General features: G+C 52.2%; 51 protein-coding genes (1 of these 51 only partly in view). 22 read left to right on the plus strand and 29 right to left on the minus strand.

The annotated features are described in order from the left end of the window. Positions 1–1,551 carry the final stretch of a ribonuclease E gene (gene rne, locus NAZ64_RS03715; protein ID WP_220569268.1) on the plus strand. The gene continues 1,653 nt to the left of window position 1, outside the view, so only the last 1,551 of its 3,204 coding nucleotides appear in the window; the start codon falls outside the window, past its left edge; its stop codon occupies positions 1,549–1,551. A 252-nt stretch (positions 1,552–1,803) separates the two neighbouring features. Here the strand turns inward: rne and flgL are convergent, their stop codons facing one another. The 11 genes from flgL to flgB all read right to left on the minus strand — a co-directional run bounded on the left by flgL (position 1,804) and on the right by flgB (position 11,654). Further along, the gene (gene flgL, locus NAZ64_RS03720; protein ID WP_001223032.1) at positions 1,804–2,757 is read right to left on the minus strand and encodes a flagellar hook-associated protein FlgL; all 954 of its coding nucleotides are present in this window, start codon (positions 2,755–2,757) and stop codon (positions 1,804–1,806) included. Positions 2,758–2,771: 14 nt separating this feature from the next. Then, the gene (flgK, locus tag NAZ64_RS03725) at positions 2,772–4,433 is read right to left on the minus strand and encodes a flagellar hook-associated protein FlgK (RefSeq protein ID WP_000096425.1); all 1,662 of its coding nucleotides are present in this window, start codon (positions 4,431–4,433) and stop codon (positions 2,772–2,774) included. 64 nt (positions 4,434–4,497) lie between these two features. Beyond that, on the minus strand, positions 4,498–5,448 hold the full coding sequence (flgJ, locus tag NAZ64_RS03730; RefSeq protein ID WP_023213201.1) for a flagellar assembly peptidoglycan hydrolase FlgJ: 951 nt from the start codon (positions 5,446–5,448) through the stop codon (positions 4,498–4,500). After that, positions 5,448–6,545, minus strand: coding sequence for a flagellar basal body P-ring protein FlgI (locus tag NAZ64_RS03735; protein ID WP_001518955.1), 1,098 nt, complete (start codon positions 6,543–6,545; stop codon positions 5,448–5,450). The genes flgJ and NAZ64_RS03735 overlap by 1 nt, the downstream gene beginning before the upstream one ends. Before the next feature lie 11 nt (positions 6,546–6,556). Continuing rightward, positions 6,557–7,255: a flagellar basal body L-ring protein FlgH gene (gene flgH / locus NAZ64_RS03740; RefSeq protein ID WP_001174897.1), complete on the minus strand. Its 699-nt coding sequence runs from the start codon at positions 7,253–7,255 to the stop codon at positions 6,557–6,559. 54 nt (positions 7,256–7,309) lie between these two features. Beyond that, positions 7,310–8,092 (minus strand): flagellar basal-body rod protein FlgG, encoded by a 783-nt coding sequence (flgG, locus tag NAZ64_RS03745; protein WP_000625851.1) that lies wholly within the window; start codon positions 8,090–8,092, stop codon positions 7,310–7,312. Positions 8,093–8,105: 13 nt separating this feature from the next. Beyond that, positions 8,106–8,861, minus strand: coding sequence for a flagellar basal body rod protein FlgF (locus NAZ64_RS03750; protein ID WP_000349278.1), 756 nt, complete (start codon positions 8,859–8,861; stop codon positions 8,106–8,108). A 20-nt stretch (positions 8,862–8,881) separates the two neighbouring features. Next, positions 8,882–10,093: a flagellar hook protein FlgE gene (gene flgE, locus NAZ64_RS03755; protein WP_000010562.1), complete on the minus strand. Its 1,212-nt coding sequence runs from the start codon at positions 10,091–10,093 to the stop codon at positions 8,882–8,884. A 26-nt stretch (positions 10,094–10,119) separates the two neighbouring features. Continuing rightward, positions 10,120–10,818, minus strand: a complete 699-nt coding sequence (flgD, locus tag NAZ64_RS03760; RefSeq protein WP_000020450.1) for a flagellar hook assembly protein FlgD — start codon at positions 10,816–10,818, stop codon at positions 10,120–10,122. 11 nt (positions 10,819–10,829) lie between these two features. Continuing rightward, positions 10,830–11,234, minus strand: coding sequence for a flagellar basal body rod protein FlgC (gene flgC / locus NAZ64_RS03765; RefSeq protein WP_001196448.1), 405 nt, complete (start codon positions 11,232–11,234; stop codon positions 10,830–10,832). A 3-nt stretch (positions 11,235–11,237) separates the two neighbouring features. Beyond that, positions 11,238–11,654, minus strand: coding sequence for a flagellar basal body rod protein FlgB (gene flgB, locus NAZ64_RS03770; RefSeq protein WP_000887043.1), 417 nt, complete (start codon positions 11,652–11,654; stop codon positions 11,238–11,240). Between the two features lie 156 nt (positions 11,655–11,810). Between flgB and flgA the strand changes: the two genes are divergently transcribed. The 3 genes from flgA to flgN all read left to right on the plus strand — a co-directional run bounded on the left by flgA (position 11,811) and on the right by flgN (position 13,282). Next, positions 11,811–12,470 carry a flagellar basal body P-ring formation chaperone FlgA gene (gene flgA / locus NAZ64_RS03775; RefSeq protein ID WP_001194086.1) on the plus strand — a complete coding sequence of 220 codons (660 nt, stop codon included), beginning with the start codon at positions 11,811–11,813 and terminating at the stop codon, positions 12,468–12,470. Between the two features lie 91 nt (positions 12,471–12,561). Continuing rightward, the gene (flgM, locus tag NAZ64_RS03780; protein WP_000020893.1) at positions 12,562–12,855 is read left to right on the plus strand and encodes a flagellar biosynthesis anti-sigma factor FlgM; all 294 of its coding nucleotides are present in this window, start codon (positions 12,562–12,564) and stop codon (positions 12,853–12,855) included. Between the two features lie 4 nt (positions 12,856–12,859). After that, positions 12,860–13,282 carry a flagella biosynthesis chaperone FlgN gene (gene flgN, locus NAZ64_RS03785; protein ID WP_000197547.1) on the plus strand — a complete coding sequence of 141 codons (423 nt, stop codon included), beginning with the start codon at positions 12,860–12,862 and terminating at the stop codon, positions 13,280–13,282. 81 nt (positions 13,283–13,363) lie between these two features. Here flgN and murJ read toward each other — a convergent pair whose 3' ends face one another. The 4 genes from murJ to rimJ form a co-directional block, all read right to left on the minus strand. Continuing rightward, on the minus strand, positions 13,364–14,899 hold the full coding sequence (murJ, locus tag NAZ64_RS03790; protein WP_001537775.1) for a murein biosynthesis integral membrane protein MurJ: 1,536 nt from the start codon (positions 14,897–14,899) through the stop codon (positions 13,364–13,366). A gap of 303 nt (positions 14,900–15,202) precedes the next feature. Continuing rightward, on the minus strand, positions 15,203–16,126 hold the full coding sequence (locus NAZ64_RS03795; RefSeq protein ID WP_064044328.1) for a Gfo/Idh/MocA family protein: 924 nt from the start codon (positions 16,124–16,126) through the stop codon (positions 15,203–15,205). A 1-nt stretch (position 16,127) separates the two neighbouring features. Continuing rightward, positions 16,128–16,775: a YceH family protein gene (locus tag NAZ64_RS03800; protein WP_000873047.1), complete on the minus strand. Its 648-nt coding sequence runs from the start codon at positions 16,773–16,775 to the stop codon at positions 16,128–16,130. Between the two features lie 35 nt (positions 16,776–16,810). Continuing rightward, complete coding sequence (gene rimJ / locus NAZ64_RS03805) at positions 16,811–17,395, minus strand: ribosomal protein S5-alanine N-acetyltransferase (RefSeq protein WP_000468204.1); 585 nt, start codon at positions 17,393–17,395, stop codon at positions 16,811–16,813. Positions 17,396–17,631: 236 nt separating this feature from the next. Here rimJ and mdtH point away from each other — a divergent pair, with 236 nt between their 5' ends. From mdtH to NAZ64_RS03855, 10 genes are all read left to right on the plus strand, one after another. Then, positions 17,632–18,840, plus strand: a complete 1,209-nt coding sequence (gene mdtH / locus NAZ64_RS03810; protein WP_000092174.1) for a multidrug efflux MFS transporter MdtH — start codon at positions 17,632–17,634, stop codon at positions 18,838–18,840. Positions 18,841–18,903: 63 nt separating this feature from the next. After that, the gene (gene grxB, locus NAZ64_RS03815; RefSeq protein ID WP_000780893.1) at positions 18,904–19,551 is read left to right on the plus strand and encodes a glutaredoxin 2; all 648 of its coding nucleotides are present in this window, start codon (positions 18,904–18,906) and stop codon (positions 19,549–19,551) included. A gap of 124 nt (positions 19,552–19,675) precedes the next feature. After that, a complete protein-coding gene (locus NAZ64_RS03820; RefSeq protein ID WP_000713057.1) occupies positions 19,676–20,236 on the plus strand; it encodes a lipoprotein in 561 nt (186 codons plus the stop codon). A gap of 103 nt (positions 20,237–20,339) precedes the next feature. Continuing rightward, a complete protein-coding gene (pyrC, locus tag NAZ64_RS03825; protein ID WP_220569269.1) occupies positions 20,340–21,386 on the plus strand; it encodes a dihydroorotase in 1,047 nt (348 codons plus the stop codon). Between the two features lie 73 nt (positions 21,387–21,459). Further along, complete coding sequence (gene dinI / locus NAZ64_RS03830) at positions 21,460–21,705, plus strand: DNA damage-inducible protein I (protein ID WP_001217763.1); 246 nt, start codon at positions 21,460–21,462, stop codon at positions 21,703–21,705. Between the two features lie 289 nt (positions 21,706–21,994). Continuing rightward, the gene (gene bssS, locus NAZ64_RS03835; protein ID WP_000414441.1) at positions 21,995–22,249 is read left to right on the plus strand and encodes a biofilm formation regulator BssS; all 255 of its coding nucleotides are present in this window, start codon (positions 21,995–21,997) and stop codon (positions 22,247–22,249) included. Positions 22,250–22,361: 112 nt separating this feature from the next. Further along, positions 22,362–23,480: an N-methyl-L-tryptophan oxidase gene (solA, locus tag NAZ64_RS03840; RefSeq protein ID WP_061372064.1), complete on the plus strand. Its 1,119-nt coding sequence runs from the start codon at positions 22,362–22,364 to the stop codon at positions 23,478–23,480. 40 nt (positions 23,481–23,520) lie between these two features. Next, positions 23,521–23,634 carry a YceO family protein gene (locus NAZ64_RS03845; protein ID WP_001253282.1) on the plus strand — a complete coding sequence of 38 codons (114 nt, stop codon included), beginning with the start codon at positions 23,521–23,523 and terminating at the stop codon, positions 23,632–23,634. A 262-nt stretch (positions 23,635–23,896) separates the two neighbouring features. Further along, positions 23,897–24,469, plus strand: a complete 573-nt coding sequence (locus NAZ64_RS03850; protein ID WP_001159791.1) for a cytochrome b — start codon at positions 23,897–23,899, stop codon at positions 24,467–24,469. After that, the gene (locus NAZ64_RS03855; protein ID WP_000739886.1) at positions 24,466–25,041 is read left to right on the plus strand and encodes a YceI family protein; all 576 of its coding nucleotides are present in this window, start codon (positions 24,466–24,468) and stop codon (positions 25,039–25,041) included. The genes NAZ64_RS03850 and NAZ64_RS03855 overlap by 4 nt, the downstream gene beginning before the upstream one ends. A 51-nt stretch (positions 25,042–25,092) precedes the next feature. Here NAZ64_RS03855 and trhO read toward each other — a convergent pair whose 3' ends face one another. Continuing rightward, positions 25,093–26,145, minus strand: a complete 1,053-nt coding sequence (trhO, locus tag NAZ64_RS03860) for an oxygen-dependent tRNA uridine(34) hydroxylase TrhO (protein ID WP_001144637.1) — start codon at positions 26,143–26,145, stop codon at positions 25,093–25,095. A 219-nt stretch (positions 26,146–26,364) separates the two neighbouring features. Here trhO and NAZ64_RS03865 point away from each other — a divergent pair, with 219 nt between their 5' ends. The 3 genes from NAZ64_RS03865 to NAZ64_RS03875 all read left to right on the plus strand — a co-directional run bounded on the left by NAZ64_RS03865 (position 26,365) and on the right by NAZ64_RS03875 (position 29,110). Next, positions 26,365–27,285: a Kdo(2)-lipid IV(A) acyltransferase gene (locus tag NAZ64_RS03865; protein WP_000163973.1), complete on the plus strand. Its 921-nt coding sequence runs from the start codon at positions 26,365–26,367 to the stop codon at positions 27,283–27,285. 154 nt (positions 27,286–27,439) lie between these two features. Further along, complete coding sequence (mdtG, locus tag NAZ64_RS03870) at positions 27,440–28,654, plus strand: multidrug efflux MFS transporter MdtG (protein WP_000075053.1); 1,215 nt, start codon at positions 27,440–27,442, stop codon at positions 28,652–28,654. Positions 28,655–28,735: 81 nt separating this feature from the next. Continuing rightward, positions 28,736–29,110, plus strand: a complete 375-nt coding sequence (locus NAZ64_RS03875; protein ID WP_000180050.1) for a MysB family protein — start codon at positions 28,736–28,738, stop codon at positions 29,108–29,110. Here the strand turns inward: NAZ64_RS03875 and NAZ64_RS03880 are convergent, their stop codons facing one another. The 3 genes from NAZ64_RS03880 to mdoG all read right to left on the minus strand — a co-directional run bounded on the left by NAZ64_RS03880 (position 29,111) and on the right by mdoG (position 33,483). Beyond that, the gene (locus tag NAZ64_RS03880) at positions 29,111–29,338 is read right to left on the minus strand and encodes a YceK/YidQ family lipoprotein (RefSeq protein ID WP_076935108.1); all 228 of its coding nucleotides are present in this window, start codon (positions 29,336–29,338) and stop codon (positions 29,111–29,113) included. A gap of 73 nt (positions 29,339–29,411) precedes the next feature. Further along, a complete protein-coding gene (gene mdoH / locus NAZ64_RS03885; RefSeq protein WP_001044609.1) occupies positions 29,412–31,955 on the minus strand; it encodes a glucans biosynthesis glucosyltransferase MdoH in 2,544 nt (847 codons plus the stop codon). Next, a complete protein-coding gene (gene mdoG / locus NAZ64_RS03890; protein WP_001562609.1) occupies positions 31,948–33,483 on the minus strand; it encodes a glucans biosynthesis protein MdoG in 1,536 nt (511 codons plus the stop codon). Before mdoG ends, mdoH begins: the two co-directional genes overlap by 8 nt. Positions 33,484–33,754: 271 nt before the next feature. Here mdoG and mdoC point away from each other — a divergent pair, with 271 nt between their 5' ends. Beyond that, positions 33,755–34,909, plus strand: coding sequence for a glucans biosynthesis protein MdoC (mdoC, locus tag NAZ64_RS03895; protein WP_023207972.1), 1,155 nt, complete (start codon positions 33,755–33,757; stop codon positions 34,907–34,909). 16 nt (positions 34,910–34,925) lie between these two features. Here mdoC and NAZ64_RS03900 read toward each other — a convergent pair whose 3' ends face one another. From NAZ64_RS03900 to csgB, 6 genes are all read right to left on the minus strand, one after another. After that, a complete protein-coding gene (locus NAZ64_RS03900; protein ID WP_220569270.1) occupies positions 34,926–36,413 on the minus strand; it encodes a phospholipase D family protein in 1,488 nt (495 codons plus the stop codon). Continuing rightward, a complete protein-coding gene (gene ymdB / locus NAZ64_RS03905; protein WP_220569271.1) occupies positions 36,349–36,888 on the minus strand; it encodes an O-acetyl-ADP-ribose deacetylase in 540 nt (179 codons plus the stop codon). Before ymdB ends, NAZ64_RS03900 begins: the two co-directional genes overlap by 65 nt. Before the next feature lie 87 nt (positions 36,889–36,975). Then, a complete protein-coding gene (locus NAZ64_RS03910; RefSeq protein ID WP_000111254.1) occupies positions 36,976–37,296 on the minus strand; it encodes a type 1 fimbrial protein in 321 nt (106 codons plus the stop codon). Positions 37,297–37,426: 130 nt separating this feature from the next. Then, entirely contained in the window at positions 37,427–37,753 is a 327-nt protein-coding gene (csgC, locus tag NAZ64_RS03915; RefSeq protein ID WP_000557256.1) for a curli assembly chaperone CsgC, read from the minus strand. 61 nt (positions 37,754–37,814) lie between these two features. Next, positions 37,815–38,270, minus strand: coding sequence for a curli major subunit CsgA (csgA, locus tag NAZ64_RS03920; RefSeq protein ID WP_000771416.1), 456 nt, complete (start codon positions 38,268–38,270; stop codon positions 37,815–37,817). A gap of 41 nt (positions 38,271–38,311) precedes the next feature. Beyond that, positions 38,312–38,767, minus strand: a complete 456-nt coding sequence (csgB, locus tag NAZ64_RS03925) for a curli minor subunit CsgB (protein ID WP_000791656.1) — start codon at positions 38,765–38,767, stop codon at positions 38,312–38,314. Between the two features lie 754 nt (positions 38,768–39,521). Here csgB and csgD point away from each other — a divergent pair. From csgD to csgG, 4 genes are read left to right on the plus strand one after another with little or no spacing between them, the layout of a single operon-like run. Continuing rightward, positions 39,522–40,172 (plus strand): biofilm master transcriptional regulator CsgD, encoded by a 651-nt coding sequence (gene csgD, locus NAZ64_RS03930; protein ID WP_000481517.1) that lies wholly within the window; start codon positions 39,522–39,524, stop codon positions 40,170–40,172. Between the two features lie 4 nt (positions 40,173–40,176). Beyond that, positions 40,177–40,572: a curli production assembly/transport protein CsgE gene (gene csgE / locus NAZ64_RS03935; RefSeq protein WP_000833307.1), complete on the plus strand. Its 396-nt coding sequence runs from the start codon at positions 40,177–40,179 to the stop codon at positions 40,570–40,572. A 26-nt stretch (positions 40,573–40,598) separates the two neighbouring features. Beyond that, a complete protein-coding gene (gene csgF, locus NAZ64_RS03940; protein WP_001264073.1) occupies positions 40,599–41,015 on the plus strand; it encodes a curli production assembly/transport protein CsgF in 417 nt (138 codons plus the stop codon). Between the two features lie 26 nt (positions 41,016–41,041). Then, complete coding sequence (gene csgG / locus NAZ64_RS03945) at positions 41,042–41,875, plus strand: curli production assembly/transport protein CsgG (RefSeq protein WP_001137620.1); 834 nt, start codon at positions 41,042–41,044, stop codon at positions 41,873–41,875. Between the two features lie 38 nt (positions 41,876–41,913). On the opposite strand, the gene NAZ64_RS03950 is transcribed toward csgG, so the two are convergent. The 4 genes from NAZ64_RS03950 to ghrA all read right to left on the minus strand — a co-directional run bounded on the left by NAZ64_RS03950 (position 41,914) and on the right by ghrA (position 44,835). Further along, positions 41,914–42,396 (minus strand): DUF1097 domain-containing protein, encoded by a 483-nt coding sequence (locus tag NAZ64_RS03950; protein WP_131046408.1) that lies wholly within the window; start codon positions 42,394–42,396, stop codon positions 41,914–41,916. A gap of 100 nt (positions 42,397–42,496) precedes the next feature. Continuing rightward, positions 42,497–43,051, minus strand: coding sequence for a TorD/DmsD family molecular chaperone (locus NAZ64_RS03955; protein ID WP_001001890.1), 555 nt, complete (start codon positions 43,049–43,051; stop codon positions 42,497–42,499). 23 nt (positions 43,052–43,074) lie between these two features. Then, a complete protein-coding gene (locus NAZ64_RS03960) occupies positions 43,075–43,812 on the minus strand; it encodes a phosphatase (protein ID WP_115286124.1) in 738 nt (245 codons plus the stop codon). Between the two features lie 84 nt (positions 43,813–43,896). Beyond that, entirely contained in the window at positions 43,897–44,835 is a 939-nt protein-coding gene (ghrA, locus tag NAZ64_RS03965; protein ID WP_220569272.1) for a glyoxylate/hydroxypyruvate reductase GhrA, read from the minus strand. Positions 44,836–45,146: the final 311 nt, after the last annotated feature.

Genomic DNA, 45,146 nt, shown 5'->3' on the forward strand with positions numbered 1-45,146 from the left:
ACGGCGAAAAAGGATAATGTTGCCGCCGCGCAGCCTGCCCAGCCGGGTCTGTTTAGCCGCTTCCTAAACGCGCTGAAACAACTGTTCAGCGGTGAAGAAACGAAAGCCGTCGAAACAGCCGCGCCGAAAGCGGAAGAAAAAGCGGAGCGTCAGCAGGATCGTCGCAAGCCACGGCAGAACAACCGTCGCGATCGTAACGAACGCCGCGACACCCGTGATAACCGTGCCGGACGTGACGGCGGCGAGAGCCGCGACGATAATCGTCGTAACCGTCGCCAGGCGCAGCAGCAAAATGCGGAAGCGCGCGATACCCGCCAGCAGGAAACGGCGGAAAAAGTGAAAACCGGCGATGAGCAGCAACAGACGCCGCGTCGCGAACGCAGCCGCCGCCGCAATGATGACAAACGCCAGGCGCAGCAGGAAGTAAAAGCGCTTAACCGCGAAGAACTGCCTGTCCAGGAGACCGAGCAGGAAGAACGCGTTCAGCAGGTTCAGCCGCGCCGCAAGCAGCGTCAGCTTAATCAGAAAGTCCGCTTTACCAACAGCGCAGTGGTTGAAACGGTTGATACGCCAGTCGTCGTCGACGAACCACGCCCGGTTGAAAACGTTGAACAGCCCGTTCCAGCGCCGCGTACCGAATTGGCGAAAGTTGATTTACCTGTCATTGCCGATATCGCGCCGGAGCAGGATGATAGCGTAGAACCTCGCGATAATACCGGTATGCCGCGTCGCTCCCGCCGTTCTCCGCGCCACCTGCGCGTTAGCGGTCAGCGTCGTCGTCGCTATCGTGACGAGCGCTACCCGACACAATCGCCGATGCCGTTAACCGTAGCCTGCGCGTCGCCAGAAATGGCGTCCGGTAAAGTCTGGATCCGCTACCCGATTGTCCGTCCTCAGGAAACGCAGGTTGTTGAAGAGCAGCGTGAAGCAGATCTGGCGCTGCCACAACCGGTTGTCGCTGAACCGCAGGTTATCGCTGCGACCGTAGCGTTAGAACCACAAGCGTCGGTACAGGCAGTAGAAAACGTTGCCGTTGAGCCGCAGACCGTCGCCGAACCACAGGCGCCGGAAGTCGTCGAGGTCGAGACAACGCATCCGGAAGTGATTGCCGCACCGGTTGATGAACAGCCGCAACTGATTGCCGAAAGTGATACGCCGGTGGCGCAAGAGGTTATTGCTGACGCCGAACCGGTAGCAGAAACCGCCGACGCGTCCATTACGGTGGCTGAAAACGTAGCTGATGTTGTCGTTGTCGAGCCAGAAGAAGAGACAAAAGCGGAAGCGGCTGTTGTGGAGCACACGGCAGAAGAAACCGTTATCGCACCGGCCCAGGTGGTGGAAAAGCCGCAGGACGTTGTCTGTGTTGACGATCACAACCACGCCAGCGCGCCGATGACGCGTGCGCCAGCGCCGGAATATGTGCCGGAAACCCCGCACCATAGCGACTGGCAGCGCCCTTCCTTCCACTTTGAAGGTAAAGGCGCAGCAGGCGGACACAGCGCCACACGTGTCGCCAGCGCCCCGGCGACACGCCCACAGCCGGTAGAATGATGTAAATGCTGATACAAAGCCGACCGCCAGGTCGGCTTTTTTATGCCCCTTACAGGGCGATGCTTCACCCCATGGCGTCTTTTAGTCACTCCAGGCGTTTATGAGATCGGGCAGGATAATACGTACGGATGGCGTCGCTACGGGCGCGACAATATGACCACTCAATGACGACTAAAAAAATGCCCGCGCCGGGGTGGATGGCGCGGGCAGACAAAACATATCCAGTTTCGTGATATGTTTCAAAAAGAGGCGTTACCGGTTCAACTGGAAAAGCGACATTCCCTGCATGTCGGTAAACGTTTTATAGGACGCCTGTAATGCCGCCTGTTGCATGACGTAGGAGGAAATGACCGAGTTCCAGTCCACATCTACCAGGTTGCTCATCTGTAGCTTCTGTCCCAGCGCACGGTCGCTTCCCAGTGAATCCAGAGTACTGAGTTCGCTCAGTTGCGTTCCCAGTTCCGCACGAACGGTCAGGACGTTATTAAGCGAATTTTTTAAGCCGCGATTGGTTTTATCAATGGCGGCAGCGGCCTTTTCTTTTTCCACGTCATTGCCTTCCACCGGGGTCTTGAGTGCGGCAATTGCCGTATCGAGCATGACAAACAGATTCTTTTCGGAGTCCGAGCCATCCGGTTCCGGCACCGCATTGCTGGTGATGCTATTAAAAATTTGCGCTCCCGTATGGCCAATTACCATCGTGCGTGCGGAATCCACCTGCTGGGTAACACTTTTCTCGCCGCCATGATAACCACCTGTCGCCTGGTCGAATGGCGCCGCTTCCGTTTTATACCCGGCAAAGATATAGCGACCATTGCCGTCAGTGCTGTTTGCCAGGTTCATCAGCTGATCGCGGATCCCCTGTAAATCCGTCGCCAGCGACGCACGGTCATCGTCGCTTAACGTGCCGTTTCCGGCATAGACGATTTTTTCCTGCGCGGTTTGAATCGCCGTCGTCACCTGACTGAGTACGCTTTCTTCCAGCGACACTTTTTGGGTGGCAAACGTACGCGCCAGGGCGTACTGGCTATTCTGCGCCTGCGCCTGAGAGAGTACTACCGCCTGCGACGCGGCGATCGGATCGTCAGATGGGTTGGTAACGCGCTTACCGGTAGACATCTGCTCGCCCAGCTTCATCCATTCGGCCTGAGAATTAGTGATGCCGCTCATATTTTGTTCGTACATCATCTGGGTACTGATACGCATGTCATCCTTCTCCTTTAGCGAATATTCAGTAACGCATCAAACAGCGCATTCGCGGTCTGCAATACTTGCGCATTCGCCAGATAATACTGCTGATAACGCTGCAAATTGCCGTACTCTTCGTCGAGGTTAACGCCGGAAACCGACTGTTGCTGTTTATAAAGCTGTTTAACCACATTCGCCTGCGTGGTGCTGCTGGTTTTCAGCGTTGACGTTTTGTTACCCACATCGCTGACCAACGTGGCGTAAGCATCGTTAAAGGTTTTGTTGCCGCCCACTACATTGCTGTTTTGTAAGTCCAGCAATGCCTGACCATTGCGGTTATCGCTGTCGCCGGTATCCACATCAGGATCGAGTTTTGACTCAGACGCCATCGCAATCTCGGCTTCATTCGTCACTTTAACGTTCATGTCGACGATAGCATTGCTGACCGGCTTGAGAAGAAAACTGTCGTTTTTCTGTGCGCCGGTCCCTACCGTCACTTTCAGCCCGTCAATCTCCAGTTTTCCGTCAGCATCTTTTGTCGCCGTGAAGGTGGTGTTATCCGCAGTGCGAGTAACCTGCCAGTCTGTACCGTCAAAAACAATCTTATAATCCGTCGCCTGAACCTTCGTGCTGTCGACCACCTTAGCGGTTAGCGATACCGTTTTATCGGCATTATTACTGTTGCTATATACCACCGGCGAGCCAATGCTAAAGAAGTCTTTCCCTTTATTGCCGTCGGCGTCATAACCTTTGGTATGCTGCGCGTTAAACGCATCGGCAAACGCCAACGCCAACTGGCCCAGCGTATTACGAGTCTGATCCAGATCCTGAGAACGGAACGTCAGTAGCCCGCCGAGCGAACCGGTGTTCAGCAACTTTTCCGGAATTTCGATGTTACCGGCAGCCTCATCGACATAAGCGACAGTCGTTCGCGTCGGGTCGGCGCTGGAGGGAACCGCCGCCAACTGACGCGCCGTCGACCCCTGCACCAGCGTATAGCCATTGGCCATCGTCAGGTTATAGGTGCCGCCGTCCTGTACACTCACCTCGACGCCAACGATCTTGTTAAGCTCGCTGACCAACTGATCACGCTGATCGAGCAGGTCGTTCGGCGATGCGCCCGCGCCTACGCCCGTCATACGGGAGATTTGATCGTTCAGGTTAGCTATCTGCTTCGCGTAATTGTTGATTTGCGCCACGCTGGAGCCAATCGCGATATTGACCTGTTTATCCTGATCGCGCAGATACTGATCGGTGGTTTTGAACTGGTTTACCAGCCCTTCCGCTTTACCAATCAGCGCCTGACGCGCCGCAGGATCTTCCGCATTACTGACTAACGTTTGCAGGCTGGTAAAAAAACTCTGCAACGAACCAGACAGTGAGCTGGATTTATCGGCCAGCAGGTTGTCGATTTTCGACATTTGTTCATAGCGCGTGGTCAAGCCGCTGCTCTGGTTTTGCGCGCCGCGTAGCTGATTAGTGATAAACGCATCATATTCGCGCTGTACGCCTGAAACGTAAACGCCATTACCTATCCAGCCGCCAGCCCCTAACGTACTGTTTGCCTGCGCCAGAATAGTTGTCTGCCGGGTATAACCCGCAACGTTATAATTGTTGATGTTATTACTGACGGTATTTAACGCGGCCTGCGCAGCGTTAAGTCCGCTCATGGCGTGATTAATCAAGCTGGACATGATGGTTCCTTTTAATCCTTCAATACTCGTTGTTATCGGCAGCGACTACGTGGACTTGAGCAATTTAAAAGAGATTGTCGAGATTCGCGCTGTAGGTTTTGCTGACCTTTTCACTCATCGCTTTCAACTGCTGAATCATGCTGGTCAATTTACGCGCGTAATTCGGGTCAGTGGCGTATCCGGCGTTTTGCAGGGCCACTGCGCCCTGCTCTGCCGTGGCGGCAGTGGTCACGGCAGCGTAGCGTGGGTTACGCGTTAACAGCGCGACATAATCCGATAACGCCTCCAGATACGAGCTATAGACGCGGAATTTCGCTTTCACTTTTTTCGCTTCGCCATTTTCGTATTCAGTGGTGGTGATTTCCGTCACCGGCCCTTTCCAACTGGCGGTCGCTTTCACGCCAAATACGTTATAGCTGGGTTCGCCATTCTCCCGCAGGATTTGCCGTTGCCCCCAGCCCGACTCCAGCGCCGCCTGCGCCAGAATCAGATGATGCGGCACCCCGCTTTGTTCGCTGGCCAGCCTCGCCGGGAGCGAAAGCTGGGCCAGAAAGTCTTTACTGTCGCCGGAGAGCGGCGCATCGCTGCTGTCCGGCGTTTTCGGTATGGCTTTGCGCACCAGTTGGGTCAGCGCCTGATTTTGATAGCTGTTTACCGTCTCCAGGGAGAATTTAAGCGGTACTTGCGGCGCATCATCTGCAGGCATCGTCTGCCCGCCCGTCATCTGTTTAACCATCATATCCGCCAGCCCCAATCCCTTACCGGCGGTCATCTGCTGGGCGATCTGCTGGTCATACATGCTGGTATACAGACGCGTCTGATCGCTGCTGAATAAACCATCTTTGGGTAAAGCCTCGCGCATACTTTTCAGCATCATCTGCACAAACATCCCTTCCACCTGACGGGCCACAGGACGGATATTCGCCGCCGGGTCCTGGCCCGCTTTCGCTTTCAGTTCGTTCAGAGATTGCGCATCCCAGGCCGCGCTGGCCAGCAATTTACCGTCTCCGATCATCAGATGATTTCCAGTTTGGCGCGTAGACAGCCCGCGCTCTGCATGGACTGCAAAATCGACATCAGATCCATCGGCGTCGCGCCAAGCGCATTCAGCGCGCGCACTACGCTGTTCAGATTGGCGCTGGAACGCACGCTCTGTAGCGATCCGCCGCTCTGACGCAAATCTATTTGAGTCTGTGGCGTCACCACGGTCTGCCCGCCGCCAAATGGCGTATTCGGCTGGTTGACGTTGAGCTGGCGATTGACAGTCACTGACAAATTGCCCTGCGCCACAGCGCAGCTATCCAGCGTGACTTCCCGATTCATGACCACCGAACCGGTACGCGAGTTGATCACGACTTTTGCATCCTGCGGCGTCACGTTGACTTCCATATTTTGAATGTCCGCCAGAAAACGCACCTGCGAGCTGTTGCCGCTGGGCACGCGTACCTGTACCGTTCGCGCATCAAGCGCAGTGGCGCTGCCGTAACCGCGGGCGCGGTTGATGGCGTCGGTAATTTGCTGCGCCATCGTAAAATCTTCGTCGTTCAATTGCAGATTAATGGTGTTGCCAGCGCCGAACTGAGTCGGCAACTCGCGTTCGATAATCGCGCCATTAGTGATGCGCCCGCCATTAAGCTGGTTAACCTGCACGCTACTGCCGCCTGCGGAAGCGCCCGCGCCGCCGACCAGAATATTGCCCTGCGCCAGAGCATACACCTGGCTGTCCACCCCTTTTAACGGCGTCATTAATAACGTCCCGCCACGCAGACTTTTAGCGTTCCCCATTGAGGAAACGACGACATCGATCGTTTGTCCCTGTCGCGCAAAAGGCGGATACGACGCCGTCACCATCACCGCCGCCACGTTTTTCAACTGCATGTTGGTGCCAGTGGGGACCGTAATCCCCAGTTGTGACAGCATGTTATTCAGCGTCTGGGTGGTAAATGGCGTCTGGGTCGTCTGGTCGCCCGTACCGTCCAGCCCGACCACCAGCCCGTAGCCGATCAGCGAGTTTTCCCGTACTCCCTGGACACTGGTCAGATCCCGGATACGCTCGGCGTGCGCCAGAGTGGCAACCAGTGCCAGAACGATTCCTGCAAGAGCTTTAAACACATACACCTCGCTTACATCGGCGACAAATTAAGGAAGAAACGTTGCAGCCAGCCCATATTTTGCGCTTCGTTAATATAGCCGTTCCCGACATATTCAATCCGCGCATCCGCCACCTGTGTCGAGGGAACAGAGTTGCTGCCGCTGATGGTGCGTGGATTTACCACGCCGGAGAAGCGGATGAATTCCGTTCCCTGATTAATCGCGATCTGTTTTTCCCCCACGACGTGTAAATTGCCATTGGCCAGAACCTGATCGACGGTCACGGTCAGCGTGCCGCTAAAGGTATTGCTGGCATTCGCGCCGCCTTTACCATTAAAAGAGTTGCCGCCGGAGGCCTCCATATCCGCGCGGGAATTACCGAATAATCCCTGCAGATAACGCGGTACCGTATCAAAACCAAAGCTGGTTTTGCCGTCGCGGCTGGCATTTGCCGACGAGCTTTTACTGGCGCTGACGTTTTCCTGTAACACAATCGTGAGCGTATCGCCGATATTACGCGGTCGACGATCTTCAAAAAGCGGCTGATAGCCATAATTAATCGGCTGCGCAGACTGAAATATGGAGCCATTCGCCACCGGTACCGGGCCAGGTATCGGCTGCGCCGTGGTCGCCCCCTGCACGAGCGGTTTAGCGGGTATCCAGGCGCATCCTGTCAGCGTCGCGACCATCAGGGCCATAACTGGGTAAGCGTGAAGCGCGTATTTTTGCATTACCTTCATCTTCAAAATCAGGGAGCCGGTGGCGTATCCCCCACCGGCGGCCCCTTAGAGTTGCGTCAGTTTCTGCAGCATCTGATCGGTCGTCGATACTGCTTTACTGTTAATTTCATAGGCGCGTTGAACCTGAATCATGTTCACCAGCTCTTCCGCCACGTTAACGTTCGACGTTTCGACATACCCTTGATACAACAACCCCGCGCCGTTGAGCCCCGGCGTGCTTTCGTTCGGCGCGCCGGACGATTGCGTTTCGATATAGAGGTTCTCGCCGATGCTTTCCAGCCCGGTGTCGTTCATAAAGGTGGTCAGGTTAAGCTGCCCGACCTGAACCGGCGCGGCCTGCCCCTGCTGGGTCACGCTGACCACGCCGTCGCGGCCAATCGTGATGCTTAACGCGTTGGCCGGAATGGTGATTGCCGGCTGCACCTGAAAACCGCCCGCCGTCACCAGTTGACCATTCTGATCCACCTGGAAAGAGCCATCGCGGGTATAGGCAGACGTACCGTCCGGCAGCATGACCTGGAAAAAGCCCTGCCCTTTAATCGCCACATCTTTACTGTTGTTGGTCTGCGACAGGTTCCCCTGACTGTGCAGGCGCTCCGTGGCGACCGGACGCACGCCGGTACCGATTTGCAGCCCGGAAGGCAGCGTCGTCTGCTCGGACGACTGCGCGCCCGGCTGGCGGATGGTCTGATACAACAGATCTTCAAATACCGCGCGCTGACGCTTAAAACCATTGGTGCTGACGTTTGCCAGGTTATTGGCAATCACATCCATATTGGTTTGCTGCGCGTCCAGACCGGTTTTGGCGATCCATAATGAACTGATCATAAAATGTCCTGTATTAACTCATCGACAGCAGTTGGTTAGCTCGCCCTTCGTTCTCATCTACGCTGGTGATAACCTTCATCTGCATTTCAAAACGACGTGCGTTGGCGATCATGTCGGTCATCGCTTCAACCGGCTTGACGTTACTGCCCTCCAGCACGCCCGACATAATGCGAATTGACGGGTCGGCGGCCAGTACCGCCCCGCGTTCAGCCTGTGCCTCGGCGGTAAGGCGGAATAAACCGTCATCGCTCCGCTGCACCTCATTGCCTTCCGCTTTGACCAGCTTCAGTCGCCCAACGGGCGCCACCGTGTTTGGCGGGTCGCCGGGATTGAGCGCGGAGATCGTGCCGTCTGCCGCAATGGTGATTTCCGACCCTTCAGGAACGGTAATCGGGCCGCCTTCGCCGATAACCGGATGTCCCTGAATGGTTAACTGCCCGGTCGGACCCACCTGGATATTCCCGTTACGGGTATATCCTTCAGCGCCATCCGCCGCTTGCACCACCAGCCAGCCGTCCTGCTGCAACGCAACATCCAGCGGGCGGGAAGTGTAGTCCAACTGACCCGGGGTCATATCCGCCCCGGGCGTCGACGCCGTAACCAGCGTGCGCGTTGCTAAAGAGAGGCCATCAACGGGCACCGCGCGTAGCGCGTTAAGCTGTGCACGAAAGCCCGGCGTTGAGGCATTAGCCAGGTTACTGGCCGTTACCGCCTGCTGGTTAAGCGTCTGGCTGGCCGCCCCCATGGCGGTATAAATTGCGTGATCCATTAAGCTATCCCGTCAGGCGCTTAGCGCAGGTTAACCAGCGTATTGAGGATCTGGTCCTGGGTTTTGATGGTCTGCGCATTCGACTGGTAGTTACGCTGCGCGACGATCATATTCACCAGCTCTTTACTCAAATCCACGTTAGAGGCTTCCAGCGCGCCGTTCGTCAGCTTACCGAAGTTGCCGGAACCGGCAGTCCCCAGCAGCGCTACCCCGGAGGCCTGCGTCGCCGCCCAGACGTTATCGCCCTGGGATGCCAGACCTTCGTTGTTGGCGAAGTTAGCCAGCACTATCTGCCCCAGCACCTGCTCCTGCTCGTTGGAATAGTTGCCAACTACGGTGCCGTCGTTGTTAATCTGGTAGCTCACCAGGTCGCCCGGCTTATAGCCGTTCTGATTGGTGGCGACGATGTTGTTAGCCCCGGTGTTCTGCTGCATGGAGTTAAGGAAGCTGAGGGAGAAGGTGGCCGCTGTCGCGCCATTAATCGTACCGGTGGTGATGTTCACCGTACCGCCGGATTGCAGTGTCCCGTTTGCGTTAAATACCAGAGTGGTTGATGGTGCCGCCGGCGCTGTGGCTGCAGGATCGCTACTGTCATGGGTGTACACGGCCCATTCATTATCTTTGGTTTTCACAAAATAGACGTTCATGTCATGGGCATTACCCTGGCTGTCATAAACGGTGACGGTCCCTTTTTTGTTATACGAATCCGCATCACTCACGCTAAAGGGCGTTTTAGACGGTACAGGGTCCGTTGAGTTCAGGTTGATCTGCATTGACGCGGTGGTGGTCGATTTCGCCGCCATCAGCGTGTTCGGAATGGTGATCGGCGCAGGATTCGCCCCCTGCTGAATGGTCGGCGGCGTACCGGTGGCCGGATAGCCGGTCAACTGCATCCCCTGCATATTGACCAGGTTACGGTTCTCGTCCAGTTTGAACTGGCCGTTGCGGCTATAGAACACGGAACCGTTGCTGTCTACCAGGCGGAAAAAACCGTTCTGGCTAATCGCGACATCCAGCCCGCGCCCGGTGTTCGTTGTCGTACCGTCGGTAAAATCCTGGGTAATCCCCGCCACTTTTACGCCCAGCCCCACTTTGGAACCGGCGAACATATCGGCAAATGATGCCGTACCGGACTTAAAGCCATAGGTGGCGGAGTTGGCGATGTTATTACCGATAACATCAAGGTTGGTGGCCGCAGCGTTCAGGCCGCTAACCGCTTGAGAAAAAGACATGACTGACTCCTGATAAGTGTAAGGGCTTAGATTATTTGCCGAACTTCGTCGAGTGTGGTGGTGCCGTAGGTACCCAGATCCAACAGGTTGCCGTTACTGCCCTTCGTCACGCCCTGTACCAGAGCGAATTGCAGCGGCTGCGCCACCAGTTGCGTCCCGCCATTGCTGGCGGTAATCGCAATGTTGTAAGAACCATTCGGTACCGTTGTTCCGTCCGTTTGCTTACCATCCCAGGTAAAGGTGTGTACCCCGGCTCGCAACTCACCGATCTCCAGCGTCCGTACCACCCGGCCATCTTTATCGGTAATGGTTGCCGTCACTTTGTCCGCAGGCTGTTGCAATTCCACGCCAAACGGCGTCGTGGACGTCACGGCCCCTTCTTCCGCGCCTTTACCCGCCAGAATTGTGGTGCCAGGCACCATAACGCCATGTCCAATCAGCGTGGTCGCCTGTAGGGACTGACTATTATCGATTTGCCCGGAAATAGCCCCCAGCGTCGTATTCAGTTTTTCAATGCCGCTCACGGTACTGATTTGCGCCAACTGTGTCGTTAACTCATTATTTTGTAATGGGTTAGTCGGGTCCTGGTTCTTCAATTGCGCGACCAGTAAGGTCAGGAAACTGCTTTGCAGATCGGCAGCGTTGCTTCCGGTCATCGACCCGCTGCCGGTCGTCGTTTTGACGCCCGTGTTGGTCGGGTCATTCATATTTACGGCAATAGACATACGCGCCTCCTTTACTGGCCTAATGTCAGCGTTTTAAGCATCATGCTTTTTACGGTATTCAGGACTTCGATATTTGCCTGATAGCTGCGCGAGGCTGACATCGTGTTGACCATTTCGCCGACCACATCGACGTTGGGCATTTTGACGTAACCATTAGCGTCCGCCAGCGGATTGCCTGGCTCATAAACCAGCTTTTCCGGTGCCTGACTTTCAATCACGCTGGCGACCTTTACCCCGCCAGTGGCTTGACCCGGCGCGGCATCCACCTGAAAAACCACCTGTTTGGCACGATAAGGCTGTCCGTCCGGGCCGGTGACGCTATCCGCATTCGCCAGGTTACTGGCCGCAACGTTCAACCGCTTGGACTGTGCGGCAAGCGCCGATCCGGCAATATCAAAAATGTTTAACAGCGCCACGAATTAGTTTCCTCCCTGTAGCACATTCATCATGCCTTTGAGTTGGCTACCCAGAACGGTAAGCCCCATCTGATATTTGAGACTGTTATCCGCAAACTGCGTACGTTCCCTATCCATATCTACGGTGTTACCATCCAAAGAAGGCTGATCGGGTACGCGATAAAGCAGATCCACTGCGGGAGAAGAGACCGCCTGGGCGGGAATATGGTGAGAGGAAGTCAACGTTAACGCGACGCCGCCGGTTTCTTCCCGTCCACGCACCATCACCTTTTTTAACTCACTGGCAAAATCAATATCGCGCGCCTGATACCCCGGCGTATCGGCATTGGCGATATTCGCCGCTAATATTTCCTGACGTTGCGCGCGCAGATTTAGCGCTTCCTGCTGAAATCGTAAGGCGGCATCGAGCCTGTCGAGCATATCTCCTCCGCAAATGGCAAAATTCAGCCGACAGCTTAAATGCCTTCACGCGCGCGTTATCGCCGGAATAAACGCAAAATGCGTCGCTATTTATTGCGTTGATGCTTGCTTCACACGGGTAGAATCCTGTCATGACATCAACCAGGGGGAAGTACCATGCAAACGTTAAAACGAGGATTCGCCGTGGCGGCTTTGCTGTTCAGCCCCCTGACAATGGCGCAGGACATCAACGCCCAGCTGACCACGTGGTTTTCCCAGCGTCTGGCTGGCTTCAGCGACGAGGTGGTTGTCACGCTCCGTTCATCGCCCAATCTGCTACCGAGCTGCGAGCAGCCAGCCTTCAGCATGACGGGCAGCGCGAAGCTGTGGGGCAACGTCAATGTGGTGGCGCGCTGCGCCAATGAAAAACGTTATTTGCAGGTGAATGTGCAAGCGACCGGCAATTATGTCGCCGTTGCCGCGCCCGTCGCGCGCGGCGGAAAATTGACGCCGGCCAACGTCACGCTAAAACGTGGCAGGCTGGATCAGTTACCGCCGCGGACGGTACTGGATATCCGTCAAATTCAGGATGCCGTCAGTTTGCGCGATCTCGCTCCCGGGCAGCCGGTACAGCTTACGATGATACGTCAGGCCTGGCGCGTCAAAGCGGGTCAACGAGTACAGGTCATCGCCAATGGCGAGGGGTTTAGCGTCAATGCGGAAGGTCAGGCGATGAATAATGCCGCCGTCGCGCAAAATGCGCGCGTGCGCATGACATCGGGTCAAATCGTGAGTGGAACCGTCGATTCTGATGGGAATATTCTTATTAACCTATAATTGTGTAAAGATTTTGTCGCGGCTGCCGATGAGATATTCAACCATGATGGTAGCTGGCCGCTACAACGTAACCCTCGATGAGGATAAATAAATGAGCATTGACCGTACCTCACCTTTGAAACCCGTTAGCACTGTCCAGACGCGCGAAACCAGCGATACGCCGGTACAAAAAACGCGTCAGGAAAAAACGTCCGCCGCGACGAGCGCCAGCGTAACGTTAAGCGACGCGCAAGCGAAGCTCATGCAGCCAGGCGTCAGCGACATTAATATGGAACGCGTCGAAGCATTAAAAACAGCTATCCGTAACGGTGAGTTAAAAATGGATACGGGAAAAATAGCAGACTCGCTCATTCGCGAGGCGCAGAGCTACTTACAGAGTAAATAAGCGTATGACTCGTTTGTCAGAAATACTTGACCAGATGACCACCGTCCTGAATGACCTGAAGACGGTGATGGACGCCGAGCAACAACAGCTTTCCGTAGGCCAGATTAACGGCAGCCAGCTACAGCGTATTACAGAAGAAAAAAGCTCGTTGCTGGCGACGCTGGATTATCTGGAACAACAGCGCCGTCTGGAGCAGAACGCGCAGCGTAGCGCAAACGATGACATTGCAGAGCGCTGGCAGGCGATTACCGAAAAAACGCAGCATCTTCGCGACCTCAACCAGCACAACGGCTGGCTGCTGGAAGGGCAAATTGAGCGTAATCAACAGGCGCTGGAGGTGCTGAAACCTCACCAGGAGCCGACCTTGTACGGGGCTGACGGTCAGACTTCCGTCTCTCACCGCGGCGGTAAAAAAATTTCTATCTAATCAGTGCCGGATGGCGACGTTGCGCCTTTCCGGCCTGAATGCCTTGTAGGCCTGATAGCACAGCGCTATCAGGCACTGAATTTACGCCGTCCGGCGAACAAACTCTTTCACTTTAAAGCCCAGCACGGCAAGCGCGGCGAAATAGGCCGCGATACCCGCGATCACTACCGCCATCAAACGTAGCAAACGCCATAACATCGACCCTTGCGACCACTCCGGCATAATATGCAACACGCCGAACAATACGGCGGCCATCACCAGTACGGAAATGATCAGACGCATCAGGAACCACATCCAACCCGGTTGTGGCGTAAAGATATTCTGTTTGCGCAGTTGCCAGTACAGCAGCGACGCATTGAGACATGCCGCCAGACCAATAGAGAGCGACAGCCCGGCGTGTTTCAGCGGTCCAATAAACGCCAGGTTCATTAACTGAGTCATGATTAACGTCACGATGGCGATTTTCACCGGCGTTTTAATATCCTGGCGAGAATAGAAGCCCGGGGCCAGCACTTTTACGACGATCAAGCCAATCAGCCCCACCGAATAGGCGATTAACGCCCGCTGCGTCATCGCCGCATCAAAGGCGGTGAATTTACCGTACTGAAACAGCGAGACCGTCAGCGGCTTCGCCAGAATGCCTAACGCTACCGCGCTCGGCAACGCCAGTAAAAAGCACAAACGCAGCCCCCAGTCCATCAGGCGGCAGTACTCATCATGATTGCCGCTGGCAAAGCTTTTCGACAATGACGGCAACAGGATGGTCCCCAACGCCACGCCCAGCACGCCGGACGGGAACTCCATCAACCGATCGGCATAGTACATCCATGAGACCGAGCCGGAGGCCAGAAACGAGGCGAAAATGGTATTGATGATAAGGGAGATCTGACTGACGGATACGCCCAAAATCGCCGGCCCCATCTGTTTGACCACCCGCATCGCCCCGGTGTCGCGAAAGTTAATGCGCGGCAGCACCAGCATACCGATCTTTTTCAAATACGGAAGTTGATACACCAGTTGCAGCACGCCGCCGACGGTGACTGCCCAGGCTAACGCCAGCACCGGCGGATTAAAGTATGGCGCGGCGAATAATGCAAAACCGATCATGCTGATATTAAGAAATGTCGGCGCAAAAGCGGGAATAGAGAAGCGATTCCAGGTGTTGAGAATGGCGCCAACCAGTGAAGCCAGCGAGATCAGCAGAATATAGGGAAACGTAATCCGCAGCAGTTGCGTCGTCAGCGCGAATTTATCCGCAGTATCGGCAAAACCCGGCGCGGTTACCATAATCACCCACGGGGCGGCCAGCATACCGGCCACCGTCACGACGGCCAATGCCAGCGTCAACAGGCCGGAAACGTAAGCGACAAAGATCCGCGTCGCTTCTTCACCCTGCTTGCTCTTATATTCCGCCAGGATAGGCACAAAGGCCTGAGAAAAAGCGCCTTCGGCAAAGATCCGGCGTAGTAAATTAGGGAGTTTAAACGCCACAAAAAAGGCGTCGGTCGCCATCCCTGCGCCAAAAATTCTGGCGACAATCGCATCACGGGCAAAGCCCAACACGCGTGAAAACATAGTCATCGAGCTGACGGCAGCCAGCGATTTCAATAAATTCATTTCTTTTGTATTCCAGACCCTGGCGTAAAACTCCTGCATGGCTGATCCATCGACCGGATAACGCAACTTCTGCCGTATCCGGCTGTATCACCGCGCCTGACGGCGACGTTAAAACGTCTTATCAGGCCTTACAGACTCCCCACGGTTTGCCATTATTCACTGTGAAAAGAGGTATTATGTAGAGTGGGCATATATACCCGCCATACTTCGAGCTGCATGTGCGTTAGCTTTTCTGCAACTCGAATTATTGAGCGTATAGTACCTGGATTACGATGAATTACTACCGCCAGATGTTACAGAGGATTATTCGCTGATGGCGTCCCGCCACAGCGCCTCCACGACGCGCTGGGCCAAAATCGCCTGCTCCCCCGCCGTTTCCGGAACCGTCTGATTTTGTACGCAGTCAATGAAATGCCGCGCGCATCCGACAAAACCACGCTGTTCAAGCGTCGTTTGCCAACCCGGAATGGGTTTGATGAAAATACCCTGCCCGCGCTCTTCGCGCCATTCACGCATATCCGTCACGTCATACAGCCCGCCGTCGGTGACGGCCTGGACCGATTCACGCTGACTTCCGGCGCGCCGGTGCATACTGGTGGTAATTTGTAGTTTGTCGGCGGAAAAATGATGTTCCGCATAGCACATTTCGCCGGACTCGCTGGTGAGCAACGTGCCGCTGGCAAGGCGCGCCTCGCCGCCCGCCAGCCACAGAGCGGTATCCACGACATGCAGATAGTCATCGAGCAAAGTAAAACGTAAGTCGTGCGGCCCGATGCTATCGGTACGATGTTTATCCATACGCAGTGACGCCGCAGTACCGAGGCGCGTCTTCAGTTCGCGGTACAGCGGCGCGAAACGGCGATTAAAGCCAACCATCAGCGTCAATTTTTTTTGCGCCGCCAGCGCCACCAGCCGTTCGGCATCACGTAGATTTTCCGCCAGCGGTTTATCCACGCAGACATGGACGCCGGCATTGAGAAGTTCGCTGACCACGGCATAATGGCTTGCGGTACTGGAGTGGACGAAGACCGCATCGCAGCCGGACGCTAAATTCGCCAGCGAATCCACATACGGTATGCGCCAGCTTTCGCAGATACGTAAGGCTTTATCCCGCGAAGGAGACCAGGCGCCCTGTAATGTCCATCCGGCGGTGTTGGTTAATACCGGCAGCCAGGCCTTCTGCGCAATACCGCCTAATCCGACAATGCCAATCCGTAATGTTCTCACATTACTCTCCCAGGTGAGCTAACAAAGAATCCAGCCGCTGCTTTAACTCCGCCACTTCGCTTTCCAGCGCTTCGACGCGCGACTGAAGATCGCCCGACGCACTTTCCGGCGCAGACGTCTGGAGAGACAGTTCATCGACGTCGCCGCAAAAAAGGTGCATATAACGGCTTTCGCGCTTACCCGGTTCACGCGCCAGACGGACGACATACGGGCCGTCCTCACGACTGGCAAGCCGTTCCAGCGTGGATTCAACTTCCGCCATATCGCTGAATTCATGCATCCGCGACGCCCGGCTACGCAACTCGCCGGGCGTTTGCGCGCCGCGCAGCAGCAGCGTAGTGACAAGCGCCACTTCCGCCGCGCTAAGTTTCAGATCGCCAAATTCGGAATTACAGAAACGCTGTTCATATTTGGTGACGCGATTGCCAAACCCGCTGACCGTACGCAAAAAGTGGCGTTTCACCAGGTTATCGAGCTGTTCTTGTACCTCTTGTTCCGTCAGGTTCATCACCGGTTCACGGTTGGTTTTCTGATTACAGGCTGTCACCACCCCGTTGACGGAAAGCGGATACTGTTCCGGCGTTGTCACCTGCTTTTCCAGCAGACAGCCAATCACTCGCGCTTCAGTGGCGGTTAATTCATATTTCATCGTTTTCTCCCTTTGCCTCTCATTCCGTAAGCCGCTCAACGCCCCGGCGTCCATAACGGCGTGGTTAACGCCGTCAGGACATGGTCGCGCCATTGTCCATCAATCAACAGGTAATCTTTCGCATAGCCTTCTTTTTCAAAGCCAAGCCGCGCCAGCAACGCGCCGCTACGTTTGTTGTGCGGCATATAGTTCGCCATGATACGGTGGATATGCTGAGTGCGCTGCATATAGCGAATCGCAGCGGTTAAGGCTTCAAACATCAGCCCTTGCCCCTGCCACTTCTGCGCAATGGAATAGCCCAGATAACAGGCATGAAAAGAACCGCGCACCACATTGGAAAAATTCGCCACGCCGATAATTTCTTTTTCTTCCGGATCAAGTAGCGCGAAATAGAAGGCGGAGCCCTGTTTGTGAAATTCACCGATCATTCCCAGACGCGCCTGCCATCCTGAAGGATAACAATGACTTTCATCACGGACCGGTTCCCAGGGTTTTAAAAAATGACGATTTTCCGCGTAATAATCGGCCAGACGCCAGGCATCACGCTCATGCACTAAACGTACCACCAGACGATCGGTGGTTAAGCGCACTTTTGGCACGTTACTACGATAGCCAAACATTCTATACCTACTCCTTCCTGTAACGTCTTCAGCACGCCAGTAACATTACTATACCTGCGCAACCAGGCTCTGTGAAAAGCGCAAATCGTCATTTTTTGAATTGCTGCCACATTTTGATGAAAACTCTCGATTAAAAAGGACTTTTGATAAAAAAATATTGTCCCGCTAACGGTAGGAAAAAACGAAACGCCGCCGCAGAATAGAAGACGCTCATCTTTTATTTCCCGGGAGGGGAAATGTCGCGCGTCTCGCAGGCGAGGAACCTGGGTAAATATTTTCTTCTCATCGATAACATGTTGGTGGTGCTGGGTTTTTTCGTCGTCTTCCCGCTCATCTCTATTCGCTTTGTCGATCAAATGGGGTGGGCTGCCGTAATGGTAGGGATCGCGCTCGGCCTGCGCCAGTTTATTCAACAAGGTCTGGGCATTTTTGGCGGCGCCATCGCCGATCGCTTTGGCGCGAAACCGATGATTGTCACCGGTATGCTGATGCGCGCCGCCGGCTTTGCCACCATGGGTATCGCGCATGAGCCCTGGCTCTTGTGGTTTTCCTGCTTTCTTTCCGGTCTCGGCGGTACGCTTTTCGACCCGCCGCGTTCAGCGCTGGTGGTCAAATTAATTCGTCCGGAGCAACGGGGCCGCTTCTTCTCTCTGTTGATGATGCAGGACAGCGCGGGCGCGGTGATTGGCGCGCTGCTGGGAAGCTGGTTGCTACAATACGATTTTCGCCTGGTCTGCGCGACGGGCGCTATTTTGTTCATATTATGCGCCCTTTTCAACGCATGGCTGCTTCCGGCCTGGAAGCTATCAACGGTCAGAACGCCGGTGCGTGAAGGAATGCGCCGCGTCATGAGCGATAAAAGGTTTGTCACCTACGTGCTGACGCTGGCGGGCTACTATATGCTGGCGGTACAGGTCATGTTAATGCTGCCGATTATGGTAAACGATATCGCCGGTTCGCCTGCTGCCGTGAAATGGATGTACGCTATTGAGGCGTGTCTCTCGCTGACGTTGCTCTACCCGATTGCCCGCTGGAGCGAAAAGCGTTTTCGGCTAGAGCATCGGCTGATGGCCGGTTTGCTCGTCATGTCGCTGAGCATGATCCCCATCGGGATGGTGGGCAATTTACAGCAGCTTTTTACGCTTATTTGCGCTTTCTACATCGGCTCGGTTATCGCCGAACCGGCGCGCGAAACGCTCAGCGCGTCGCTCGCGGACGCGAGGGCGCGGGGAAGCTATATGGGCTTTAGCCGTCTGGGATTAGCCATTGGCGGCGCGATTGGTTATATCGGCGGCGGCTGGTTGTTTGATATGGGTAAAGCGCTTGCGCAGCCTGAACTACCGTGGATGATGCTCGGTATTATCGGCTTTATCACCTTTTTGGCTTTAGGCTGGCAATTTAGTCATAAACGCACGCCGCGCCGGATGCTGGAACCCGGCGCCTGATTTGATACCTGTCGCTATCTCCTCCATACTGGTCAGGAACCGACAGTCAAATGGAGGAGAAACGTGAAGCTTTATATTTACGATCATTGCCCTTTCTGCGTTAAAGCCCGCATGATTTTCGGCCTGAAGAACATCCCCGTTGAACTTAACGTGTTACAAAATGACGACGAGGCGACGCCCACCCGGATGATTGGTCAAAAGATGGTGCCCATCCTGCAAAAAGATGATAGTCGCTACCTTCCTGAAAGTATGGATATTGTACATTATGTCGACAACCTCGACGGCAAACCGCTGTTAACCGGGAAACGCAATCCAGCCATTGAAGAGTGGTTGCGCAAAGTTAACGGTTACGTTAATCAGCTACTGCTGCCGCGATTTGCAAAATCCGCTTTCGATGAATTTTCTACCCCTGCGGCGCGCCAGTATTTTATCCGCAAAAAAGAGGCCTCATCTGGCAGTTTTGACAACCATCTTGCGCACTCTGCCGGACTGATTAAAAAGATCGGCGATGATTTACGTTTGCTGGATAAACTCATCGTACAGCCTAACGCCGTTAACGGCGAATTATCGGAAGATGATATTCATCTGTTTCCGCTTCTGCGTAATCTGACGCTGGTCGCCGGTATCCACTGGCCGACAAAAGTCGCGGACTATCGCGATAATATGGCGAAGCAGACGCAAATTAATTTACTCTCCTCAATGGCTATCTAACTCCCGCCAGGCGGCAACCCTTTCTTGCCGCCTTTTTCAGCTTTTTCTAGTGGCACCATGTCCGCTGGCGCGACATGCTGCTTTGTGTCAAGATTAGGGCACAGGCAACATGCTAAGGAACGCCATGAAAAAGTTTTTTTTTGCCGCTGCGCTGGTAGTTAGCGGCCTGTTAGTGGGTTGTAATCAACTTACGCAATACACCATTAGCGAACAAGAAATCAATCAAGCGCTTGAAAAACGGAATAATTTCTCAAAAGATATTGGTCTGCCCGGCATTGCCGACGCGCATATCGTATTGACTAACCTTGTCAGCCAGATTGGTCGGGAAGAGCCTAATAAAGTCACCCTTACTGGCGATGCCAGGCTGGATATGAATTCCCTGTTTGGCAGTCAAAAAGCGACGATGAAACTCAAGCTAAAAGCCCTGCCGGTCTTTGATAAAGAAAAAGGCGCCATCTATCTTCAGGAGATGGAAGTAGTAGACGCCACCGTGACGCCGGAGAAAATGCAATCGGTGCTACAAACGCTCCTGCCCTATTTAAATCAGTCTTTACGTAGCTACTTTAACCAGCGGCCCGCTTACGTGTTGCGTGAGGACAGCAGTAAAGGCGAAGCGTTAGCGAAGAAACTCGCGAAAGGCATTGAAGTTAAACCTGGTGAAATCGTTATTCCTTTCACCAATTGATTTCGGAGGGCGCGCTCGCGCCCTTTTTTTACGTGCAAACGAAAACGTTTCCGCTTATCCTTTGTTTCCGGCAAAAAGACTATTCCTCAGCCGGAGCTTATTAATGACTGCACCATCCCAGGTTTTAAAGATCCGCCGCCCGGACGACTGGCACGTTCACCTTCGCGATGGCGACATGTTAAAAACGGTCGTACCCTATACCAGCGAAATTTATGGTCGCGCTATCGTGATGCCGAACCTGGCGTCCCCCATCACGACCATTGATGCAGCGATCGCCTACCGCCAGCGTATTCTCGATGCGGTGCCCGCCGGGCATGATTTCACGCCGTTAATGACCTGCTATTTAACGGATTCGCTCGATGCCGATGAACTGGAGCGTGGTTTCCATGAAGGCGTATTTACTGCGGCTAAGCTTTACCCGGCCAATGCCACCACTAACTCCAGTCATGGCGTAACGTCAGTCGACGCTATCATGCCGGTACTGGAGCGGATGGAAAAACTCGGAATGCCATTGCTGGTCCACGGTGAGGTGACCCATGCGGAGGTTGATATCTTCGATCGTGAAGCGCGTTTTATCGACACCGTAATGGAACCGCTACGCCAGCGTCTGACCGCGCTTAAAGTGGTCTTTGAACACATCACGACCAAAGATGCCGCGCAGTATGTACGTGACGGCAACGACTACCTGGCGGCTACCATTACGCCTCAACATTTAATGTTTAACCGTAATGATATGCTGGTCGGCGGCATTCGTCCTCACCTGTACTGTCTGCCGATTCTGAAACGCAATATTCACCAACAGGCTTTACGCGACCTGGTCGCCAGTGGTTTTACGCGCGCCTTCCTGGGGACGGATTCAGCGCCGCATTCACGTCATCGTAAAGAGACCAGTTGCGGCTGCGCCGGTTGTTTCAACGCCCCCTCCGCCCTTGGCAGTTATGCCGCCGTGTTTGAGGAAATGAACGCGCTGGCGCACTTTGAAGCGTTCTGTTCACTGAATGGCCCGCAATTCTATGGCCTGCCGGTGAATACGGGGTGGGTGGAACTGGTTCGCGATGAACAACAGATACCGGAAAATATCGCGCTGGCTGATGATTCGCTGGTGCCTTTTTTAGCGGGTGAAACAGTACGCTGGTCAGTAAAAAAATAAAAAATGCGCTTACTTGTTGCTATATATTGGATTTAACTGTATATATATCCAGTATATTCAACAGGGGGCCATTATGCGTATTGAAGTCACTATAGCCAAAACGTCACCTCTGCCTGCCGGTGCGATTGATGCGCTGGCGGGCGAACTCTCCCGCCGTATTAGCCATCATTTTCCTGAGAATTTGGGTAACGTCACCGTGCGTTACGCTACCGCCAACAACTTGTCCGTCATTGGCGCATCAAAAGAGGACAAAGAACGCATTAGCGAGATTCTCCAGGAGACCTGGGAGAGCGCTGATGACTGGTTCATCAATGAATAAAAAATGATATGCAGTGATGTATGTTTGCCGGGTCGCCCCGGCTTTTTTATTTGCGCAACTGATGAATATTTCGCCTGACCCTCAAAATAATTGCACAACATCCTAAAAAAATATGAATGAACTGCCGCTTTATTGTTCATATAATTCTTAAAAAGAGAAATTTATCCTCCGGTCTCTTTAAAAACGCAGTGAATAGCCTTATTAATTGGTATACTGAAGTTGCTTCAGAAGAAAAACACGCATTGAACCTCGAGAACCGTTGTCTTATAACACGTACCAGGGGGGCATGATGGAAAAGAATAATGAAGTCATTCAGACCCATCCGCTTGTAGGATGGGACATCAGCACCGTCGATAGCTATGATGCGCTGATGCTGCGTTTACACTACCAGACCCCAAATCGTCCGGAACCGGAAGGGACTGAAGTTGGTCAAACGCTCTGGTTAACAACAGATGTAGCCAGGCAATTTATTTCAATATTAGAAGCCGGCATCGCCAAAATAGAATCAGGCGATTACCAGGAAAACGAGTATCGTCGCCATTAGCGTGACGCGCTCCCCCTCTCTCAGGCACCGTAAGGTGCCTCACTTATTTCTGGCTTGTATATCTCAGCGCAGTTATTTACCCTGAAATCATCGCGATAGCAGAGAGAAGCTGATGAAATACGACCTTATTATTATCGGCAGCGGTTCGGTTGGCGCCGCCGCTGGTTATTACGCCACCCGCGCCGGGCTAAAGGTCCTGATGACCGATGCGCATATGCCGCCTCATCAACAGGGCAGCCATCACGGCGATACCCGTCTTATCCGCCACGCTTATGGTGAAGGCGAAAAATATGTCCCACTGGTGCTTCGCGCCCAGGCGCTTTGGGATGAACTCTCCACACACAATGAAGAGCCTATTTTTGTCCGCTCCGGCGTCGTTAACCTCGGCCCGGCCGATTCCGCTTTCTTAGCCAACGTCGCACGAAGCGCGCAACAGTGGCAATTGAACGTCGAACGACTGGACGCGACGGCCCTCATGACGCGCTGGCCGGAAATTCGCGTGCCCGAAAATTATATCGGGCTGTTTGAAGCTGACTCCGGTTTCCTGCGCAGCGAATTAGCCATTACCACATGGCTTCGTCTGGCCCGAGAAGCAGGCTGCGCACAGCTATTCAACAGCCCGGTAAGCCATATTCACCATGATGATAACGGTGTGACGATAGAGACGAGTGAAGGCTGCTACCACGCCAGCAAGGCGCTGATTAGCGCGGGCACCTGGGTAAAAGCGCTGGTACCGGAGCTGCCCGTTCAGCCCGTACGTAAAGTTTTTGCCTGGTTTAAGGCGGATGGACGTTACAGCACTAAAAACCGCTTTCCGGCCTTTACCGGCGAAATGCCCAACGGCGATCAATATTACGGCTTCCCGGCGGAGAACGACGAGTTAAAAATCGGCAAACACAATGGCGGACAGCGAATACAGACTCAGGAAGAGCGCAAGCCCTTTGCCGCCGTTGCCAGCGATGGCGCGGAAGCATTTCCTTTCCTGCGTAACGTACTGCCGGGTATCGGCGGTTGTTTACATGGGGCGGCATGTACCTATGATAATTCGCCGGACGAGGATTTTATTATCGATACGCTGCCTGGCCATGAGAATACGCTTGTCATCACTGGACTCAGCGGACATGGTTTTAAATTCGCCCCGGTGTTAGGAGAAATCGCTGCGGATTTTGCGTTGGGAAAAACATCCTCCTTTGATCTGACGCCGTTCCGGCTTTCCCGTTTTAGCCAATAATTTGTCGGCCCCGTAAAGGGGCTGTTTATTAAGGTAAGCTATGCGTCGCCTCTTTCATTTTCTGATGAATAATATTCGCGAACATTTCATGCTTTACGTTATTCTTTGGTCGCTGCTGGCGGTGATGGATATTGTTTATCTCCTTTTCTTCTGATTGCTTTTCATTGACGTTAACTGACACTTCCTGAAAATTCCTCACTTTTTATTTCATAACGATGAAGCACGGCAATAATGCCAGTTCCTGCCGTTGCGCGGTTATCAGGGGAAAATATCTCGAAACTTCTGAAGCTGAACCGCAAACAACATCAAAATTATTGAAATAAAAATAAATATCATTCAAATTCTTATTTATAAGTTGCATTCGGCGCTTTTCCACGCCATTTTCATTCTCTCGTGAAATATTCATTGGTGTGTTTATGCAATTTAAAAATACTCCACAGCGTTATGGCGTGGTTTCCGCCGCGCTCCACTGGCTGACCGCCCTGGTGGTCTATGGCATGTTTGCGTTGGGTTTATGGATGGTCACGCTCAGTTATTACGACGGCTGGTATCACCAGGCGCCGGAAATACACAAAAGTATTGGTATGTTACTGATGATGGCGCTGATCGTGCGTATTATCTGGCGGCTTTATTCGCCACCGCCCGTTGCGTTGACCAGCTATTCCCGTTTAACGCGCGCTGGCGCCGCCGCGGGTCATCTCCTCCTGTATCTCCTGCTCTTTGCGATAATCATTAGCGGCTACCTGATTTCCACCGCCGACGGTAAACCGATTAGCGTCTTTGGCTGGTTTGAGATTCCGGCCACGCTTACGGACGCGGGTGCGCAGGCTGACATCGCCGGAACGCTGCATCTGTGGTTTGCCTGGTCGCTGGTCATTATCTCGCTCTCGCATGGGGTTATGGCGCTAAAACACCATTTCATCGATAAAGACGACACACTGAAACGTATGACAGGAATGTCGTCATCTGACTATGGAGCTCAAAAATGAAAAAAAACCTGCTGGGATTCACCCTCGCATCCTTGTTATTCACGACCGGTTCCGCCGTGGCGGCGGAGTATAAAATTGATAAAGAAGGCCAACATGCGTTCGTCAATTTCCGCATTCAGCATCTGGGCTACAGCTGGCTATACGGCACCTTTAAAGATTTCGACGGCACGTTCACTTTTGACGAAAAAAATCCATCGGCAGACAAAGTGAACGTGACCATTAACACCAATAGCGTCGACACTAACCATGCCGAACGTGACAAACACCTGCGTAGTGCGGAATTTCTTAATGTTGCGAAATTCCCGCAGGCAACCTTCACCTCTACCAGCGTGAAAAAAGAGGGCGATGAACTGGATATTACCGGCAATCTGACGCTCAATGGCGTGACTAAACCGGTGACGCTGGAAGCGAAGCTGATGGGCCAGGGCGACGATCCGTGGGGCGGTAAGCGCGCGGGCTTTGAGGCCGAAGGAAAAATTAAGCTGAAGGATTTCAATATAACTACCGATCTCGGCCCGGCCTCACAAGAGGTTGAGCTTATCATCTCAGTAGAAGGCGTTCAGCAGAAGTAACGCCTGGCGAAATGCCGGATAGCGGCCTTTACGCGGCTATCCGGCAAAATATTACTCAGCCGGATCGGGAATGCTCAGTTTGCTATTAAGCCGACCACGCGATTTATTAAAAATTTTGTTGCCGTTCTCGCGACCCGCACGACGTCGGCGCTGTTCTTCCTCCGGCAAGGCCAACTCTTCACAGCATTGTTCACTACAGCAGCCGTTAAATTTACTGGCGCACTGCGGACACTGGATAAACAGCAGATGGCAACCGTCATTTTTGCAGTTGGTATGGCTATCGCAGGGCGCGCCGCACTGATGGCAATGCGCGATAACCTCATCCGAGATTCGTTCGCCCATTCGCTCATCAAATACAAAATTTTTGCCGATAAAGCGAACGGGAAGCCCCTGCTCGCGCGCGCGACGGGCGTATTCAATGATGCCACCCTCAATATGCCAGACTTTATTGAAACCGTTGTGTTTCATCCAGGCGCTGGCTTTCTCACAACGAATACCGCCGGTACAGTACATCACTATCTTTTTATCTGCATGTTCCCGCAGCATTTCAACCGCTTTTGGCAACTGTTCACGAAACGTATCCGCCGGGATTTCCAGAGCATTTTCGAAATGGCCAACTTCATACTCATAATGGTTGCGCATATCAATAAAGACCGCGTCAGGATCGTCCAGCATCGCATTCACATCTGCCGCCTTCAGATAATCGCCGACATTACTGGCGTCAAAAGTCGGATCGTCAATACCGTCAGCAACGATACGGTCGCGAACTTTCATACGCAGCACCCAAAATGACTTTCCGTCATCCTCCAGCGCAATATTTAAACGCAGCCCGTCCAGCGCGGGGTCGAACGTATAAAGCTGTTGACGAAACGTCTCGACCTTGCTTTGCGGCACGCTGATTTGCGCATTGATGCCTTCATGCGCCAGGTAAACGCGACCAAAAACGTCCAACGCCGTAAACACCTGATACAACGCGTCCCGCGTCTGTTGCGGCGAGGCGATAGTGAAATATTTATAAAAAGAAATTGTCGTACGCGGCTCGCTTTCCGCCAGCATTTTGGCTTTCAGCTCGTCATTAGAGATGCGGTTGTGTAACACTGGCATGGTGTACGTATCCTGCAATCAGCAAAAAATAAAGTGGGCAGGCATGATAAGGCAAGTCTCGCCAATTTACATCCACACATTTTGCGCTACATTTCCTGCTTTACACTAAATAATTAACAACAATTGTCGATTTAATCGCCACTCTCCTGCTACATATTTTTGCTCAACGCAAAAAGATGCGAGAATACGGGGAATTGTTCGTTGAAAGACAGGATAGAAATGACGAAGTTGCCTAAGTTCTCCGTGGCCTTACTGCACCCGCGCTATTGGTTAACCTGGTTGGGTATAGGCGCGCTTTGGTTGGTCGTGCAACTCCCCTACCCGGTCATCTATAAATTGGGTTGCGCATTGGGCCACCTGGCGCGACGCGTAATGAAACGCCGCGCAAAAATCGCCTATCGCAACCTTGAATTATGCTTTCCGGAAATGAGCGCGCAGGAACGCCACACCATGGTGGTCAAAAACTTTGAATCCGTCGGTATGGGCGTGATGGAAACCGGCATGGCCTGGTTCTGGCCCGATCGGCGAGTGAACCGCTGGATGGAAGCGAGCGGTCTGGAGCATATCCGTGAAGTTAAGGCGCAGGGACTGGGGTTCATTCTGGTAGGAATACATTTCCTTACCCTTGAGTTTGGCGCCCGCATGTTTGGTATGCATAACCCGGGTATTGGAGTTTATCGCCCGAATGATAATCCGTTGCTCGACTGGTTACAGACCTGGGGACGCTTACGCTCCAATAAATCGATGTTGGATCGCAAAGATCTGAAAGGCATGGTTAAGGCATTGAAAAGCGGCGAATTGATCTGGTATGCGCCGGATCACGATTATGGCCCGCGCGCCAGCGTTTTTGTACCATTATTCGCTGTCGACCAGGCTGCCACGACCTCCGGTACCTGGATGCTCGCGCGCATGTCTAAAGCCTGTATTATCCCCTTCGTGCCTCGCCGTAAACCCGATGGGAAAGGCTACGAACTGATCATTCTTCCTGCGGAATATTCGCCTCCGCTGGAGAGCGCAGAAGCGACTGCCGCATGGATGAATAAGATTGTTGAGCAGTGCATTATGATGGCGCCAGAGCAGTATATGTGGCTGCATCGCCGCTTTAAAACTCGCCCTGAAGGCGTACCGTCGCGCTATTGACAGGATTGCAGCCGTCAGGCTGCAATTTTTCCCCTCTTTTAGCTTTAAAAGCTCCCCACATTGCGAGGCTGGTAAGGTCGGCGCATAATTATAATTAGTACGCTCATAATTAAATTGATGATAGCGCAAACCGCGCATCATACTGTGGAACGCTATGTCACCCTCTGATGTCCCCATAAACTGGAAACGCAATCTAACCGTTACCTGGCTGGGCTGTTTTTTAACCGGCGCGGCATTCAGTCTGGTCATGCCTTTTCTCCCTCTCTACGTTGAGCAACTCGGCGTAACAGGCCATAGCGCGCTCAACATGTGGTCCGGGCTGGTCTTTAGTATTACGTTCCTCTTTTCAGCTATCGCTTCCCCTTTTTGGGGCGGTCTGGCGGATCGTAAAGGGCGTAAGATCATGCTGTTGCGTTCTGCTCTCGGCATGGCCATTGTCATGCTGTTAATGGGCATGGCGCAAAATATCTGGCAATTTCTGATCCTCCGCGCGTTATTAGGCCTGTTGGGCGGATTTATTCCCAACGCCAATGCGCTCATCGCCACTCAGGTGCCGCGCCACAAAAGCGGCTGGGCGCTAGGGACGCTCTCTACTGGCGGCGTCAGCGGCGCTCTGCTTGGCCCACTTGCGGGTGGTCTGCTCGCCGACCATTACGGTCTTCGCCCGGTCTTTTTTATTACCGCCAGCGTTTTGTTTATCTGTTTTCTGCTCACCTTCTTTTTTATTCGCGAGAATTTCCTGCCGGTGAGCAAAAAAGAGATGCTTCACGTTCGGGAAGTGGTCGCCTCGTTAAAAAATCCCCGCCTGGTGTTAAGCCTGTTTGTCACCACGCTGATTATTCAGGTGGCGACGGGGTCTATTGCGCCCATCCTGACGCTCTATGTGCGCGAACTCGCGGGAAATGTCAGTAATATTGCATTCATTAGCGGGATGATAGCGTCTGTTCCCGGCGTGGCGGCATTACTTAGCGCCCCCCGACTCGGCAAGCTCGGCGACAGAATTGGCCCGGAAAAGATCCTTATCGTCGCGCTGATTATTTCCGTACTGCTGCTGATTCCAATGTCTTTTGTGCAAACGCCGTGGCAGCTCGCGCTATTGCGATTTCTGCTTGGCGCGGCGGATGGCGCGCTGCTGCCAGCCGTTCAAACTCTGCTGGTTTACAACTCTACCAACCAGATAGCCGGGCGCATATTCAGTTACAACCAATCTTTCCGCGATATCGGCAACGTCACCGGCCCTCTCATGGGCGCCGCAATTTCCGCGAGCTATGGCTTCCGCGCCGTATTCTGCGTCACGGCAGGCGTGGTGTTGTTCAATGCTATCTATTCATGGAACAGCTTACGACGGCGCAGACTGGCAATAGAATAATTTTTGCGCTTTCATACTTGCAATATTACAGAATCAGCTATTCTTTCCCTAAATACCTCATCAAATCAAAGGGAGACACTGATGACCATGTATGCCACGCTGGAAGAAGCTATCGATGCAGCCCGGGAAGAATTTCTGGCTGACCATCCAGGCCTCGAACAAGACGAAGCGAATGTGCAACAGTTCAACGTTCAGAAATATGTACTGCAGGATGGGGACATCATGTGGCAGGTCGAATTTTTCGCCGATGAAGGTGAAGATGGCGAATGTCTGCCGATGCTGAGTGGTGAAGCCGCGCAGAGCGTGTTTGACGGCGATTATGATGAGATAGAGATCCGCCAGGAGTGGCAGGAAGAGAATACCTTGCATGAATGGGATGAGGGGGAATTCCAGCTTGAACCCCCGCTCGATACCGAGGAAGGCCGTACTGCGGCAGACGAATGGGATGAGCGTTAATTACTCATAAGGCCCGTGGTGAATATCGAGCGGCAGTAGCAGTGTATCGAAGATCAGTGAGAAGGGCAGATCGAGGATAGTGATATAGCGCCATGCGGAATCACGCATATCCCACCGCACGCCAGGGTAATACTGGTTGCCGTGTCCTTGTCCGGGGATCGTTCTGCTGATAATACTGCCGCAGCCGCTCAGGGTAATCACCATTATGCTCACCGCGAATATACGCACCTGATACCTCATTTCACTGTAAAAATACCGGCGTGATGCCGGTATTTTTCACCTAACTCCAGACCTGAAGACCTTATCCCGCTGACGATGTTCGTCCCTGTAACGCCTGCGGATTCAGGACGAGAGACTGATAATGGTTTACCCAGGAAGAGTATCTCTCTGGCGCATTCCAGACCCGATAGTGTAAACGCGCCATCGTCACCGGATCGCTGAGCAAAACCAGACGCCGATCGCGGTTCAGTTTCTCCGGCGTTTCGTTTAGCGCCTGCTCCACATGACGATCGCGGGCTATTTCCAGCACCTTACTGGCGCGGTGACGCGCGGTGGCCATCGCGGTCGCCAGCGCATTAAGCGACGGGTTAAATACCGCATGCATAAAGCCATCGTCCAGAATACGGCGGCGATTCATCTCCAGATATTTATCGGTATCGACCAACACCTGAGGCGGCGAATACTCTTCCGGGATCAGGAACAGCTTCCAACGTTTGGTGCGTAATCCTACCGTTGAACGGCTGGAGATCACCGAAACAAATGGCGACAGAATCAGCGAAAAGACAATCGGCGCCAGCCAGAACAGAAAGCGTAAATCCAGCCACGCCATACCCACCGCCCAGACCAACCCCAGCAGCAGTTGAGAACCGTGACGCATAAAGGCTTCTCCCCACGGCGTAGAATCATCGTCGCGTTGCGGTGAGTTCCAGACCACTTCCCAGCCGAGGAACGCGCTGACCACAAACACGGTATGAAACAGCATACGCACCGGCGCCAGCAACACGGAGAACAGCACTTCCAGCAACAGCGACAGCGTAACGCGCCAGAAACCGCCATACTCTTTGGTGCCTTTACACCAGATCAGCATAATACTGAGCAGCTTCGGCAGGAACAGCAGCACCATCGTTGACGCAAACAGCGCGATTGCCAGTTCCGGACGCCACTGCGGCCAGACCGGAAAAAGCTGGCGCGGCTGAAGGAAATATTGCGGCTCCGTTAACGCATGAACGACCTGCAGCGCGGTAGAAAGCGCGAGGAACATGAACCATAACGGCGCGGACAGATATGACATTACCCCCGTCAGGAACACGGCGCGATGCACCGGGTGCATTCCTTTCACCAGGAACAGACGAAAGTTCATCAGGTTGCCGTGACACCAGCGGCGGTCGCGTTTAAGCTCATCCAGCAAGTTTGGCGGCAGTTCTTCATAGGAGCCGGGGAGATCGTAGGCAATCCAGACGCCCCACCCTGCCCGACGCATTAGCGCCGCCTCCACAAAGTCGTGGGAAAGAATCGATCCGGCGAACGAACCTTCTCCCGGCAGCGGCGCCAGAGCGCAGTGCTCGATAAACGGCTTCACGCGGATAATGGCATTGTGCCCCCAGTAGTGCGACTCTCCCAACTGCCAGAAGTGCAGCCCGGCGGTAAACAGCGGCCCATAAACACGGGTCGCGAACTGTTGGCAGCGGGCATACAGAGTATCCATCCCCGACGCTTTCGGCGAAGACTGGATAATTCCGGCGTTAGGGTTCGCTTCCATCAGGCGCACCAGACCGCTCAGACACTCGCCGCTCATCACTGAGTCCGCGTCCAGCACCACCATATAGCTGTACTGATTGCCCCAGCGGCGGCAAAAATCGTCAATATTGCCGCTTTTGCGTTTCATACGGCGGCGGCGGCGGCGGTAAAAAATTTGGCCTTCGCCCTGCACTTCCGCGATAAGCTCCATCCACGCCTTTTGCTCCGCCACGCAGATATCCGGGTTATAACTGTCGCTCAGGATATAGACGTCGAAATGCGCGGCGTTGCCTGTGGCTTTAACGGACTCCCAGGTCGCACGCAGACCGGCGAAAACGCGGCTAACGTCTTCATTACAGATAGGCATGATCAGCGCCGTCCGGTGTTCCGGATTGAGGGGCTCATCGCCAACCGTAGACGCGGAGATGCTGTACTTATCGCGCCCGATAAGCAGTTGCAGGAAGCCCATCAGCGCCGTCCAGAATCCGGCTGACACCCAGCAGAACAGCACGGCAAACAAAATCAGGATACCGGTTTGCAGCATGTAGGGCAGGAGCTGCATAAAAGAGACCCAAATATCCTGCCCCACCATATCCATAGGATTGATGAGCGCCCATCCCTGATAAGGCAGAATGGTCTTCATATACCAGGTCGCGACGACGGTTTGCGCCAGAGTCAAAATTAACAAAATATAGCGGCGTATAGTGCCGACGGTACGCCATTTTTGCTCGCTCGCCTGCTCTTCTTTTGTCAGACGAGAAACATAGCGCGGCGTTACATCCCGCCCACGCAGGCGATCCCAGAAACGTCCAACCGGGTTGGTTCGCCAGGGATCGGGAAACATCGAAGAGCGCGTCGCTTTTGGCATAGCCTGCAACTGATCGCGCCCTTCATCATCTTTAATTAACTGCCCCTTCGCCAATGAATCCGGCCAGGCGTGTTCAAGGCGGGCTTTTACGGAACCCTGCGGTGAATCGTCTTCTCGCGAGTAAGTCCGATGCTCGGCATCCAGCGCCTGATGCACGGCGCGGATGTCAGTTTTCGGCAATGCCGCTTTCTCACGTTCAGAAAGCAGCAGTGCGTCAATATACTCAGTTGTTTTATTCATTGGCAGGTAACTGGTAGCTCCAGGTTTCACTTAGCGTCTGATCGGCATTCACCAATGCGGCACGCATTTCCGTGGTTTTCTTCGCGTCTTTGACTTTCACGCGCAGCATTAAACGCCAGCCTTTAGTGACTGGGTTATAGCGTACATTACTGTCAACGATTTCACCGTTATCGCCAATGCTGGTTTGCGCAGCGACGGGCGTATCCGGCGGCAGTTTTTTCATGTCGGCGCCAACGAAATCCACCACAAAGGCAATAGTGCCGTCGGGCTGGCGAATCAGATTCGACTGTTTAACGTCGCCCGTTGAGCGGCGTGTTTGCAGCACCCAGGCATTATCCGGCGCATGAAGTTTATCTTCATCGCGGCTGAAGGTCAGAGTGTACTTGAAGTTCATCTCTTTACCCGGTTCCGGCAGTTGATCCGGAGTCCAGTAAGCGACGATGTTATCGTTGGTTTCATCATTGGTCGGAATTTCAACCAGTTCAACCTTACCTTTGCCCCAGTCGCCTTTCGGGGTAATCCAGGCGCTTGGACGCAGGTCGTAGCGATCGTCTAAATCTTCAAAGCGCGAGAACTCGCGACCACGCTGCAACAGGCCGAATCCCTGAGGGTTTTCCATCGCATAACTGCTCACAGCGAGGTGTTTTGGATTGTTCAGCGGGCGCCAAATCCACTCGCCATTACCCGCATGAATGGATAAGCCGTTCGAGTCATGCAATTCCGGACGATAGTTGGTCGTCGGCGACGGCTGGTTTGGCCCAAACAGGAACATACTGGTTAATGGCGCAACGCCCAGCTTGCCCACTTTATCGCGCAGATAGACTTTTGACTGCACGTCCACCACGGTATCGCGGCCAGGAATGATCACAAAACGGTAAGCGCCGGTCGCGCGCGGAGAATCGAGTAATGCATAGACGGTCAAACGCTTATCGGTGGGTTTTGGACGCTCAATCCAGAACTCGCGAAAGCGGGGAAACTCTTCACCAGATGGTAAGGCGGTATCAATCGCCAGGCCGCGCGCAGATAAGCCATATACCTGGCCTGCGCCGATAACGCGGAAATAGCTGGCGCCAAGCATACTGACGATTTCGTCGTTCTTATCTTTACTGTTGATGGGGTACAGAACTTTGAACCCGGCGAAGCCTAAATCTTTTACCGTGTCTTTATCGTGCTGAACATTACCAAAATTGAAGTAATCCGGGCTGTATTTGATTCTTTTGACCGTCGTCGCCGTCACTTCGTTAATCTTGACCGGCGTATCGAAGTACATCCCCTGATGGTAAAATTCGAGCTTAAAAGGGGTCTTTAAGTTGTTCCAGTAGGCTTTATCACTGTTAAACTGGATCTGCTGATAATCCGCATATTTCATGTCGCGGAAAACGGAGGGCAAGTTGCTTTTAGGCGCCTCATAGCCTTTCCCGGCTAAAGATTGAGCTTGTTTTGCCACGTCATCAATACTGAACGCCCAGCTCGATGATGCGTAGAGCGTTAACATAATAGCTGCGCCCAACCAACGCATTTTCATCATTTGTCGTTTATGTTTCATAATAAGTAAGCACTTCCCCCTTTGTGTGCTTATATCGATCCGATCCATTTTAATGGATAATCAGGCATTACGACAACTGAATCCAGGCTTTGTTCAGCGCGCTGGCTCATGGATTAAGCACCTCCCGCGCCTGTTTTCACTTTGCGTGCTTATCCTGGAGACAGGTTGTCGGAGTTGGTGTAGGGTTGCTACCGAATGTAACTATAATTCGCCTTATGGATAAGGTGAAAAATCTGAGAATACGTGACCTTATATGAGCTCTGTACCCGCGCCGCGCGAATATTTTCTTGACTCTATCCGCGCATGGCTGATGTTGTTAGGGATTCCCTTTCATATCTCGTTGATCTATTCCACTCACAGTTGGCATGTCAATAGCGCCACGCCATCATGGTGGCTAACCCTGTTTAACGATTTTATCCACGCTTTTCGTATGCAGGTGTTTTTTGTTATTTCTGGTTATTTTTCGTACATGTTGTTTTTACGTTATCCGTTAAAACGCTGGTGGAAAGTACGGGTAGAACGTGTGGGTATTCCCATGCTTACCGCAATCCCTTTGCTTACCTTGCCGCAATTTATCCTGTTGCAATATGTCAAAGAGAAAACAGAGAACTGGCCTACACTCTCTGCCTATGAAAAATATAATACGCTAGCGTGGGAACTCATTTCACACCTGTGGTTTTTACTGGTGCTGGTGATATTAACCACAGTCAGCATCGGGATTTTTACCTGGTTCCAAAAAAGGCAGGAAACAAGCAAGCCTCGTCCCGCCGCAATATCACTGGCCAAACTTTCGCTTATTTTTTTCCTGCTGGGGATGGCTTACGCCGCTATCAGGCGCATTATTTTCATCGTATATCCGGCAATCCTCAGTGACGGCATGTTCAATTTTATTGTGATGCAAACGCTATTTTATGTGCCATTTTTTATTCTCGGCGCGTTGGCCTTCATTCACCCCGATCTGAAAGCGCGCTTCACCACGCCCTCACGCGGATGCACTTTAGGCGCTGCCGTTGCTTTTATCGCGTATCTGCTGAATCAACGTTATGGGAGCGGCGACGCCTGGATGTACGAAACCGAATCCGTGATTACGATGGTAATGGGGCTGTGGATGGTGAACGTGGTATTCTCACTGGGGCATCGCTTGTTAAACTTCCAGTCCGCGCGTGTCACCTATTTCGTGAATGCTTCGCTGTTTATCTATCTGGTGCATCATCCCTTAACGCTTTTCTTTGGCGCGTATATTACGCCGCATATCTCCTCCAACCTGATCGGGTTCTTGTGCGGGCTGATATTTGTTATGGGTATTGCGTTAATTCTGTATGAAATTCATTTACGCATCCCGCTCCTGAAATTTCTCTTTTCAGGTAAACCGCCGGTAAAACAAGAAAGCCGCGCCGCGATCGGGTAGTTTTCCGCGCGCGGGTTCACAGCAACCATTCCACAGGTAAAATTGCCGCCAACCGTACCAGAACTCGCTGCCAGAAACGCGTAGCGGGTTCTTTCTTTAACACCTTTTCCTCTTCTTGCTGACGATCGATCCAGTTAATTCGTCCCCAGCGATCCAGCCGCAGTTGCCAGGCCGCATCGCGTTGGCTCTGCGTAAAACGCTTATGAATAAGCGTCGCCAGCGTTTCACTTTCAATGACAAAACCCATTTCGGTATTTAAAAGCGTTGAACGGGGATCAAAATTAAGCGACCCGATAAACACCTTACTACCATCAATACTGAACGTTTTAGCATGTAAGCTGGAACCTGAGCTCCCGGTGAGTCCGCGATCATGTACGGCGGTTTCATGTTCGCGGGTCGGTTTCAGTTCGTAGAGCTCCACGCCATAACGCAGTAATTTCTTTCGCCAGCGCGCGTACCCTGCGTGAACGACCGCCACATCGTTGGCCGCCAGAGAGTTAGTTAAGATGGCGATCTTCACGCCCTTCCTGACCAGATTAAGCAACTGCGCCACGCCTGCGCGCGTAGGGACAAAGTAAGCGGAAATAATGTCGATACGCTCCGTCGGCGACCCCATCACGTCAAATAATCGCTGCGGAAGAAGCGAATGGCGCTGCGCCTTCCCCTCGCCTTTAGAAGGGTCATCGCTAAGTAAGCGTGTTTTTGCCCAAATCAGCGGCAATGTTCCGCGATCGAGATCCGCCATAAACTGACTGGTTTCCAGCTTATGCAGATAGCGGCGGGTGATCTCATCGTTATACCAGGATTCGGGAAGTTCGATACGCTGCGTCAGTTCCTGCTCAGAAAGGGATAATACTTGCTGCAATGTCGACACTGAACTACAGCGCCAGTAACGTTCAAAATCATTGGCGACATCATTGACCACCGGGCCAATGGCCATCACGTCCAGATCGGAAAATAGCGGCTCCTCGCCAGCGCCGAAATAGGCATCGCCGATGTTGCGCCCACCGACCAGCGTCACTACGCCGTCGGCAGTGTAACTTTTATTGTGCATCCGCCGATTCAGCCGCGCAAAATCCGTCAAATATCCCAGCGCGCGTAGTGTACGAAAAGAGAAAGGATTAAACAGACGAACTTCGATATTAGGATGGCTATCCAGCAAGCGCAACGTATCATCCAGACCAGGCGTATTGTTATCATCCAGCAGCAGACGAACATGAACGCCGCGCTTCGCCGCCGACAGCAGTACCGAAAAGAGCAGCCGCCCGGACATATCGTCTTCCCAAATATAATACTGCACATCCAGCGTCCGCGCCGCCATTTCGGTCAGGCGGTAGCGGGCGGCAAAAGCGTCCAGACTGTTATCCAGCGCGAGAATGCCGCACTCTCCGGGATGGCGCGCGCATAGCGGTTCAACGGCACGCTCCAGACGTGTTTTATCAGGCAGGGTCGTCGCCTTGCTGAGTAAGTAATCTTGCGTAAAGCCGGGCAGTTTCTTCATCATAACAGACAAAGTATACCTGTTCAGGCAGAGCGTAACGGGTAATAAAATCTGAAACCGTCCTGACGGCGATCTCAGCGGCCTGGGCGCGTGGATAGCCATAAACGCCGGTACTGATTGCCGGAAAAGCGATGGAACGAAAGTGATTCGCCTCGGCAAGCAGCAAACAATTCCTGTATGCCGCTTCGAGTAGCTCAGCTTCCTGGCGTTCGCCGCCTCGCCAGACGGGCCCCACTGTGTGAATAACCGCCTTTGCCGAAAGCTTGCCAGCAGGCGTAATAACCGCATGTCCCGTCTGACATTCGCCCTGTTGCTGGCGGATGAGTTTACAGGCGTCCAGCAATGCCGGCCCCGCCGCGCGATGAATCGCGCCGTCTACGCCGCCGCCGCCCATTAATGATGCGTTAGCGGCATTCACAATCGCATCGACGCTAAGTTGAGTGATATCACCCTGTATGACCTGAAGACGTGATGTCATAACCCCCCCTTTGGGTCTCACCTTATCTGCAAAGTGTACAGCAGGGCTTTCAACAGAGTCGCTCTTTTTATATCTATGACACCGCCGTTAACGATACTCAATATTCATCACCGCCAGGCTTTTTTGCGCATCGAGATAATGCAGCCGCACCGTCGCAATGGACTGAATATCCTGCGGTAATCCAGATGCCTGCCGAAGGTCAATCCGGTGCATTTGCTTTTTACCTTCGCGTAGGCAGGTTAAATCAATATTTTCGGCGTGAGTAGAAATATCGCACAGTGGCTCAACAATCGCGCCGCGAAAATGGATAACGCCGCCCTGTACCGTTTGTTGCCCTACCGCAGAATGGATAAAAAAAGCGCAGATACACAGGCCTATGGCAGGGATATTTTTCTTGATTACGGACATGTTAACTCCTCAATGATTAGTCATCCTCGAGGGTTCGGCGTTACCTTTTAGCGACATGCCGAGACGATGAGACGCTTTTATCGCCTCTTTATACCCAGGTCAGCCAATCCATTTCCGCCACCATCAAAAACTACTGTGCAGAAGGCGGCCATTGTTGTGATAAATGCAGTGATTGTCCGTCCGAAACAGTAACAATAATTTTAACCGAGTCCTCTGAAGATATATTTACACTAAGACGAGACAACTCAATCGGTTGATTAGCAGGTAAAGATAGCGTTTGTTTTTGCTGTGTATGGCTTTGTCCCCCTACGCCGTCGCGCACAGAGAGAATTTGCACCTGACAGACGCAGGGTTCGTTTAATGTGACTTGAGGGATCACCGTGTAAATATCGCCTTGCTGAGTTGTGGTAAACGTAATCTGATTTGAAAGTGCGGCAAGGAGCAATAAAGTATGCATAATTTCCTCCCGAAAAAAAACAGGGCTTACGCCCTGTTTTTTTATTAGCGCAGACGCTAAATTAATACTGGTTAGCCGTGGCGTTGTTGCCAAAACCAACCTGACGCACCATTACGCTGGAATCAGATGCGGTCTGATTAACCAGCGCGGCGTTATTACCGCCGTATTGGCCGACAGTAATATCGGAGTTTTTAGCGTTCCACTGGTCGATGGTGGCATTGTTTCTGAAACCATTCTGAGTCAGTTCAATAGTACTATTATCCGCACCCTGGCCTACATCGGCGCCGTTACCATAACCGCTCTGGGTAATGGTCGTTTCAGATTTACGGGCATCGCTTTGCAGAGCAAGCGCAGCGTTAGCGGAACCGTACTGATAAATGCTCAACGTTGAGTCCGGGCCGGAACTATTGCCGCCGCCGTTATGATTACCGCCGCCGCCCCATTGTGGAACGACGCCTGCCAGAGCACTGCCAGAAACTACGATTGCTGCGAATGCTGCCACTTTTAAAAGTTTCATGGTAAAACCCCCATCGGATTGATTTAAAAGTCGTAACGGTATTAGCGTTGGGTGACGCGAATAGCCATCTGCGACTGTTTCTGCACTACAACTGCTGTTTTCTGCGTACCGTACTGGGTAATATTGGCCTTATTTCCAGAGCCTTTCTGGATAATAGCCGCACTATTACCGTAAGCGCTTTGCGATATACTGGCATCGTTGGCATTGCCCGTTTGCTCAATATATGCAAAGTTATAATTCCCTGCCTGGTCGACTTTCGCCCGATTATTTCCTCCTTCTTGTGAAATAACGGACAATAGTTTTGATCCTTCCTGGCGTACTCTGGCACTATTATCCGTGCCGACTTGACCAATAATGGCCGCCTGATTAAATGAAGACTTGCTTAATTCATTTACCGCAAAATTATATTCTGAACGAGCCAGATCATAATTTGTCGCGGTTGCAATCCCAGGCGCACCCAGTATTGTCAACATCATAAATAACAATTTGTTTTTCATGCTGTCACCCTGGACCTGGTCGTACATAGCGAAAACTATCTATTGCTTTGTTAGCGACATGCGTTTTTTGTTAACGCGTCGTTACGATGAAGAGTATGTCCGTGGAAACATTTTTAATAACTCACCCACGCGTGGTATTTTGTTATTTAAGCTCATACCAAAGTGCTAATAAAACGATAGCCACGTGATTTTTTATAATTGATTTTTGGCCACAGAAGATAGTGTATCGCGCACCTAAAAAATGAAGTGTTGGTGTGTGTTATGCCGCCATGGGGATGTTCTTATGCTTCCCATGGGGGGCAATACGCACAAGACGTGACACACTTCGTTTTTTTTGTCTTTGTGCTGTCCAGGTTAATGCCACGTCTCAAATTTTAAGAAAAAATAAAATCAAAACATGACATACAATAATTAAAATGATTAAAAATCAATGGATTATTATAATTTGTATGATTTTTTAAATCTATGCAATAACAGCAAAATGTACAACTTTACTATCAATTCTAAACTTCAAAAAAACCCAAAAACAACATTTTAATATATATTTTTACATCTTGTTACAAGTTTAACACTTGCTTTAAGATTTGTAATGGCTAGATTGAAAACAGTTAAAAGTATTTTCGTAAATATTTTTCTCTTTCTGGATAATGGGCTATTTCAACCCACAGCAGTGCAACATCTGTCAGTACTTCTGGTGCCTTTATTTTATGGGGGCAGCTGTCAGATGTGCGATTAAAAAAAGTGGAGTTTCATCATGTTTAATGAAGTCCATAGTAGTCATGGTCACACACTATTGTTGATCACAAAGCCATCTCTGCAAGCTACGGCATTATTGCAACATTTAAAGCAATCGCTGGCCATAACCGGAAAACTGCATAATATTCAACGTTCTCTGGAAGATATCTCAGCCGGTTGCATTGTTTTAATGGATATGATGGAAGCGGATAAGAAGCTTATCCACTATTGGCAGGATAATTTAAGCCGCAAAAACAATAATATAAAAACATTATTGTTAAATACCCCTGACGATTATCCCTACCGTGAAATTGAAAACTGGCCTCATATTAACGGCGTGTTTTACGCCACTGAAGACCAGGAACACGTGGTCAGCGGATTACAGGGTATTCTGCGGGGCGAATGCTATTTTTCACAAAAATTAGCCAGTTACCTGATTACACACTCAGGAAATTACCGCTACAACAGCACCGAGTCCGCATTACTCACTCATCGCGAAAAAGAGATCCTCAATAAGTTACGTATTGGTGCCTCTAATAATGAAATCGCCAGGTCGCTATTTATCAGCGAGAATACGGTTAAGACACATCTTTATAATCTTTTCAAAAAGATAGCTGTCAAAAATCGCACCCAGGCAGTTTCATGGGCAAACGATAATCTCAGGCGGTAAGGCCATGAAACGCTATCTGACCTGGATTGTAGCAGCAGAGTTACTGTTCGCTACCGGAAACCTGCATGCCAATGAAGTTGAAGTCGAGGTTCCCGGATTGTTAACCGACCATACCGTCTCTTCGATAGGACATGAATTCTATCGTGCATTCAGCGACAAATGGGAAAGCGAATACACCGGCAATCTGACCATTAATGAAAGACCCAGTGCGCGTTGGGGAAGCTGGATCACCATAACGGTAAATCAGGACGTTATTTTCCAGACCTTTTTATTTCCAATGAAAAGAGACTTCGAGAAAACCGTCGTCTTCGCATTAGCGCAAACAGAGGAAGCATTAAATCGCCGACAAATAGATCAAACGCTATTAAGTACGAGTGATTTAGCGCGTGATGAATTCTAAAACATGATTTTTATCCGGAGGCTGTCATGCGTGTTAAACATGCAGTAGTGCTGCTCATGCTTTTTTCGCCATTAACCTGGGCTGGAAATATGACGTTCCAGTTCCGTAATCCTAACTTTGGTGGAAACCCCAATAACGGTTCCTTTTTATTGAATAGCGCCCAGGCGCAAAATTCATATAAAGACCCCGCTTATGATAACGATTTTGGTATCGAAACCCCCTCAGCGTTGGATAACTTTACGCAGGCTATTCAATCGCAAATTCTGGGCGGCTTGTTGACCAATATTAATACCGGGAAACCAGGACGTATGGTGACCAACGATTTTATTATCGATATCGCTAATCGCGACGGACAGCTCCAGCTCAACGTCACGGACAGAAAAACGGGAAGAACCTCGACCATCGAAGTGTCAGGTTTACAAACTCAGTCAACCGATTTTTAAGCTACAGTCACTAAAGGATATAAATCATGCCGCGCTTACTTATTTTGGTTGCCGTTTTATTGTTGAGTGGATGCTTAACTGCCCCGCCGAAACAAGCTGCGAAACCGACATTAATGCCCCGCGCACAAAGTTACAAAGATTTGACGCACTTACCTGCTCCCACCGGTAAGATCTTTGTTTCGGTATATAACATTCAGGATGAAACGGGCCAATTTAAACCTTACCCGGCAAGTAACTTTTCCACGGCTGTGCCACAGAGCGCCACCGCTATGTTGGTCACCGCGCTGAAAGATTCGCGCTGGTTTATCCCGCTGGAACGACAAGGCTTACAGAATCTTTTGAATGAACGGAAAATTATTCGCGCAGCCCAGGAAAACGGCACCGTGGCGATGAATAACCGTATCCCGCTTCAGTCGCTGACGGCGGCAAATATTATGGTGGAAGGTTCTATTATTGGTTATGAAAGTAACGTCAAATCCGGCGGGGTCGGCGCAAGATATTTCGGTATTGGCGCCGATACGCAGTATCAGCTGGATCAGATTGCTGTCAACCTGCGCGTGGTTAACGTCAGTACGGGTGAGATCCTTTCTTCGGTGAACACCAGTAAAACGATCCTTTCCTATGAAGTACAGGCAGGCGTGTTCCGTTTTATTGATTACCAGCGCTTACTGGAAGGCGAAATCGGCTATACCTCGAACGAACCGGTGATGCTATGTCTGATGTCAGCCATTGAAACCGGCGTTATCTTCCTCATTAATGATGGTATCGATCGCGGCCTGTGGGATTTGCAGAATAAAGCGGACAGGCAAAATGATATTCTGGTGAAATACCGTGAGCTGTCAGTACCGCCAGAATCCTGATGAATACGACAAAGCGTGGGGAAGACCCCACGCTTTTTTTATTTTGTGACCGCCGTATTCGCTGAATGTTGCTCGTGGCGTGATGCCAGCCATAGCCCACTATTTTTCATGGCATAGCCAAAGATTAGCCCCAGCGCCAGCGACGGTAATACCAACCGCCAGTCACCCTGCCCTGCAAATGTCGCACAGGCGCCGATAAATGTTCCCGGGACAAAAGAAAGCAATAGCTGCTTTGCCTGGATACACATCAGGAATGCCACGATCCCCGTCAACACGTAACTGACAATTTCCAGATGCGGCGCCAGCGCGCTACCGTGAATAATGACCAGCGCCCACACCATACCGCTTAACAGCGTACAGGCGGAAATCAACAATCCCTTAAAGCCACCCTGCGGACAGGCGAAATAAGCCGTACAGCCTAAAAAACCGGCCCAGCTTAGTAACCCCAGGGAGACGGCCACCCATCCCCATATTCCAGAAAGGATGCCCGTCGTGATAGCAATAGAAAGAAGTATGTTCATGGCGCGCATCATAACAGAAAAGCGGCACATTAATGAGATCACGCACACATTTTATGCAATGATGCAAAACCAGTTGCAGTTAAAAGTGATTTACATCACATTATTCTTCATCTTCTTCCTGAAGTTCATCCCACATGGCCCCTATCGCATCACGCGTTAGCGGCGCCAAAGTGCGCCAGAATGGTGTAACGGCATGGGCTTCAACTTTACCGAGGAAGGTATTGCACCAGGGAAGCAGATAATCGGCAAATAAGGTTTCCAGCGCTTCACTTTCATCTTCGGCAGACTGATCTTCCAGCCAGGAGGCCGCGAGCAATAAAGTACCAATGTGATCGGCAGGCGTATCGGCCAGCGGCATCCCTCGCGACGTTAAAAAAGCGCGCACCTCAGACTCTTCCGCGCCTTCGACCCACGCACTGCGGTATGGCGCTACCGCGCACTCTTCCCCAACAAATAACGCATTGTAATCAGTGGAAATCTGCGTGATATCGCAGCTTTTCTGTAAACGCGCCAGCATGTCATCCTGCTCCAGCGGCCAGTTTGCCGCCAGTTTACCTTCACGGATTAACGTAAACAGCGGAACCAGTAAAGGATCTTGCGGTTGGCGGTAATACAACGATCCCAGCACACGGCACAGGATTGAAAACTCATTCATTGATATCTTCCCGTAAATAACGATTAAAGTTCGGCAAATTCCGGTACAGGCGCCATACCGCGTGATTCGAGGAAGGCCAGTAAGCGCTGCGGCGAGACGTTCAGGATTCGATCTTCCGGAAAATTCACCGCATCCAGAATTTTCCGGCATTCGGTGAAATCGCCAAGCGTAAAGGCCGTATGGGAATCAGAGCCTAACGCTACCCAGCCTCCCGCATCGCGTACGGCGGCAGCAACCGCGCGGCAATTATCTTCGCTTCCTTTACGCGAATGCAGAAAAGAAGAGTTGTTGATTTCCAGCGCTACATGGTGTTTTGCCGCCGCCTGCGCGATGGCGTTAACCTCCACTGGATACTTTGGATTTCCGGGGTGACTAATTATATGCACCTTGCCACTGGCGATGGTCGCGATCATCGCCTGGGTATTGGTTTCTTTATCATGCGGCGCAAAAACGGGCTCATGAAAGCCTGCGATAATCAGATCCAGCGAGTCGAACATCATTCCGGAACAATCAATTTCACCGTTAATGTTCTTGATATTCGCCTCAATGCCACGCAGTATCCCCACGCCGTCAACCAGACGCGGCCAGATGCGCATGTTAATAAAATGCCAGTGATGCGGCGCATCTTCCATGTCCGGACCATGATCGGTAATCGCAAAAAGTTTAATGCCTTTGCGTTTGGCTTCCGCGATATAATCGCTCAGGGTACTGTAGGCATGAGTGCTGGCGACGGTATGCATATGCAGGTCAACGGGATACATTGCTCTCTCCTGTAGTCATTTCCGACAAGGATAGCAGGTATCGCCAGCGTTTTTTAGCGAAACCCGGCCCGCGCCGGGTTGATGTCAATATCCTCTCGCCCGATCCACCTGCCCCGTCACCGGCTCTCCCTTCTCCAGTTGGGTAATGGTGCGGCTAATATAATCGATGGCTTCCGCCGGACGGGTGACTGCCGCAATGTGCGGCGTCATGGTGACTCGCGGATGGTGCCATAATGGACTTTCCTGCGGTAACGGTTCCTGGCTAAAGACATCCAACATCGCGCCTTTTAGCTTACCGCTATCAAGCGCAGCCAGCAGATCCGCCTCCTGAACATGAACGCCGCGCGCGAGATTCAGCACGTAAGCGCCATCCGGCAATTGATCCAACAATTCGCTATTAATAATTCCTACCGTTTGGGCCGTATTCGGCAGCAGATTAATCAGCACCCGCGTCTGGTTCAGGAAAGCGCGCAGCTCTTCACGCCCTACATAACTTTCCACGCCAGGCCAGGATTTGCGGCTACGACTCCAGCAACGTAACGGGAACCCCCACGCCTGTAGGCTTTCTGCCACTTTTGCGCCCAGTACCCCTGCGCCCATGATACCGACGCTAAATTCTTCGCGGGTATATTCCGGCAACGGTTTCCATAGCGCCTGATTTTTCAGCGCCTGATAATCATCGAAACGACGGAACCAGTGTAATACCTGGCTGACGGCATACTCCTGCATTTGCAGGCCCATTCCGGTATCTTCCAGACGGAATAGAGGAATGGAGGCATCCAGCATTTCCGGATGCGCATTTAATTTACTCAGAATTGCATCCACCCCCGCGCCCAGCGCAAAGACGGCTTTTAAGCGTCTTCCGGCCAGCATTTCAACCGGGGGCTGCCATACAAGCGCATAGTCTGCGGGGTTGTTATCACCGACCTTCCATTCACGAACGCGCGCATGTGGGAGAGCCTTCTCCAGCGCATTTACCCACCAGGCGGCGTTAAATGTCGGGTGATAAAAAATTATCTCCATGTTATCTCCTGAGCAGTATTGTGCGGAATGTGATTGCGCCTGTTATCAGCGTTTTCAACGGGATGTGCAGCATAGCAAATTTCCCGGCGCGGGCAAAAAAAGCAGTTTTCGCTTATTAAAGCCACAGATTGGTGGAAGTTTGTATAAACGCGCTTTTTTTTAAAAAAGTTGATTGACGTAGAAAAGATATTTCCCTACATTAGCGCCCGTTCCAGTAATGCTGGAGCGACAATTTGGTGAGGTGTCCGAGTGGCTGAAGGAGCACGCCTGGAAAGTGTGTATACGGCAACGTATCGGGGGTTCGAATCCCC

It is taken from the genome of Salmonella sp. A1325 (assembly GCF_056991255.1).

Bases quoted from the DNA above. Each gene is read 5' to 3' on its own strand.
- flgB (WP_000887043.1), bottom strand. From the start codon at position 11,654: ATGCTCGACAGGCTCGATGCCGCCTTACGATTTCAGCAGGAAGCGCTA.
- NAZ64_RS03845 (WP_001253282.1), top strand. From the start codon at position 23,521: ATGCGTCGCCTCTTTCATTTTCTGATGAATAATATTCGCGAACATTTC.
- flgM (WP_000020893.1), top strand. From the start codon at position 12,562: ATGAGCATTGACCGTACCTCACCTTTGAAACCCGTTAGCACTGTCCAG.
- csgC (WP_000557256.1), bottom strand. From the start codon at position 37,753: ATGCATACTTTATTGCTCCTTGCCGCACTTTCAAATCAGATTACGTTT.
- flgA (WP_001194086.1), top strand. From the start codon at position 11,811: ATGCAAACGTTAAAACGAGGATTCGCCGTGGCGGCTTTGCTGTTCAGC.
- NAZ64_RS03850 (WP_001159791.1), top strand. From the start codon at position 23,897: ATGCAATTTAAAAATACTCCACAGCGTTATGGCGTGGTTTCCGCCGCG.
- bssS (WP_000414441.1), top strand. From the start codon at position 21,995: ATGGAAAAGAATAATGAAGTCATTCAGACCCATCCGCTTGTAGGATGG.
- flgN (WP_000197547.1), top strand. From the start codon at position 12,860: ATGACTCGTTTGTCAGAAATACTTGACCAGATGACCACCGTCCTGAAT.
- solA (WP_061372064.1), top strand. From the start codon at position 22,362: ATGAAATACGACCTTATTATTATCGGCAGCGGTTCGGTTGGCGCCGCC.
- NAZ64_RS03800 (WP_000873047.1), bottom strand. From the start codon at position 16,775: ATGAAATATGAATTAACCGCCACTGAAGCGCGAGTGATTGGCTGTCTG.
- mdoC (WP_023207972.1), top strand. From the start codon at position 33,755: ATGAGCTCTGTACCCGCGCCGCGCGAATATTTTCTTGACTCTATCCGC.
- NAZ64_RS03960 (WP_115286124.1), bottom strand. From the start codon at position 43,812: ATGTATCCCGTTGACCTGCATATGCATACCGTCGCCAGCACTCATGCC.
- csgE (WP_000833307.1), top strand. From the start codon at position 40,177: ATGAAACGCTATCTGACCTGGATTGTAGCAGCAGAGTTACTGTTCGCT.
- csgA (WP_000771416.1), bottom strand. From the start codon at position 38,270: ATGAAACTTTTAAAAGTGGCAGCATTCGCAGCAATCGTAGTTTCTGGC.
- NAZ64_RS03820 (WP_000713057.1), top strand. From the start codon at position 19,676: ATGAAAAAGTTTTTTTTTGCCGCTGCGCTGGTAGTTAGCGGCCTGTTA.
- csgG (WP_001137620.1), top strand. From the start codon at position 41,042: ATGCCGCGCTTACTTATTTTGGTTGCCGTTTTATTGTTGAGTGGATGC.
- NAZ64_RS03865 (WP_000163973.1), top strand. From the start codon at position 26,365: ATGACGAAGTTGCCTAAGTTCTCCGTGGCCTTACTGCACCCGCGCTAT.
- NAZ64_RS03875 (WP_000180050.1), top strand. From the start codon at position 28,736: ATGACCATGTATGCCACGCTGGAAGAAGCTATCGATGCAGCCCGGGAA.
- mdtG (WP_000075053.1), top strand. From the start codon at position 27,440: ATGTCACCCTCTGATGTCCCCATAAACTGGAAACGCAATCTAACCGTT.
- ghrA (WP_220569272.1), bottom strand. From the start codon at position 44,835: ATGGAGATAATTTTTTATCACCCGACATTTAACGCCGCCTGGTGGGTA.
- mdtH (WP_000092174.1), top strand. From the start codon at position 17,632: ATGTCGCGCGTCTCGCAGGCGAGGAACCTGGGTAAATATTTTCTTCTC.
- rimJ (WP_000468204.1), bottom strand. From the start codon at position 17,395: ATGTTTGGCTATCGTAGTAACGTGCCAAAAGTGCGCTTAACCACCGAT.
- mdoG (WP_001562609.1), bottom strand. From the start codon at position 33,483: ATGATGAAAATGCGTTGGTTGGGCGCAGCTATTATGTTAACGCTCTAC.
- NAZ64_RS03900 (WP_220569270.1), bottom strand. From the start codon at position 36,413: ATGATGAAGAAACTGCCCGGCTTTACGCAAGATTACTTACTCAGCAAG.
- csgF (WP_001264073.1), top strand. From the start codon at position 40,599: ATGCGTGTTAAACATGCAGTAGTGCTGCTCATGCTTTTTTCGCCATTA.
- csgB (WP_000791656.1), bottom strand. From the start codon at position 38,767: ATGAAAAACAAATTGTTATTTATGATGTTGACAATACTGGGTGCGCCT.
- dinI (WP_001217763.1), top strand. From the start codon at position 21,460: ATGCGTATTGAAGTCACTATAGCCAAAACGTCACCTCTGCCTGCCGGT.
- flgL (WP_001223032.1), bottom strand. From the start codon at position 2,757: ATGCGTATCAGTACCCAGATGATGTACGAACAAAATATGAGCGGCATC.
- flgH (WP_001174897.1), bottom strand. From the start codon at position 7,255: ATGCAAAAATACGCGCTTCACGCTTACCCAGTTATGGCCCTGATGGTC.
- NAZ64_RS03955 (WP_001001890.1), bottom strand. From the start codon at position 43,051: ATGAATGAGTTTTCAATCCTGTGCCGTGTGCTGGGATCGTTGTATTAC.
- mdoH (WP_001044609.1), bottom strand. From the start codon at position 31,955: ATGAATAAAACAACTGAGTATATTGACGCACTGCTGCTTTCTGAACGT.
- flgJ (WP_023213201.1), bottom strand. From the start codon at position 5,448: ATGATCGGAGACGGTAAATTGCTGGCCAGCGCGGCCTGGGATGCGCAA.
- murJ (WP_001537775.1), bottom strand. From the start codon at position 14,899: ATGAATTTATTGAAATCGCTGGCTGCCGTCAGCTCGATGACTATGTTT.
- ymdB (WP_220569271.1), bottom strand. From the start codon at position 36,888: ATGACATCACGTCTTCAGGTCATACAGGGTGATATCACTCAACTTAGC.
- NAZ64_RS03750 (WP_000349278.1), bottom strand. From the start codon at position 8,861: ATGGATCACGCAATTTATACCGCCATGGGGGCGGCCAGCCAGACGCTT.
- NAZ64_RS03855 (WP_000739886.1), top strand. From the start codon at position 24,466: ATGAAAAAAAACCTGCTGGGATTCACCCTCGCATCCTTGTTATTCACG.
- flgE (WP_000010562.1), bottom strand. From the start codon at position 10,093: ATGTCTTTTTCTCAAGCGGTTAGCGGCCTGAACGCTGCGGCCACCAAC.
- NAZ64_RS03910 (WP_000111254.1), bottom strand. From the start codon at position 37,296: ATGTCCGTAATCAAGAAAAATATCCCTGCCATAGGCCTGTGTATCTGC.
- trhO (WP_001144637.1), bottom strand. From the start codon at position 26,145: ATGCCAGTGTTACACAACCGCATCTCTAATGACGAGCTGAAAGCCAAA.
- flgK (WP_000096425.1), bottom strand. From the start codon at position 4,433: ATGTCCAGCTTGATTAATCACGCCATGAGCGGACTTAACGCTGCGCAG.
- flgD (WP_000020450.1), bottom strand. From the start codon at position 10,818: ATGTCTATTGCCGTAAATATGAATGACCCGACCAACACGGGCGTCAAA.
- csgD (WP_000481517.1), top strand. From the start codon at position 39,522: ATGTTTAATGAAGTCCATAGTAGTCATGGTCACACACTATTGTTGATC.
- NAZ64_RS03950 (WP_131046408.1), bottom strand. From the start codon at position 42,396: ATGAACATACTTCTTTCTATTGCTATCACGACGGGCATCCTTTCTGGA.
- flgG (WP_000625851.1), bottom strand. From the start codon at position 8,092: ATGATCAGTTCATTATGGATCGCCAAAACCGGTCTGGACGCGCAGCAA.
- pyrC (WP_220569269.1), top strand. From the start codon at position 20,340: ATGACTGCACCATCCCAGGTTTTAAAGATCCGCCGCCCGGACGACTGG.